Here is a 48062-nt window from a genome sequence, read left to right as displayed (position 1 = left end):
CCGGGGCTGCTCCCCCGCGCGGGGGGGGTCCCCCGCCCCGCCCCCGGCGGGCCGGCAACCCCCGGCGTGCCACCCCGGCCGGGCCCCCCTCGGCCCCGCCCCGCGGTCTTCGTCGAGCTCGCGCCGTACACCGAGGACGCGGACGTCGCCCACGGCGTGCTGACCGCGCTCGGCCTGCGCACGGTCCCACGCGGGGCGGTCACCGCGCCGGTGGAGAACGCGCCGCTGGAGCGGCTGATCGCCGCGCTGGCCGATCGGGCGATGCTGCTGGTGCTCGACAACTGCGAGCATCTGGTCGAAGCGGCCGCGAAACTGGCCGCCCGGCTGCTCGGCGCGGCCCCCGCGCTGCGGGTGCTCGCCACCAGCCGCGAACCGCTGGGCATCACCGGCGAGATCGTCTCCCCCGTGCCGCGGCTCGCCGTGCCGCCGCCGGGTACGCCGCCCGCCCGGTCGCTGGACTTCGCCGCCGTCCGGCTGTTCGCCGACCGGGCGCGGGCGGGTGATCCGGGTTTCGCCGTCGACGACACCACCGCGGGCGACGTCCAGCGGGTCTGCGCCGCGCTCGACGGATTGCCGCTGGCCATCGAGCTCGCCGCCGCGCGCGTGCGGACACTGCCCATCGGCGAGATCGCGGCCAGGCTGGACGACCGGTTCGGCCTGCTCTCGCGAGGCAGCCGGACCGCCGAGACCAGGCATCGCACCCTGCGCGGCGTCGTCGAGTGGAGCTGGGATCTGCTCGACGAGGACGAGCGGCTGCTCGGCAGGCGGCTGACAGTCTTCGCGGGCGGCACCACGCTGGCCGACGCCGAAGCGGTCTGCGGCGTGCCGGACACCGCGGAGCTGCTTCCGTCCCTTGTGGACAGATCACTCGTCGAACGCGGCGGCGACCGGTACCGGATGCTCGAAACGATCCGGGCCTTCTTCGCCGGGAAGCTCACCGAAGCGGGCGAAACCGACCGGATGCGGCGCGCGCACGCCGAGCATTTCCTCGCCCTCGCCGAGGAAGCGGATCCCATGCTGCGCACCGGCGACCAGCTGCGCTGGCTCGACCGCCTCGACGCCGCCTACGACGATCTCCTCGCCGCGTTGCGCTGGGCCGCCGAATCCGACGTGCGGATCGCGCTCCGGCTTTCGGCTTCGCTGGTGATGTACTGGTGGATGCGCGGCCGCCGGTTCGAGGGCTCGACGCTGTGCTTGGAAGTGGTCAAACGGCTCGGGGAGCGAGCGCCGGACGGGCTCGAAGAGGAGCACCAGCTCTGCGTGCTCACCGCCGCCGCGGGGCTGCGGGGCAGTGAGAACGCGGAGGCGCTCGACCGGCATCTGCCGCTCGTGCAAGGCCTCATGCTGAGCCTCGTCAAGGCACCCCGGAACCCGGCGCTGCTGCTGTTGATGGGGGTCGTGACCGGCCCTCCCGGTGACGACGACGCGCTGATCGAACGCAGCCGGGCGCTGCTGGCGAACAGCGACGCCTGGGGGCTCGCCCTCGCGCCGACCGGCTACGGCCTCCGCGCGCTGATGCAGGGCGATCTCGACACGGCGGAGGAGTTCCTGCGCGAGGGGGCGCGGGCGTTCCGCTCGCTCGGGGAACGCTGGGGCCTTTCCATGGCCCTCGACCATCTGTCCCAGATCCTGATCTGGACGAACCGGCAGGCCGAAGCCCTCGAAACGATGAACGAGGCCCTGCGGCTGATGCGGGAACTCGGCGCGTCCGACGACAACGCGGACCTGCTGTGCCGTCGCGGCGGCAGCAAACTGCTCCACGGCGACGCGGCGGGCGCGCGGGCGGATCTCGAGCTCGCCATCGAGATCGCGCGCCGCGCCGGGATGCCCGAAAGCCGGGCGGCCGGGTATGTCGGGCTGTCGTTCCTCGCCCGGCACGAGGGCGATCTGGCGGCGGCCCGCGCGCTGAGCGAACGCGCGCTCGCGGAATGTTCCGGTGGTTCGTTCGCGGCCGAAGGGGTGCGCGCCGGCGCGCAGATCTCCCTCGGCTGGGTCCTGGCCGCCGAGGGCGACACCGACGGGGCCGAGGAGCTGCACCGGCTGGCGCTGGTGTCGGCGGACGGCTGGCACGACAGCACCACCGTGGCCTGCGCCGTCGAAGGCCTCGCTGGCGTCGCACTGCAGCGGGGCGACGCCGAGCGGGCGGCGGTCCTGATCGGGGCGGCGGTGACCATCCGGGGCACCTCGTTCGCCGTCGATCTGGACGCCGCCCTGCTCCGGACGACCGTGCGGGAGCGGCTCGGCGACGACTTCGACCGGGCCTACCGCCGAGGTCTCGGCCTGCGGGGTGCCGCTCAGCTGGCAGGCAAGGTCTAAGCGCGGGTCAGCTGCGTGCCCTGCGGCGCGAAGCGGCCGACGGCCTCGGCGAGGAGCCGCTGGTCGAGTTCGCTGTCCTGGACCGCGACGTACAGCGGCGCCGCGTTGACTCCGACGGCGCCGAGCCGGGTCATCCCGGGGCCGACCGGATCGATGGTGAGCCGGGTGACGTCACGCCACGGCACGACCGTCCGCTCGATCCGGACGCCCACCGCGTCCAGTTCGAAGAGCACCCACTGCTGGTCGTGCAGCGACTTCACGTAGGCGATGGTGCCGACGCCGCCGGCGATCAGGACGATACGCAGCGCACCGGGCGCCTCGATCGAACCGAGCAGGGCCGCGATCCCGAAGAAAGCCACCAGGAGCCCGGTCAGCTTCGCGGCACCGACCAGGCCCGCGTTCGGTTTGTGCACCCGGAACCGCACGTTGCGCATCAGGTGTTTGGTGAGCAGCCCGCCGCCGACCGCGGCGGCCAGCCCGAGCATCGTCACCACCAGCGAAACCGGCGAGAAGTCCGCGAAGACGTTGTAACCGGCGACCAGCGCGACGAAGCCGCCGACGACGGCCAGCATCAGCGCGAGCTTGCCCTTGCGAACGTCCTGCTCGCGGCGTTGGACGGAGGCCTGGTCGGGTGCGGCGAGGAAGCCGCCGTCGATGTTCCTCATCGGGCGTCACGCTGCGCGGCCTCGCGACGCTCGCGCTGACGGCGGTCGAGGACGTACAGCAGCGCGCCGGCGCCGGCGCTCACGACGGCGTAGAGCAGGTCCTGCAGGCCGTCCTCCGGGTAGCCGGTGGAGAACTCGACCATCGCCAGCGCGACGAAGAGGACGCTGAGGACGGCCCCGCCGATGATGTACACCTTGTTGCTGAGCATGGTTTCCCTCGCTTGTCGTTGCCTTGGTGAAACCACTCTCGCGCGGGGCACATGACATTCGGATGACACGGCCGTCAGCCGTCGGTGCGTGACCGGTCAGCGGTCGCGGAGACCCTCCGGACATGACTTACGCAGCTGGATCTCCCGAAGACTTCCTCGCCGTACGGCATCTGACGTTGCGCGGCTCCCAGGCCGAGATCGGCCAGGCGCTCGGCGCCGAAGTGAAGGCGCGCTCGGACTGGGCTCCGTCGTCGCTCGACCCGCTCGTGGCCAGGGCACGGCGGACCTGGTTCGCGCGGAACTGGCCCCAGTACGCCGGACGCCTGGCCGGGTTCGCCGAGGCCTGCGGGCTACCGGCCGACGCGGCGGTCTCCTTCGACGACGCGAGCGCGCTGCCCGCCGGGTCGGGGTGTTCGGCGCTGTGGACGGGGAGCGCGCTCGGCCGCAACTACGACTTCTTCACCATGAGCTGGACTCAGCTGGGCGCGGTGCTGGCCGGTGAGGAGCCCGTGGACGACGGGACCGTGCCGATGGCGTCCCGGCCCTATGTCCTCACGACGATCCCCGACGACGGCATCGCCTCGACGTCCCTCACGATGTCCACAATGGACGGTGGGACGGAGGGGGTCAACGAGGCGGGGCTCGTCGTCGCCCTGCTGATGGCCGAGGTCGAGACGGCCATGCCGCTGGAGCACGGTCCGCAGGCGGGCCTCTCGGTGCTGCAGGTGTGCCGGTACCTGCTCGACACCTGCGAAACCGTCGACGAGGCCAAGGAAGCGCTGATGCTCGCCAAGCAGTACGCGCACGGCGCGCCCTGCCACTACATCGTCGCCGACGCCTCCGGCCGCGGCTTCGTGTACGAACGCGGAGCGCACGACGTCGAGTACTTCGTCGAGGTCGCCGACGGACCGCTGTGCGTGACGAACCACCTGCTGCATCGCCACCCGGACATCGACGCGCTGCCCGAGGACACCCCGGAGACCATGCGCACCTACGAGCGGCTGCGCACCGTCACCAAGGAGGCCGGCGCCGGGCCGCGCGCGGCGCTCGACGCGGCGGCCTTCGCCGTCGAGCCCGGCGCACCGTGGCGGACGTTGTGGCGCAGCGTCCTCGACCCGGCGGCCCGCACCCTCAGCACGCGGTTCTACCTGGGTGACGGAGAGAACGGCACCGCGCGGCACTCGGCCGAGCTCACCTTCGGGGTATCGCGGTGACCATCGGCAAGGGCCGCAAGATCGGCACCGTCGCGGTCTGCGTACTGGCGCAGCTGCTGATCGCGATCGATCTGACCGTGCTGCATCTGGTGCTGCCGTCGCTTTCGGAGCAGATGCACCCGTCGACGACGGAACTGCTGTGGATCGCCGACGCGTACGGTTTCGCGCTCGCCGGGCTGCTGATCACGATGGGGAACATCGGCGACCGCGTCGGCCGGAAGAAGCTGCTGCTGATCGGGGCGTCGCTGTTCGGGGTCGCTTCGGTGATCACGGCGTACGCGCCGACGGCGGAACTCCTGATCGCCGCCCGCGCACTGCTCGGGGTCGCCGCCGCGACGCTCATGCCGTCGACCCTGTCGATCGTGCGGAACGTGTTCACCGGCAAGGAACGCGCGGCCGTGATCGGGGTTTCGAGCGGGCTGACGATCCTCGGCTTCGGCATGGGGCCGCTCGTCGGCGGTTTCCTGCTCGACCATTTCTGGTGGGGTTCGGTGTTCCTGGTCAACGTGCCCGTGGTGGTGGTCATGGTGATCGCGGGCGCGCTGATCCTGCCCGAATCGAAGAACCCCGCCCCGGGCCGGATCGACGTCCTCAGCGTGCTGTTGTCGATCGTCGGCATGGTCGGGATCGTCTACACGATCAAGGAAGTCGCGTACCAGGGCTGGGGACATTGGGACATCGCGGTCGCCGCGGTGCTCGGGCTCGGCTGCCTGCTGGCGTTCGTCCTGCGGCAGCCGCGGCTGGCCGAACCGCTGATGGATCTGAAGCTGTTCGCGCGGCGGGCGTTCTCGGCGACCGTCGGCACCACGATCGTGGCGATGTTCGCGCAGCTCGCGGTGTCGCTGATGTTCGCGCAGTATCTGCAGCTGGTGGCGGGCTGGTCACCGCTGAAGTCGGGGCTCGCCGGACTGCCGGGGATGGGCGGCGCGGTCCTCGGCGGGGTGCTCGCGCCCTTGGGGATCAAGCTCTTCGGCCGCGCGGTCACGATCGGGCTGGGCTGCGCGCTGTCGGCGGCCGGGTTCGCGTTGTATTCGGAGATCGGCGTGACGATCGTCTACCCGGACCTGCTCGCGGCGATGATCGTCTTCGGCGTGGGGCTGGCGCTGATCCTCACTGTCGCGACGGACACGGTGCTCGGCGTCGTGCCGAAGGCCAGGGCGGGCGCGGCGTCGGCGATCTCCGAGACGGCGACCGAACTCGGTGGGGCGCTGGGGATCGCCGTCCTCGGCAGCGTGCTCGGCGCGCTGTACCGGAGCGAACTCGTCATCCCGCCGGGCGTGCCGCCGGAAGCGATCTCGGACACCCTCGGCGGCGCCGTCCAGGTCGCGGCTCAGCTTCCGCCTGAGCAGGGCACCTTGGTCCTGGCCAACGCGAAACTGGCGTTCGTCGACGGGTTGCAGGTGACGATGCTGTGCTCGGCGGGGTTGATGGCGGTGCTGGCGGTGAGCGTCTTGTTCACCTTGCGTGGGGTGCCGAAGGTCCTCGAAGACCCCGAAGACGAGCCTGCCCCCGTTCCGCTTCCCGTGGGCTGAAAGCGTCCTTCACCGCATGGGACGCAGCGAAGGACGCTTTCGTCGCATGAGATGCGGGGAAAGCGTCCTTCAGCGCCCCGCTCGTCAACGGGGTCCGGCGAGCGGGACCGCCCGCCGGTCACCGGACCGGACCATGGCCAGCAAGGGTTTCGCGGCCACCGCGAGCAGCCGGGCGGCGAAGGTGCGGCCGTTGCGGCGCGCGATGTCCGGGCCGAAGGCGTCCATCAGCGCGACGAGCCCGGGCAGCGGCCGCACGAAGAGCGTCACTTCGGTGATCAGCCCGTCTTCGCCGAGCTTCAGCACCGCCGCCTCTTCGATCTCTTCGCCGCCGATGCGCGCGGTGTAGACGACGACCCGCGTCGCCCCATCGCCCGTGTCCGTGTGGAACCGGACGTCGCGCAGATGCGCGTAGGCGACTTCCAGCAGTGGCCTGAGTTCCGCGTGCCCGCTGAACCGGACCCGGCTGGTCAGCGGCGAACGCACCACCGCGTCCGGCGCGAAGACGCTCAGCGCGAGGTCCACGTCCCGGGTCTCGAGGGCGCGGCGATACCGCTCGGTGGTTTCGATGCTCATCGGTCCTCCTGGATCAGGTTCCCCAGCCCGCGCCACAACAGATCCGTCGTGAGCGCGACGACTTGCTCCCGCGGGATGTCGCGGTTGTCCCACCACCAGGTGGCGATGGCGTTCAGCGCGCTCTTCGCCGCTTCGGCGAGCGCTTCGTTCGCGCGGTCGCGCGGCAGGTCCGCGGTCAGCGCCAGGCCTGGGACCTGGGCGAACACCTCGGTCAGCTGCGCGGTCGCCCTGGCCTGGCCGCGCCGGTGCACCTCGGCGACGCCCTCGTCGGACGGCGTCTCGGCGAAGATCATCCGCCAGCCGCGTTCGTTCGTCTCCATCCAGGCGAAGATCGCCGCCACCCTGGCGCGCAGCAGCCCCTCGGCGGTGTCCGACGGCGGCAGCTCCGCCCATCCGGCCAGCAGACTGTCCACTTCGGACTCCAGTAGACCGGCGTACAGCGCCGCCTTGGCCGGGAAATGGTCGTAGAGCACGGGTGTGCTGATCCCGGCGGCCGTCGCGACCTCGCGCATCCCCGCCGCGTCGTACCCGGACGCGGCGAACACCCGCGCCGCCGCGGCCAGGATCCGCTCGCGGCGTTCTTCCCTGCTCAACCGCTTACCTGACATCGGTCAGGTACGCTACCACCTAACCTGACAGCTGTCAGGTAGCGCTCCGGGTAACCTGGTCGATCGTGCGCACAGTCGTAGTCATCGGGGGCGGGATCGTCGGGCTCGCCACCGCCTGGGAGCTGACCAAACGGGGCCTGGACGTCACGGTGCTCGAAAAGGAGGAGCACTGGGCCGCCCACCAGACCGGGCACAACTCGAACGTCGTGCACGCGGGGCTCTACTATAAGCCGGGTTCCTTCAAGGCCAGGATGTCGACCGCCGGCAATCGGTCCATTGTGGACTTCGCCCGGCAGTACGGCGTGCCCGTCGAGGTCTGCGGCAAACTGGTCGTCGCCACCTCCGAAGCCGAGCTTCCGGCGCTCAAGGTGCTCGCCGAACGCGCGGAGGCCAACGGGGTCCCGGCCAAGCTGATCACCCCGAGCGAGGCCCGCGAATACGAGCCCGAGGTCTCGTGCGTCGCCGCGTTGCGCGTGGAATCCACCGGCATCATCGACTTCCCCGCCGTCTGCGCCGCGCTCGTGCGGCTGCTCGACGAATCCGACGCCGACCTGCGGCTCGGCACGCCCGCGCTGGGGATCCGCCCCGGCCGCACCGGCGGCGTCGAGGTGGCGACCGGCGACGACGTGATCCGCGCGGACGCCCTCGTCAACTGCGCGGGCCTGCACGCCGACCGGGTGGCCAGGCTCGCCGGGCTCACCCCGAGCGCGCGGATCGTGCCGTTCCGCGGCGAGTACTACGAACTGAAACCCGAACGCCGCCACCTGGTACGTGGCCTGATCTACCCGGTCCCCGACGCGTCGCTGCCGTTCCTCGGCGTGCACCTGACCCGCATGCTCGACGGCAGTGTGCACGCCGGACCCAACGCCGTGCTCGCGTTGCGGCGCGAGGGCTACACCTGGCGCGACGTCTCCGCGAAGGACCTCGCCGAAGTCGCCCGCTTCCCCGGCGTCTGGCGGCTCGCGCGCAAGTACGCGTACCCGACCGGGCTCGACGAGATCCGCCGCTCGTTCTCGAGGCGCCGCTTCGCCGAAAGCCTCGCGCGGCTCCTGCCCGCCGTCACCGAGGACGACATCGTGCGGCACGGCTCCGGTGTCCGGGCACAGGCGCTGCGCCCGGACGGCGCGCTCGTCGACGACTTCCTGATCGAGACCGCGCGGAACCAGGTGCACGTCCTGAACGCGCCCTCACCGGCGGCGACCAGCGCACTGGAGATCGCGAAGCACATCGCCGACGAGGTGAGCGCCTAGGAGGAAGGCGGCAGGTTCGCGCTCAACAGCGGGACCGCGGCCTTGATCACGTCACACGCCTTCGCGGGGTCGTCGAGGTTGCCCGCGATGATCGCCACCGTCGACGTCGCGGTGATCGCGACCCCAGCCGCGCACAGCTTGCTGCCCGGCTCGGTGTAGATCTTCCATTTGCGGCCGGCGGAGTCGAAGTCCTGCGGTTGCCCCTGCGAGATCAGCGTCGGCGTCTCGTCCATCGCCTTCGTCGTGTAGAACCACAGGTCGAGCGCCTTCTCGCCCTTCTCGCCGTCCGTGTCGGCCCACTCGCAGCCGAACTGGTTCGGGTCGGCGCTGGACTTCATCGGCTCGCCCGTGGGTCCGAGCCTCAACTGGGCGGTCTGCTCGGGCTTGAGCATGGCGCACGGATCGGTGCTCACCAGGGGCCCGCCCGGCTCGGCGGGTTTCTGCCCTGGCGGGGCGGTGATCTGCGGGTTCTGCTCCCCACCCGGCAGCTTCGACGCCACGGCCGGGGCCGCCGCCTTGGCGAGATCGCACGCGTTGGCCTCGGTGTGGTCGGGGCTCTCGCTGGCGATCTCCACGAACGAGTCCGGCGTGATCTCCGTGCTCAGCGAGCAGTAGGTCGGCCCGAGGATGGTGGCGTACCGAGTCCAGGTGAAGCCGCCGATGCCGAACTTCTCGCCGGGCAGGGCGCCGTTCATGTACTCGTTCAAGGACAGGTCCTTGCTCAGCGAGATTTCGAGGTTCGACGCCTTGCTCGCGTCCTCCAGCTTGCGGAACCGGCAGACCGCGGGGACCTTCTGCTCGGGTTTGGCGGCACGCTCCTCCCCCGGATACGTGACTCCCAGCGCCTTCGCGTATTCCTCCGAGAGCATGGTGCACGGCTCGGCCTTCGTGACGACCGGTCCCTGTCCGGGCACCGGCGAGGCCGTTCCGGCGATCGTCGACGTGCAGCCGCCGAGCGCCAGCACCGCCAGCCCGATCGCGAGCGAGTTCCGAAACCGCATGCGTCCCCTCCTCATCGGCTCGCACACTACTTGTGCGCGGCCGCCGTTCACGAACCGGCGGGCAGCGCGGCGCTCACCGTCGGCAGCGCGGCCCGCAGCAGGTCACAGGCTTTCGCCCCGTCGTCCCAGTGGCCGCTGGAGACCTTCACGGTGGACGTCCCGGTGATCGGCAGCGCGGCCGTGCAGTACTTCGTGGCGGTGTCGGACCGGACCGTCCACTTGCGACCGGCGAGATCGGTTTCCTCGGGAGTGCCTTCGAGTCCGGCGACGTCGGCGACGGCCGTCGACGGGAAGAGCGTCACGTTCAGCGGACGCTGCCCCTTTTCGCCGTCGGAGTCCTTCCACTCGCAGCCCTTGTCCTCGGGATTCGCCAGATTGGCCGGATCGACCGGGGTGCCCGCGGCGATGGCCAGCTTCGCGGCTTCGTCGGGCTTCAGCAGCGTGCACGGGTCGACCTGCAGCAACGGACCGGACGGCTCGGGTTTCTTCTGCCCGGGCGGCGCGACGATCTTCGGGTTCGGCTCGCCGCCGGGCAGCTTCGACGCGATCGCGGGGGCCGCGGCGAGCGCGAGGTCACAGGCCGTCGCCTCGGGCGCGCCCGTCTGGGTCTCGCTGCCGAGCTCGACGAACGAGGTCGGCCCGAGTTCGGTGCTGAGCGAGCAGGCCGTCGGGCCGAGCGGGGACGCGTAGCGCGTCCAGGTGAAGCCGCCGATGCCGTACTTCTCACCGGGCTGGGCACCGGCGTAGAAGTCGTTCAGCGGGATGTCGATGCTCTGCGTGATCGAAAGGGACACCCCGCGCGGCGAATCGTCGCGTTCGGACAGCAGGCACATCGGCGGGACCAGCTGGGCCTTGTTGCCCTTGGTCTCGACACCCGGCAGCTTGAGCGCCAGCGCGTCGGCGTGTTCCGGGGCGAGCAACGAGCACGGCGCCGCCTTGGTGAGCACCGGCCCCTGGCCGGGCACCGGCGACGCCGTACCCGAGATCGTCTCGGAACATCCGCCGAGCAGGAGGATCACCGCGACGAGCGCGGTGATCGATGTGCTGCGGCGGTTCATCGGGTCCCTCCTCGGTGCGGACCCTACTTCGATGCCGGCGTGAGCACCTCGGTTCCGCCGAGGAAGGGACGAAGCGCCTCCGGCACCCGGACCGAACCGTCTTCGAGCTGGTGGTTCTCCAGGATCGCGACGATCCACCTGGTGGTGGCGAGCGTGCCGTTCAGCGTGGCGACGGTCTGCGGACGGCCGTCGTCGTCGCGGTAGCGGATACCGAGGCGGCGGGCCTGGAACGTCGTGCAGTTCGACGTCGAGGTCAGCTCGCGGTAGGTGTCCTGCGACGGCACCCACGCCTCGCAGTCGAACTTCCGGTACGCGGAGGTGCCGAGGTCGCCGGTGGCGGTGTCGATCACCCGGTACGGGACCTCGATCTTGGCGAGCATCTGCTCTTCCCAGTCCAGCAGGCGCGCGTGCTCGGCCTCGGCGTCCTCGGGACGCGTGTAGACGAACATCTCGACCTTGTCGAACTGGTGCACGCGGATGATGCCGCGGGTGTCCTTGCCGTACGAACCGGCCTCGCGGCGGTAGCAGGAAGACCAGCCCGCGTACCGCTTCGCGCCCTTGCCGAGGTCGAGGATCTCGTCGGCGTGGTAGCCGGCGAGCGGGACCTCGGAGGTGCCGACGAGGTACAGGTCGTCGTCGCGCAGCCGGTAGACCTCCGACGAGTGCGCGCCGAGGAATCCGGTGCCTGCCATGATCTCCGGCCGCACCAGGGTCGGCGTGATCATCGGGGTGAAGCCGTTCGCGGTCGCCTGCGCGATCGCCATGTTCAGCAGGCCGAGCTGCAGCTGGGCGCCGACGCCGGTGAGGAAGTAGAACCGCGAGCCCGAGACCTTCGCACCGCGCTCCATGTCGAGCGCGCCGAGACCCTCGCAGAGTTCGAGGTGGTCCTTCGGCTCGAAGTCGAACTTCTTCGGCTCGCCGACGTGCTTGAGCACGACGTAGTCGTCTTCGCCGCCTTCGGGCGCGTCTGGGTGGACGAGGTTCGGCACCAGACGGTGCAGCTGCTCGAACTCCTCCGACGCCTCGGTCTGCTCGACCTCGGCCGTCTTGACCTGGGCGGCCAGCTCCTTCGCCTTGGCGAGGAGCTCGGCCCGCTCGTCGCCCTGCGCCTTCGGGATCAGCTTGCCCAGCGACTTCTGCTCGGCGCGCAGCTTGTCGGCGGCGGCGATGGAGGAGCGGCGACGGGAGTCGAGGGAGAGCAGCTTGTCGACCACTCCTTCGTCCTCGCCACGGGCGCGCTGCGAAGCGCGCACGACGTCCGGTTCATCGCGCAGAGTCCTGGGGTCAATCACGAGTGCTGAGGGTAGTCCGTGCTGGTCGAACAGAATGTGCGGGTCCGCGCGGATAACCCGACAGTCTGATCGTTGCCGCCCGTTTCGGCCGCTCCCCATACTGAGATCTCCCTGCTGCGGACGGAGAAACCCGATGACCGATGCGGACCTGCTGGCGCGGCACAAGGCGGTGTTGCCGTCGTGGCTGGCGCTCTACTACGACGAGCCGATCGAGATCGTGCACGCGCAGGACCGCCGGGTCATCGACTCGACCGGGCGCACCTACCTGGACTTCTTCGCGGGCATCCTGACCAACTCGATGGGCTACGACGTCTCGGCGATCAGCGACGCCGTGCGCAAGCAGCTCGACACCGGCATCCTGCACACGTCGACGCTGTACCTGATCCGCTCGCAGGTCGAACTGGCCGAGCGCATCGCGAAGCTCTCCGGCATCCCCGACGCCAAGGTGTTCTTCACCAACTCCGGGACCGAGGCCAACGACACCGCGCTCATGCTCGCCACCCAGTACCGGCGCAGCAACCAGGTGCTGGCGATGCGGAACTCGTACCACGGGCGGTCGTTCGCGACGGTCGGCATCACGGGCAACCGCGGCTGGTCGGCGTCGTCGCTCAGCCCGGTGAAGGTGAGCTACGTGCACGGCGGCTATCGGTACCGCAGCCCCTTCCGGGCGCTTTCGGACACCGAGTACATCGACGCGTGCGTCGCGGACCTCGTCGACGTGCTGGAGACGGGCACTTCGGGCGACGTCGCCTGCATGATCGCCGAGCCGATCCAGGGCGTCGGCGGTTTCAGCTCACCGCCGGACGGCCTGTTCAAGGCGATGAAGGAGGTCCTCGACCAGTACGGGATCCTGTTCATCTCCGACGAGGTCCAGACCGGCTGGGGACGAACCGGGGAACACTACTGGGGGATCCAGGCGCACGACGTCGTCCCCGACGCGATGACCTTCGCGAAGGGTCTCGGCAACGGTCTCGCCATCGGCGGTCTCGTGGCGCGCGGCGACCTCGTCGACTGTCTCACCGCGAACTCGATCTCGACCTTCGGCGGGAACCCGGTCGCCATGGCGGGCGCGGCCGCGGTGCTCGACCACATCGCCGACCACGACCTCCAGGCCAACGCGCTCGCCCGCGGCAACGAACTGCTCGACGGCCTGCGCGCGGCCGGGAACCCGCTGATCGGGGACGTGCGCGGCAAGGGCCTGATGATCGGTGTCGAGCTGGTCGAGCCGGGCGGGATGACGCCGAACCCGGGCGCCGCGGCGCGGATGATGGAGGAGACCAAGGCGCGGGGGCTGCTGATCGGCAAGGGCGGGCTGCACGGCAACGTGCTGCGGATCGCGCCGCCGATGACACTGACCGCCGAAGAGGCCGCGGAGGGCCTGGGCGTCATCGTGGACGCGTTGGCTGCCATCTCCTGACAACCTCGTGAGTGGCAAGGACGGTTCTAACCGTCCTTGCCACTCACGAGGATCAGGAGCGCGCGAACCGGGCGACGACCTCGCCCAGCCGACCGCCGGCGTCCTCCTGCAGGAAGTGGCCGGCGCCGGTGATCGTCGGATGCTCCAGTTCGCGGGCGCCGCGCATCGAGGCCCGCAGTTCGAGGCCCCACGGCGCGGTGATCGGGTCCCCGTCGGAGAACGAGACCAGGAACGGCTTGTCCAGTTCGGACAGCACCTTCAGCGCGGCCCGGTTGGCGGCCGAGGCCGGATCGTCCGGGGTGATCGGCACCAGCGACGGCATCGCGCGCGGAGCGGCCTTGTACATCTCGTTCGGGAAGGGCGCGTCGTAGGCGGCGCGGACCTCCTCGGGCAGCTTCGTCTGACAGCCCGATTGGACGAACCGCCCGATGTCGATGACCTGGGCGTTCTCCATGGCGTCGCGGAACTTGTGCCAGAGCTCGGGCATGTCGGTGTCGCCGGTCGGGAGGCCGGTGTTGGCCGCGACGACCCTGGCGAAGCGGTCGGGGTTCTCGGCGACCAGCCGCAGGCCGATCAGGCCGCCCCAGTCCTGGCCGACCAGGGTGACGTCGGTCAGGTCGAGGACGTCGAAGGCGAACGCGCGCATCCACTCGACGTGCCGTTGGTAGGTGTGGTCGACCATGTCGCCGGGTTTGTCGGATCGGCCGAAGCCGACCAGGTCGGGCGCGATGGCGCGCAGCCCGGCGTCGGCGAGCACCGGGATGACCTTGCGGTAGAGGTAGGACCAGGTCGGCTCGCCGTGCAGCAGGAGGACGGGCGGCCCGTCCTCGGGTCCGGCCTCCACGTATCCCACTCTGATCACGCCGCCGTGAAGGTCGACGAGTTCCGCGTAGCGCGGCTCGAAGTCGAAATCGGGCAGGTCCGAGAACCGGTCGTCCGGTGTCCTTAAAAGGCGCACGACTCCCACGTTAGTGGGAATCGTGCGCCTATGCCGGTTTCAGGATGTCAGGCTGTGGCCATTTCAAACCGTCACGAGATGGCGACGGCCACGATCAGGCCGAGGGCCAGATGCGCGGCCGCGACGACGACGCTGGCCGGGGCGAACTTCTCGCTCTCGATGGTCGAGCGGATGTCGATACGGGTCGCCCACTCCAGCAGCCGGACGGCGAGCACCTGCACGATGACGCCGAGCAGGCCGTAGACCAGCGAGGTGATGAGGCCCTCGGTCAGGTCGCTGGCGGAGTTCGCGATCGCCACGACGATGATGAACGCCATCGACAGCAGACCCGACGCGGTGACGATGACCGCGTTCGGCAGGCCACGGGTGACCAGCTGGGACAGCTTGCCGGGAGTGGTCCAGTCGATCGCCCAAAACCCGGCGAACATCATCAGCAGGCCGACGACGCCGTACAGCAGGATCGCGCCGATCCCTCGCACGAGGTCGGAGCCGAACGTGTCGGACAGCGCAAGGGTGGTGGTCACAGGGGTTCTCCAGAAGTCAGGAAATGTCAGGTTTGTGCGGTTGCTTCTATCACGACTCGACGATGCGGTGCGGGACGAACGCCGCACCGTCGTCCGTGACGAGTCCCGCGGTCTCGCGGATACCGAGACCGGCGGCCTGGTCCCCGACGATCCACGCGCCGAGCGCGGGCCGGTAACCCTGGAACTCCGGGAGCGGGTCGAACGCCTGGTAGACGAACCCTTCCGCGCCGTAGACCCCGTCGGTCTGCGTCTCGTAGCCGGTGGCGACGATCTGCACGTTCGCGCCCTCGCGGCCGAGTTTCGGCTTGCGGACGTACTCGGTCAGCAGGCCGGGATCGTCGGCGAAGGCGGGCAGCAGGTTCGGATGCCCCGGGTAGTTCTCCCACAGGATCGCGAGCAGCGTCTTGTTGGAGAGGATCATCTTCCACAGCGGCTCGACCCACAGCGTGCGCGGCATGGTCTCCACGGCGAAGCGGCCGAACTCCTCGTCGACCACCCATTCCCACGGGTAGAGCTTCACCACGGTCGCCATCTGCGCCTCTTCGAGGTCGACGAACCGTTTGAGCACCGGGTCCCAGCCGATCTCCTCGATCGACAGGCCGACGGTGTCCAGCCCGGCCTCGGCCGCGGTCTCCTGCAGGTACGCCGTCGTCACGTGGTCCTCACCGGACGGGTCGGCCGAAGACCAGGTGAAGTGCAGCTCGTTCGAGGGCAGCTTGTCGGCGAGTTCGCCCCAGCGCTCGACGAGCTTCTCGTGGATCGAGTTCCACTGGTCGTCGTCGGGGAAGACCGCGGTCTTCCAGTGCCACTGCAGCACCGCGGCCTCGAGCAGCGAGGTCGGGGTGTCGGCGTTGTACTCGAGCAGCTTCGCCGGGCTCTTGCCGTCGTAGCGCAGGTCGAACCGGCCGTAGACGTGCGGATCCTGCCGCTTCCACGACTCCGCGATATGCGGCCAGACCCACTCCGGGATACCGAAGCGGTGGTACTGCTCGGTGGTGATCACGTTGTCGACCGCTTCGAGGCACATCGAGTGCAGCAGTTCGACGTCCGCCTCGACCGACAGGATCTCGTCCATGTCGAAGACGTAGTGGACCGACTCGTCCCAGTACGGCCGGGATTTGCCGGAGCCGTCGCGCGCGGGCGTGCCGAAGACCAGCCCCTGCTCTTCGACGATGTTCTGCCAGTCCCGCCGGGGCGGCTTGGAATCCCGGTACACCTACGAGCCCCCGCTCTTACCGCTGCCGCCGCTCTTGCCGCTGATGCCGAACCCGCCGCGCTGGACGGACTTGCCCGACTTCGTGCTGATGTTCGCGCCCGACGGCGCGGTGTACGAGCCCCCGGACACGCGCTGTCCGATGGTCCCGGTGCCGCCGTAGTTGTAGCGGTAGCTGTTGTATCCGCCGCCGCCCGGAATCGGGATGAAGAAGAAGCCACCGGAGTGGTAGCCGCCGTGCGACGTCACGTACCGCTCGTCGCAGTTGTCGTCCTGGTCGACGATCCCGTCCTTGGTGGTGCAGACGGCCGTGACGTTCTCCGGCTTCGCGACCGTGTAGAACGTCGCGACCAGGCCGACCAGGCCGACGGTCACCCCGGTGCCGATCAGGATCTTCTTCTTGGTCGAAGACTTCTTCTCGGCGGCGCGAGCGGCCTCGGCCGCCATCGCCTCTTGGCGCTGCTGCTCCGCCAGCGCCTGCTGGCGTGCCCGCTGCTCGGCCAGCGACGGCTGCCGCGCCTGCGTGCTGCTGTCCTGGAAGCGCATCGAACCGCGCTTGGGCGGCTCCTGAGGCGCTTGTGCCCCCTGGTTGTCATCCTGCGTCATCGAAGCTCCGTAATCGCCCGCCGGCCCGAACTCGTGTCCAACACTAACCACCCGGTACGCGCACCTTACGTGCGGCGCGGGCATCATGGAGTGGATGTCTCAACAGGCCGAGCGGTTCCGTGATCCGCGAAACGCGCTGAGCACCCTGCGCACCCGGCTTCTCATGGCCGGCGTGTTCGTGGGCGCGATCATCGCGCTTTCGCTGAGTGTGGCGTTTTCGTGGAACGTGGGCCCGGAGGGCGGTGCGGGCGGCGGCGCCCCCAAACTGTCGCCCGCCGCGGCCGAGGCGTTCCAATCTCCCCCTGGCACCTGTCTGACCTGGAACAATCCGGACGCCACCGACGCGCGGCGGGTGCCGTGCACGGAGTCGCACCTGTTCGAGGTCACCAGCATCGTCGACATCGGCGCGCAGTACCCGCCGGGGGTGCCGAGCCCGAACCTGGAGCAGTGGCAGGAGATCTCCCGGTCGCAGTGCACGATCGACGTCAAGCCGTATCTCGGCCGTAACCTCGATCCCTACGGCAAGCTCAGCATGAACCTGCTCCGGCCGACACCCGCGCAGTGGGCCGACGGTGACCGGCAGTTGCGGTGCGGCCTGCAATGGGCGGGCCAGGGCGGCAAGCTGCAGCCGACCAAGGGGCCCGCCAAGGAGCAGAACCAGTCCGCGGTGTGGGAGCCGGGCACCTGCCTCGCGCTGCTCAACAACAGCTTCGGCGACCCGATCGACTGCGCGCAGGCGCATTCGTACGAGATCTTCGCGACGCTCGACCTCAAGACGAAGTTCAAGGACGGCTACCCCTCGCAGGAGCAGCAGAACACCTGGCTGGACACCGAATGCTCGACGGCCTCGCAGGAGTACACCGGCAACGCGGATCTCGCGGCGAAGAAGCTCATCATCAGCTGGGACGTCCGCGAGCAGGAGAGCTGGGACGCCGGGTCGACGCTGGTGAACTGCAAGGTCGCGGCGGTCCTGCCGGAGAACAAGGGGCTGGCTCCGGTCACCGGGAGCGTCAAGGTCGGCACCGGCGAGTCCCCGCCGCCGTCGTCTTCCTCGCCCCCGAAGACCGGAGGGTGATCGCGTGCCCGTCGAGATGACGCAGCAGCGTTTCGAAGAGCTGGTGTCGGAGGCGCTGGACGAGCTCCCGCCCGAATTCGCGGACGCCATGGACAACGTCGTGGTGCTCGTGGAGGAGTTCAACGAGGAGTCGCCCACGATCCTCGGGCTCTATCACGGGGTCGCGCTGACCGAGCGGACCCACGAGTACGGCGGGGTGCTGCCCGACCGGATCTCGATCTACCGGCGCCCGCTGTTGCAGATGTGCGACACCGAGGAGGACGTCGTCGAGGAGGTGCTGATCACGGTGGTCCACGAGGTCGGGCACCATTTCGGCATCGATGACGAGCGGTTGCACGAACTCGGCTGGGGTTGAGCCGCCGGGCGAGTGATAGCAAAGGTCCCTCGCTCCCCCGGCGACGGATTCCGCGCCGGAGGTGGCATGGTCGGTGATTTTTGTGCGTGGAGCACCAAGGGTTCTCCGGATTCTTAACTGGCTGTAACAACCCAGCCACTTTGGGCGACAGCCCCGCTAAACTTTTCGACACGTTGTCGCCGGCCGTCGTCGGCGAATGCCTGGGGAGGCGCTGCATGGCCGAGTCGACGGTGCGAAGGAGGAGCGACCGGCGGTTGCGCTGGCTGCTCGCGTCCAGCGCGGCGTCGAATCTCGGCGACGGTATCGGCAAGGTCGCGTTCCCGCTGCTCGCGGTCACCCTGACCCGGGATCCGCTGCTCATCGCCGGTCTTTCGGCGACCCAGTTCCTGCCGTGGCTGCTGTTCGCGCTCCCGGCGGGCGCGCTGCTCGACCGGGTCGACCGGCGGCGGGCGATGATCCTCGCGAACAGCGTCCGCGCGGTGGTCGTCGGCGGGACGGCCGCGCTGGTCGCCGTGGGCGGCGTGACGATCTGGATGGTCTACGCCGCCGCCCTGCTCATCGGGTTCGCGGAAGTGGTCGCCGACAGCGCCGCGAACGTGCTCATCCCGGCGGTCGTCGGCGAGGGTTCGCTCGACGGCGCGAACAGCAAGCTCCAGGCCACCGAGATCGTCGGCCAGACCTTCCTCGGCGGGCCGGTCGGCAGCGCCACTTTCGCGCTCTTCGCGACCTTCCCGTTCTTGCTCAACTCGGTGGGCTTCGCGATCGCGGCCGTCGTGTTGATCGGCCTCGCCGGAAGCTACCGGCCGCGAGCCGCCGAGCGCGCCACCACCGACCTCCGCACCGAGCTGGCGGAGGGTTTCCGCTGGCTGAAGCGGAGCCGGCTCGTGCTGCGCCTGGTCGTCCTCGCCGGGGCGATCAGCCTGGTCAGCGAACTCGCGCAGGCGCAGCTGGTGCTGTACGCGATCGAGTACCTGCAGCTCAGCGAAGCGGCCTTCGGGCTCTTCGCGTTCGTCGGCGGTATCGGCGGCCTGCTCGGCGCGGCCGTCGCCCCACGGCTGGTGAAGGCGTCCAGTCGTCGCGCGGTGCTCCTCGGCGGCACGGCCTGCTGCGGAGCGGCGTTCACCGGCATGGGCCTGACGGGTTCGCCGGTGGCGGGGGCGGCGCTGTTCGGCCTGTTCGCGGCGGCAGTCGTCGCGGTGAACATCGTGCTCGGGACGGCGCGGCACACCCTCGTCCCCGGCGACCTGCTCGGCCGGGTGCTGGGCGTGTGGCGCACCGTCGTCTGGGGAGCGATCCCGATCGGCGCCCTGCTCGGCGGCGTCCTCACCCACGCCCTCGGTTCCCCGGCCCGGACGTTCCTCACGTCCGGGCTGCTGCTGTTCGGCGTAGCCGGTTTCGCGTTCGTCTCGTTACGGCCCGGCGCCTTCGATGACGAATCGGCCACGGAGCAGCGGGTTCTCCACCAAGACCGGTGAAAACCAAGGCCTTTGGTGCTGAAATAGCCCATCACCGCCACGGGTGACGGGGAGGTCCGCGATGCAGCAGACACTGGTGCCGGAGGCCGGCGTGGGGACGACAGAACCTTCCAGACGCCCGCAGGTGCTCACCGCGGTCGCCGGTTTCGTGATCGGCGGTGGCGTGATCGGCATGCTCTGGGCGCTCTCGGGCGTCAACGCGGGGGCGCTCGAAGACGCGCAGGCGGCGTGCTCGGCGCTGGCCAGGGTCGGCACGATCCCCGACACCACCGACTCCGCGCCCGGCGAGCGGACCGTGGCGGTCCTGGCGCCCGAGGTCCTGCACCGGATGACGGCCGCCCGCGAACTCTCCGCCGCGGCGGCCGCCGCCAACGACACCTACCGGCCGCTGGCCGACCACATCGACGGCGTCAGCCGGATGGTGTTCAGCCTGCACTTCAACCAGATCTCGGGGCAGCGGCACCTCGCGCAGGCCGAACAGCTCTGCACGCAGCTCTAGTCACCGAACGGCCTCGTGAGTGGCAAGGACGGTTAGAACCGTCCTTGCCACTCACGAGGGTTTCGGCTCTAGCCCTTGTGGACGGTCTTCACGGTCAGCTGGTTGCCGGGGATCTTCCCGGCGCACCCGAGCCCCTGCACCGGCACGAAGTTCGACGCCGTCTCCTGCGGCAGGTACACGCGCAGGCCCCTGGTCTCGGTGGGCTTGCAGACGGCCTCGTCGTAGTTGCGGACGTTCACGAAGCCGACGTCGGCGATCGCGCTCTCGCCGTTGTTCAGCTGGACCGGCTCGCCTTTGCTGCCGTCGCGGTACGCCGCCTCGCCGACCTGGTGACCGTCGGCGCCCGTCACGTAGGAGATGCCGGGGAAGCCCTGGATGGTGCACGAATGCCCGCTCGAGTTGGTGATGACGAGCTTCCGGTACACCGTGCCCGCCGCGGCGTCACTGTCCTTGATGGACAGTTTGACGTCGCCCGCCTTGCAGAGCCCGTCGTTCTTCGACGCCTGCGCGGGCGGCTGGACGGGCTGCGGAGCCGGCGTCGAAGCCGAAGAAGTCGCGCTGGGCGCCACGGAGGTGTCCGGAGCCGAACTCGACGCGGACGGGGACGTGTTCTGTGCGACGGGCGCGGTCCCCGAACCGCACGCACTGAACAGCAACAGCCCGGCGGTACCCGCGACGAGACCGCCGATGGAGATCAACTTCGAACGAACCATGGTCATTCGCCTCCCTGTGTCCGGGTGACCCACCGTCCAGTAGACGTGTCGTCCGCTGCCGGGGTTGCGCTCGACCGGTTAATTCCCCACAAGGTGTTAATCGATCTTGTGTGCTGTGTTCCCCGGCGGGAGCGGAGGCAAACGGGCTGAAAGGAGCCTTACCCACATGAGACGCGGTGAAGGACGCTTTCCCCGCATGTCATGCGGCGAAAGCGTCCTTCAGCCCCCAGTGGAGTCCAGCCCAGGTCAGGGTTCGACGGGGTGATCCGCCCAGGTGAGGCAGGTCCAGCCGTCGGGGGTCCCGACGAGTTCGACGACGCCGGTGTTGGGGATGAGGCCCTGGTTGGCGATCTCGGCGGTCACGTTGCCGGCGAGCCATTCGCCGCCAAGCCGGATCGCGCCACCGTGGCTCACCAGCACCACCGTGCCGTCGGGGTCGGCCTGCTCGTGCTTGGCGCGCAGCCGGGCGACCGCGTCGAGCAGCCGGGCGCGGACCTGCGCGCCGGTCTCGCCGCCGGGGATCGGCGGGTCGAGCTCGCCGAGCGTCCACCGGCGCACGACACTCATGTAGGTGGTGACCGAATCCTTGTCCGTCTTGCCTTCGAGATCGCCCGCGGCGACCTCGTGCACGCCGTCGAGGACCTGGACGTCGAAGCCGAGCTTGGCGGCCAGCGGCGCGGCGGTCTGCTGGGCGCGAACGGCCTGCGACGCGTAGACCGCGACGATCGGCTCGCCGTCCAGCCGCGTCGCGAGGTCCCGCGCCTGCTCCCGGCCCAGCTCGGTGAGCGGCGGCCCCGGCAGCGCGGTGTCGAGCGCGCCACGCACGTTGCCCTCGGTCTGGCCGTGGCGGACGAGGAGAAGTTTCACGCCTGTGCTCCCTTCCGAACCGACTGGACCCAGTCGATCGCGTCGGTGAAATCCTCGTTGGCGGCGCCCGGCTCGATCTCGGTCGTGCCGTTGTCCGCGCGGGGGTGGGAGCCGAGGAACCGCACGTTGCGGCACCGGCGGCGCAACGCGGCCAGCGCGTCGCCGATCCGGGGCTCGGCCACGTGTCCCTCGAAGTCGATGAAGAAGCGGTACTCGCCGAAGTTGTTCCTGGTCGGGCGGGCGTCCAGTTTGGTCAGGTTGATCCCGCGGACCGCCAGTTCGGTGAGCAGCTCCGCCAGGGCACCGGTCCGGTTCGTGGCGGCGGCGACGATCGACGTGCGGTCGGCCCCGGTCGGCTCCGGCAGCTCGCCGGGAGCACGCACCAGGATGAAGCGGGTCTTGGCGTCGCGGACGTCGGCGACCTCGGTCGCCCGCACCTCCAGCGGGTAGTGCTCGACCGCGACCGGCGCGGTGACGGCGGCGTCGAACTCGCCATCGGCCACCGCGACCGCGGCCGCCGCCGTGGACGACGTCGCGACCGGATGCGCCCCGGGCAGGTTCGCCTCGACCCAGTGCCGGACCTGGGCGAGCGCGTGCGGATGGCTCGCCACGGTGCGGATCTCGGTCGTCCCCGGGCGGGTCAGCACGCTGAAGTGGACGGGCAGCAGCACCTCCGCCACCGCGACCAGCGGCTCGGCCTCGCTCAGGCTGTCGAGGGTGGCGGTGACCGCGCCCTCCACCGAGTTCTCGATCGGGACACAGGCCGCCCCGGCCGCGCCCGAGCGCACCGCGGCAAGTGCCGCCGGGATGGTCTCCGCGGGGATCAGCTCCTCACCGGAGGCGAGCCGGCGCGCGGCCTGTTCGGTGAAGGTTCCCTGTGGGCCGAAGTAAGCGATCCGTGACACCCCGCCAGATTACGCACGGCGCGGGTGGCGACTTTCACTCGGACAGCCGGTACGCGCACCGGTTACGCCGGGTGGCTTTTTTTGCCATGCTTAGGGCGTGACCGCCGAACCGGGCACGCACACCGGCCACGAGGATGTCGGCTCCTCTTTCGCTCCCGTGCCGGACCATCCCACTCCGGAGCTGGTGCTGTGCGCCGTCGATGACCTGCTCGCCCAAGCCTGGACGACCGTCGCGGACACCGTCGACGGCCGGGTCTTCGTGCACCGCGGATCCGTGCTCGACGTCGTCGCGCAGGCCGTCGTCAGCCCCGCGAACTCCTACGGCTGGATGCGAGGCGGTATCGACGCCGTCTACGCCCGCGCGTACCCCGGCGTCGAGCAGAACGTCCGCAGCGCGGTCCTCGCCTACCACGGCGGCGAGCTTCCGATCGGCGAAGCGGTGATCGTGCCGACAGGCGAGGCAGAGCCCGCCTGGCTGATCAGCGCGCCGACGATGCGGGAACCCGGCGAACGCCTCCCGCGCGACACCGTGCACCCGTACCTTGCCGCCCGCGCGGTGTTCCGGCAGTGGCGCGACGGCAGTGTCGACCAGGGACGGGTCCGTGATCTCGTGCACACGATCGCGATGCCGGGGCTCGGTACCGGCGTCGGCGGGGTCGCGCCCGCGTCCTGTGCCCGCCAGGTCGCCGCGGCCTGGGACGAGGTCTTCACGCCCGGTCGTCCCCGTAACGGACGGTAGCGCCTCGAAGCGGGCTACATCACATCGCAGCGCGTTCACGAGCCGTAAGCCCTACCGTTAAAGCGGCTTCATCCGGTTCGAGGCACGTTCACCCGCCGAGAACTCGTCAACACGGTTTTGTACGGCGCCAGCGCAGGCGACGGGCGAGGAGTGTGCGATGCCGCGGGTCCGTGAGCTCAGTCCCTACGTCGAGCTGCACCGTGAGCAGTGGCGAGAGCTGCGCAGGTCGACTCCCCTGCCGCTGACCGCCGCGGAACTGCTGCGGCTGCGCGGTCTCGGTGAACAGGTCGACCTCGCCGAGGTCGCCGAGGTCTACCTCCCGCTCTCGCGGCTGATCAATCTCCAGGTCGCCGCCCGGCAACGACTGTACGAAGCCACCACCACGTTCCTCGGCGAAGACAGCCGGGGCACCAAGGTGCCGTACATCATCGGGATCGCCGGGAGCGTCGCCGTCGGCAAGTCGACCACCGCGCGCATCCTGCGCACGCTGCTCGCCCGCTGGCCGGATCACCCGAGGGTGGACCTGGTCACGACCGACGGGTTCCTCTACCCGCGTGCGGAGCTGGTCCGGCGCGGGATCATGCACCGCAAGGGTTTCCCGGAAAGCTACGACCGGCGGGCGCTGCTGCGGTTCGTCACCGAGGTGAAGTCCGGGGCCGAGCGGGTCAGCGCGCCGGTGTACTCGCACCTCGCCTACGACATCCTTCCCGACGAGGAACAGGTCGTTCAGCGGCCCGACATCCTGATCCTCGAAGGGCTGAACGTCCTCCAGCCCGGACCGCGGCTCACCGTCTCCGATCTGTTCGACTTCTCGATCTACGTGGACGCGCCGACGAGCGACATCGAACGCTGGTACATCGAGCGCTTCCTCAAGCTGCGGCACACCGCTTTCGCGGACCCCGCGTCGCACTTCCACCACTTCGCCGGCCTCCCGGACGACGAGGCCCGTGCCGAGGCGCGTCACCTGTGGCGCACGATCAACGAGCCGAACCTGATGGAGAACATCAAGCCCACGCGGCCGCGGGCGACCCTCGTGCTCCGTAAGGACGCCGACCACACGATCAACCGGGTCCGGCTGCGCAAGCTCTGAGGGCGTTCCGGTTCTGCCGGCGCCGGGCCCGCGTCGGCCGTCGCGCATGCTGCGAAAGCCACTTTCGCAACGTTGAAGGTTGCGAAAGTGGCTTTCGCGTCACCGCGCCGAACGGCCACCCGGCCGCGACACTCGGTGACCGGGCACCCGCGAATCCTCTACGCACAGCGAGCGTTCACGGCGCTGCCCAAGATCGCTCGATCACGCGGGCGAATTCCGGCCGTTCCCTCACAAGCAGCAGCGTTCGCACCACCGGCGAGCCGGTGGTGCCCGCCCGTCGCGCACCGCTGTCGCCGGGCGGCTTTCCTCGGCCGATCGGCCGATCCACGCTCAGTACGTGTAACCGGTTGGCCGATACCGGCTACAGCCCCCCACAGCGACCCTTGTGTCAGGGGAACAAAAGGTCTCGAAAAGACCTTGAGCAGGGAGGAGGCTCACGATGTTCTCGATCATCCTGACCTGGGTCGGCTCGATTCTCGGACTCGCACTCCTGGTGGCCATGGCCGCCGGCGCCTTCGTCGTCGACTTCGACGACGCCCGCGGTGACCGCCGCCGGAAGAAGCCGCAAGTCACCGAGACCAAGGGCACCCCGGCGGCCCCGCTGGGCTGAACCTCCCGCGCTCAGAGCTCCCCGAGCGCCTTCCGGTAGTCGTCGACGTCGTAGTCCATTTCGTGTTCGCCCGCTTCGGCGAGCTGGGCGGACAGCGTGTCGATGAGGCGATCGAAGATCTCCTCGCGTTCCTGCCCGGTCTCGCTCAGCCGCCGCACGGCCTGCCACACCTCGGCGGGCTCGTCGTCCCAGAGCTGGTCGACGATCGTGGTCTTGAGCGCGAGCCGCATCCTCGGCTCGCCGTCGAAGGTCTCCTCGGCCAGCGCCTCGTGGTACTCGGGGTGCTCGCCGATGACCAGCAGGCGGCGCTGTTCGGGGTCGGCCGGCTCGAGTTCCAGCTCCTCGTCGCCGATCTCGGCGTAGACCGTCGGGACGGCGAACATCCGGCGCGCGAGGGCTTCCGCGAGTTCCGCGGGGTCTTCGATCCCTTCCGAGCCGTCGAAGTACACGTCCAGCGCGGAGTCCTCGTCCTGCGCGAACTCCTCCAGGAACTCCGTCGCGCTCTCCAGCAGCGCCACCCGCGCGGCCTCGGGGAGCCCGGCGCGGTCGGCGGCCCAGGTGACCCAGCCGAGCAGAGCGGGCTCCAGGGCGTCTTCGTAGGCCTCGTCGATCTCGAACTCGCCGTCCAGCAGCGATTCGAGGAACCGGGCGAGCTTCTCGGGCCCGACCCGCAGCGGGCTGCCCGGCTCGGTCTCACAGCCGTAGTCGACGAGAAGACGCGCGTAGAACCGCGTCGCGTCCGTGTCCTCCACGAGTCCGGAGCCGATGAAGTCGGCGACGACCTCTTCGCGGACCTGCTCGGGCCATTCGGAGATCTCGGGCGACGGTTCGGGCGTGGGAAGCGTCCGGATCCAGGCCAGCGCGAGCGCGTGGAACCGCGCGTAGTCCTCGCTGACGTCGGGTTCCTCGACGACGTCCGTCGCGGCGAGGCCGTCCGCGAGCAGCTGGTGGGCGCGCTCGGGCAGGACCCGCTCCAGCGTGACCAGCTCCGGGTCGTCGGCGGCCTGCTGGCGCATCTCGGCCAGCACGTCCTGCGGTTTGTCGACCACGACGACGTCGCGGATCCGGCCGCCCTCGGTGAAGTCGACCAGCGCGAGCAGGCCGTGCTCGACATCGCCGCGGGAGAACACGCAGAGCAGGGAGGACTCGTCACCGAACACGTCACCGGTCCGCCAGCAGTCCCCCACGGTCACCGCGGCGAGGTCGCCCACCCACTCCGGCTCCGGGATCCCGCGGCCCAGCACGGTGTTCAGCGCCGCGGCGGCCGCCTCACGCTCCTCCTCGGTCTCGGCGAAGACCCGCAATCCGGCGAGCAGCGCCGCCGCGGCGGGAGTGATCTTCCGCTCGGCGAACGCGATGAGCTCCAGGCCCAGCGGCGTTTCGTCCTCCTCGACCTCGATCTCCCACCACTGGCCGAGCACCTCGGAGGTCAGCAGCTCGACGTCGAGCACCTCGGGTTCGGCGCCAAGGGTCGAGAAGTCCCGGAGGACGTCCTTGAAGAGGCCCGTCACACTCGGGGTGGAGGGCTGGGCTGCCTTCTTGCGGGCACGGCTCACCGGACTCATGGCGACATGTTTTCACGCGGACCCGATCGGGCTCGTCGCGGTGGTCCCGGGCGCGGAACACGGGTCCCGTCCGCGGGGAGGACGCGGGCGGACACCGGTTCGGAACCACCGCGACTTCGCCTTCTTCGCCGGGTTTCCTCGGTTCACTCCGAATAACGACCGGTGGCGGGCGCGGTTACGGTTTTGGGAATGGCGATTCTCGCCGCCTTGACCTCGGCGATCAGCCTTGTCTTGCGTTTGTGTATTTCCACCAATGTGCCGAGGTACGAGCTGAATTCTTCAGCCATACCGGCCTTTTTGTGCACCGTGCGCAGTTTGCGCAGTTGCCGGGCGGCCTCGCGGTATGAGTTCGGATCCTTCCGCGTGATCAATTCTTCGACATGCTCCCGATATACGGGAATGGTTTCGGCCGGATGGGCGACGGATCGCGCGTCCGCGAGTCCGACACGCACCGGCAAAGAGGCCTCGAATCGCACCGCCGCCCGCCATGCCTCGTCCGCGCGATCCTCGCCGAGCAACGCGCGGACGAGTTCGTCGGCGGCCTCCGTGCTCCCGGCGGCGAGTTCGCGCAACCGGGCCAGCGCGGTCTTCCGCTGCGCGACCCAGCAGCCCGCTTCCAGCGACTCCTCGCGCAGGGCGAGATACGTCGCCGCCGCCGGATTTTCATCGAAGTCCTTACGCGACACGGGATCTTTTTCCGGCGGCGGCGTTTCTTCCTTCTTGTCGTGCGTGAGGGCCCGCGCCGCGTGCGCGATGGCCTCGCTGTGCCGTCCCGCCGCGCGCAGGACGCGCACGATCTTGAGACTGACGTCCACCCGCGGCGGTTTGGCGGCGAGGATCGCGACGAGCGCGTCGACGTCGCCGGACACCTCCGCCAGCTCCTCGCGCAGCCGCTCGGCCGTCTCGCGTTTCGCGCCGGACGGCTGCTCCGCCAGCACCTTGTCCACAGTGGACTGTATTCGCGCGATTCCCGTTTCGCCCAAGGCGGAAGCGAAATCGGCCAGCTCGATGGCGGGCCAGCCAGGCCCGTCGAACTCGACTTCGAGGATCCAGGCGGCCAGGCTTTCGGGATCCGGCGGATGGGCCACGCAAGCCCGCGCATACAGCTCCACGGCCCGGTCCAGCCGGTCCGCGACCTCGCCCGAGGTGTCGTCGATCTGCTCCAGCATCTCGCTGATGTCGTCCACGGTCCGGCGGGCGAGCGGCGCGAGATCGGCCCGGCTGCCGGCGTCGAGAAGCCGCTGAAGCGTGTCGAGGACCGAACCGACCTTCGCGGCGTACTCGACGTTGCCAGCCAGCACGGCGGTGTCGAGGAGGCGGTGCGCCTCGGCGACGTCACTCCCCTGGGCGGCGAAACGGCTCTCCAGAGCCTGTCGTAACACAGGGTCACGCTCGGCCTGGGCGTGCAGCAGGTCCGCCAGCGTTTCCGCGTCCAAAGTACGCAGGTAGGGGCGCAGATCCGTCGGGGAACTCACCCGGACAAGTCTGCCCGACCGCTTCGCCGACTCGTGTGGGCCAACAGCGTGCTCTTTTCGGCGTAATCGCTCACCAGGTGTGACCAGGTCAGCGGCGCCGCGTCGAGCCGCGAAGGGCAGCGAATGATCGGGATCGGGAGCCGCCTGGCGAGCTGCATGACGATCGCCATCACCACCACCGCGAGCAGCGAAATCGCCGCGGCGGCGGCGAGGGCTCCGCTCAGCACGCGGCGTCCGCCGTCGATCGCGAGCTGCGCCGAGTACTCGATCTGGCGCGCGGCGAGATCGCCGAGGGTCCGGCCGACGACGCCGGCCGCCACACGCCAGGCGTCCTGGCCGACGGGCGGCGGCGTGGCCGCGCTCAACGCCGTTTCGACCGCGCCGAACCGGCTCCAGTCCACACTCCCGACGAGATCACGATAGGTCTGGCGGCTACTTTCCGTCAGCTTCCCGGCGACGGCGTCGAGCCTGGACCGGTACGCGCCGACGGCCGCGGCGTAGTCACGCCGCCCCTCGTCGTCGATCCCGGCGACCGCGAGGGAATCGCTGCGGTCCATGCCTTCGACGGCGGTCAGGAGCTCGACGGCGATCGTCTGCTGATAGCCGACCTCGGCGTCCGGCGCGGCCCGCGCGACCTCGCGCAACGAGGAAAGCGAAGTGTCGATGCGGTCGGCGTACGCGGTGTACGTGGCGGAACGGCTGCCCGGCGCCCGCAGCGCGACCGCCCGCTCCCGCTGCAACGACGCGATCCCCCGGCTCGCCTCGGCCAGGATCATCGCCCCGCTCTCGGCGTCGTCGCGGTCCTGGATGGCCTGCTGGACGAGGAATCCGCCGATGAACAACGCGACGAGCACCAAGGCCGCGCTCGGCACGAACGCGATGGAGAGCATGCGAGAGCGAAGGCTTCGCTGGTACGTCAAGGCTTTCCTTCCGGATCGATTCCCCGACGGCCAGCGACGTTATGCAATTTGCAAATTGCACGTCAACGCTCGTCCGCCATACGGCCGTTAGCGCACCGTGACGATCTGGTAGGCACGGCACGTGACTCTCGACGACCTCAACCAGCGCCTCCGCGACTTTGCCGCGGCACGGGCCTGGGAACCGTTCCACACCCCGAAGAACCTGGTCATGGCGCTGTCCGGCGAAGTCGGCGAGCTGACCTCGCTGTTCCAGTGGCTCACCCCGGAGGAATCGGCGAAGTGGCGCTCAGACCCCGAGTTGGCGCACAACGTCGTCGACGAGATCGCCGACGTCACGCTGTATCTCCTCCAGCTGGCGAACAGCCTCGGGGTGGACCTGATCGAGGCGGCCAACGCCAAGATCGATCGGAACGAGCACCGGTTCCCGGCGCCCGGCGTCAAGCCCTGACGGCGATCTGCCAGCCGCCGAGCAGGCCGCCCACACCCAGCACGCCCACGAAAATGCCGGCGGCGAGCCCCGCGCCGCCGAACAACGCGACCACCGTGATGAACATGAGCAGCATCCCGAATCCCATGAGGGCCCGGCCGCACCACAGCATCACCGACGGCGTGGACGGCACTGGCGGTCGGTACCCGTGCGGAACAGGTGGCTGCGGATAAGGCACGAAGGCGGCGGTCCGCTGTTCAGCGGCGTAGACCGGCCGGTGCACCGGAGCCGCGGGAGCCGGGATCGGGGCGGGCGCGGGCGCCGGCCGCTGGGCGAGACCCAGCACTTCGCGCGCCTCGGCTACTCCGAGCACCCTCGCACCGAGTTCGCCCGCCCTGGCGATCCGTGGCTCGGCGGCGGGCACCCCGGAGCCCACGGCCAGATGGGTCACCGACGCGGTGAGCTTCTTCGCGAGCTGAAGGCCCGCGTCGAGCACGGCGGCACGCAGATCGTCCTCCGCCAGCCCGTCACCGAGAACGAGGACGCGGCGACGGGTGCCGGACGAGGTCCCCGTGGCCCGGAGTCCGTGCAGCGTTTCGGGCACCCGCAAAGCCGCCGCGACGGCTCGCAGATCCCGTTCTTCCTCGGCCGTGATGACGCCGTCGCTTTCGGCGAGCTCACGCATCGCCTTGACGAAGCCGGTGTGCACGTGGTGCAGGTCGGCGTCCGTCATCCCCGCCGCCGAGGCCGCCGCGCCGAGGGCCCTCGCCTCGGCGTCCGAAATATGCCGGTCCGCCAAGGCGTTCCCGAGCAATTCGACGTAGGCGTCCTGCACCGGGCCAGTGGCTCCGAACGCGGCCTCGGGTACCCGGTCGACGAAGTCCGCCATCCAGGTGCCACCGCTCGGCACCATCACCCGACGAGGCGACAGGCGTGCGGCGGGCGCGAACCGCGGCAGTTCCGGGAACACCGGCCGGTCCGCGAACCTGAGACCGTGCGTGTTCACCAGGGTGGTCACGATCCTGGCGCACACGTAGGCGTCGGCGAGCGCCGTGTGCGCCGCGAACTCGCCGACACCGATCGCCTCGGCCACCGTGGCCAGGCGATAGTTCGGCAACCGCAGCGCGCGTCGCGCCGCGGCCAGCGTGCACACGCCCGGCATCGCCGGGATCCGCGCGCCCAGCCTGCCGGACTCACCGTCGAGGAATCGCGCCTCGAAGGGCAGGTTGTGTCCGACCAGGACACTGCCCTGGCAGACATCGAGGAAGTCGCCCAGCACCTCGCCGAGGTAGGGAGCGCCGTCGAGCTCACGGCGGGTGATCCGGTGCACGTGGGCGGGGCCGGGATCCACGCCGGGGCCCGGATTGACCAGCGTCGAAAACTCGCGCAGGACCGTGCCGTCCGCCCGGACGCGGACGGCCGCGACCTCGACCACGTGCCCTGGGTGCAGGCCGGTGGTCTCGAAATCGATGGCGGTGAATTCGGTCGTCCCCACGGCGAACCGGCCGTCTGGAGTCAACGCGAGATTTTCGACTGTCCCCGCCATTTCGTTTCCTTTTCTCGAAGCGTCTACGGGTGGATCGTGACGTCGCCGCCCGCGTAACGCCCGGATGCCGACGGTGACCTTTTCGTGGCCGCTTCGTGACGGAAAAACCCGGCTTGTAACGACATTCGCCGAATGAACGACAAAAACCGGCGAAGCTCACCCGTAGCGAGAATTCCGAGGACACCCATGCACACCGGTCCCTCCCGCGACAAGCGGATGCCCCGCTGGATGATGATCGTCCTCGCCGCCTTTTCGGTGCTTTTCGTTCTCGGCGCAGTCTTCGGGAAAACCCCTCAGCCACAACAGGAGCAGCCTGTCGCGGCCAGGAGTTCCAGCCCGTCGACGTCGACCGCGCCGACGTCCTCGCCAGCCGCTCCGAGCGCGGACCGGGTCACCGAGGTCGTGGACGCCGGCACGATCAAAGTGACCGGTCCCGGCGGCGAAAAAGTCGTCCGGATCCTCGGTTTGACCACCCCGCCGAACACCAACGGATGCTTTGCCACGGAAACCGTGTCGTGGGCAAAGAACACACTGGACGGCCAAGAGGTCGTCATTCGATCCGTTTCCGATGAAGCCGGTGTCGCATTGGCATCGGTGGGCCTGGTGAACGGTGGCGACTACGCCACCGCCGCACTCAAAGCGGGATACGCGAAATTCGCGAGCAGGGCGGTCGAGAAGTCCGTCGGTACCGCGCTGCAGGCCGCCGAAGACACCGCGCGGGCGGCGGGGAACGGGCTCTGGGGGCCGCCCTGCTTCGGCAAGATCGACACTCCGCCGACCTCCGTCGCGCCACCTCAGCAGCCGGTCGCGCCGCCGGTCACCCGGGCCGAGCCCACCACGAAGAAGTCCACCCCTCCGCCCGCGGCCGCCGAGCCGGATCCGCCCAAGACGGTCTCCTATGCGAACTGCGACGCCGTGCGGGCGGCCGGGGCGGCGCCGTTGTACGCGGGCCAGCCCGGCTACAACCGCAAACTCGACCGGGACGGCGACGGCGTTGCCTGCGAGCCGAAGAGGTAGTTCCGGCGCCTGATTAGCCGCCTTTCGGGTCTTGTGGGGCGTTCGTTCGGCGGAAACACTGTGCCGACGTCCCTGGAGGTGGCCCTTGTCGCGTTCGGCTCGCACCGTGTTCCTGGCCCTGATGCTGTCACTGAGCGCGGTCGCCGCGCCGTCGTACGCGGCGCCACCGCCGTCGTCGCCGCATCGCGATCCCGGCAACGGTCCGGAGCGCAACGAGGTTGCCGCGACCGACCCGCCGATGAGCGTCGCGCGGGCCGCGGCGGGCGAGAACGTCGCGGGTGACCATTCGGGCTATCCGCGCAAGACGAAGCTGCGGGTGTATCCGGAGAACACGGCCGACAAGTCGATCAAACTCGGGCTCGCGCCGTACCACTCGATCGCGCCGAAGCTGAACGCGTTGCAGGCGCGCAGTGACCGGATCTCGGTCGAGATCGCCGGCCAGTCCGGGCTCGGCCGCGACCTCTACCTGGTGACGCTGACCGCGCCGGAGAGCCGGTCCGAGACGAGGCGGCAGGACGCCTGGCGGTCGCTGATCGAGAACGACCCGGCGCGGGCCGCGCGCGACCCGTTCCTGCGTTACGGCTACAAGGCGCCGGTGTGGATCAACAACAACATCCACGGCAACGAATGGGAAGGCACCGACGGCGCGCTCCGCGTCATCGAGAAGCTGGCGACGTCGAACGATCCCAAAACCGTCGAGCTGCTGAAACGGAACCGCTTCTACTTCAACGTCACGGCCAATCCGGACGGTCGCGTCGCCGGCACGCGGCAGACGTCGCAGGGCTTCGACCCCAACCGCGACTTCGTCACCGCGTCGCAGCCGGAGGTGAAGGCCATGCGCGGGATCGCGATCGGCAAGCAGCCGCTGATGATGCTGGACGAACACGGCTACGTCGAAAACACGCTCATCGAGCCGACCACGCCGCCGCACGGCCAGAACTACGACTTCGACCTCTACATCAAGCACGGCTACGCCAACGGGCTCGGCATGGAGCAGGCGGTCAAGGCACTCGGGCGCCCCGAGACGGCGAAACCGGAAATCCCGTTCCGCGACTACGAACCCGGCAGCTGGGACGGCTGGGCGCCGATCTACACCGCCCAGTACGCGATGTACCACGGCGCGGTGTCCTTCACGATCGAGATCCCGATGCGGGTGAACAACGCGGACTACGAGAACCAGCCGGTGGCGGAGCTCCAGCGGCGCGCGGTGATCAACACCGAGGTCGTCGAGGCCACCATCGGCAGCACGCTGACCTACGTCGACCGCAACCGCGGCGAGCTCATCGCGAACCAGATCGAGATGTTCCGCCGAGGCACGGCCGGTGAGGCGCAGCGCGAGATCCCCGACGGGTTCGTGCCCGGCTTCGGACCGGAAGACCGCTACCGCACGGAATTCCCGCGTGCGTACGTCATCCCCACCGGGGCGGACCAGCGGTCGGCCGTCGCCGCTTCCCGGCTGGTCGATCACCTGGTGGCCAACGACGTCCGCGTCCGGCAGGCCGATCGCCCGTTCTCGCTGGCCGGGCGCCGCTATCCGGCCGGTTCGTACCTGGTCGACATGCACCAGCCGAAACGCGGCCTGGCGAACGTGATGCTGGAGCAGGGCAGCGACATCTCGGCGAAGGTGCCGGTCATGTACGACATCTCCGGCTGGAGCCACCGCCTGCTGTGGGGCGCGTCGGTCGACATCGTGACACAGGGAAGGCTCGACGTCCGTGCGCACGACGTCGTCGCGGCGTCGCCCACCGGTGGCGTCGATGCCGCTCCCGGTCGTGACCTCGCCCTGAAGCTGGTCGACGCCAAGGACGTCAGCGCCGTCAACGACCTCCTGAACCGAGGCCTCGCCCTCGGCCGCACGGACGACGGCACGATCGTCGTCCCGGCGTCGGCCCGCCCGGCCGCCGCCGAAGTGGCGGACCGGTACGGCGTCCGGTTCACCGAGGCAAGCGGGACGGCGACCCCGTTGAGCCGCAAGACGATCGCGGCCGCCGTCGGCGCGGACGAGCTGAAAGCGCTGCGCGACATGGGCTTCGACGTGCGACCGGTGTCGGCGGCGGCGCTCAACGCGGGCTTCGACTGGTCCCGGGTGGACCTGCTGTTCGTCTCTTCCGGACTGCGGTACACCGACCTCAACCCGGCCGCGAAGGACGCTTTGCGCGCCTTCCTCGCCCGCGGCGGCGTGGTCACCCGCGGTGCCACGGGCGCGCGGTTCAACACCGACGCGGGACTTCTCGAAGCACGTCCGGTCGCGGGTTGGGAGGACGGGAACGGCGTCGTTTCTGTCGTCAACGGAGCCGGTCCGGTGGGTGCCGGCGCACTGCCCGACTCGTTCGTCTACGGGCCGTTCTGGTTCACCGATCTCGGCTCCTCGGTCAGTGTCGAGCAGCGCTACGCGAGCGGGAATCCCCTGGTCGCGGGGCATTGGCGGACCAGGGACGACGGTACGGGCGGGCCGCTGCAGGCGGCGGGCCAGGCCGCCGTCGTGTCCGGGACCACGGGACTCGGCGGGCGGGCGGTGCTGTTCGGCACCGAACCGCTGTTCCGCGATCACCCGAAGGGCTTGTACTCGCAGGTGGCCAAGGCGATTTACTGGGCGGCCGCGAAGTAACGTGGGGGTATGCCGATCCAGGTGCTGCTCATCGACGACCACGAGGTGGTGCGGCGCGGTCTGCGTGACCTCCTCACCGACGAGCCCGACATCGAGGTCGTCGCCGAGGCGAGCGGGGTCGACGAGGCCCTCGCGGTGGCGATGCACGTCGAGCCGGACGTCGCCGTGGTCGACGTGCGGCTCGGCGACGGCGACGGCATCGCGCTCTGCCGCGAGCTGCGGTCGAAGCCGAACCCGCCGCAGTGCCTGATGCTGACCGCGTTCGACGACGAGGAGGCCATGGTCGGCGCGATCATGGCGGGCGCGGCCGGGTACCTGCTGAAACAGGTCCGCGGCCAGGACGTCGTCAACGCGGTCCGCGAGGTCGCGGCGGGCCGGTCGCTGCTCGACCCGTTGTCGACGGCGCGGGTGCTCGACAAGCTGCGGCATCCGCCCGAGGACGAACTCGGTTCCCTCACCGAACGCGAGCGCGAGGTGCTGGACCTGATCGGGCAGGGCATGTCCAACCGCGAGATCGCCGAGCGCCTGTTCCTCGCCGAGAAGACGGTGAAGAACTACGTGACGTCCGTGCTCGCGAAGCTGGGCATGCAGCGCCGCACGCAGGCCGCGGCGTGGATCGCGCGCCGGGACAGGTAGTGCGCGAAAAAGGCACCCCCCCCCCGTCGTTTTGGGCGAAGGTCCCGGTCGATCCCGAGTTCGACCAGTGGCTCACGGTCCGGTTCTCCCACCGCGTTCTGGTCGTCGTCCGCACCGTCACCACCCTGACGCGGCTGCTCGACGTCGTGTCGCTGCTGAAGGACGATCCGCGGGTCCAGATCGTGTTCACCCACAACGAGCGCGAACCGGCGATCCTGTCCTCCGGGGTCGGTGAGTTCCTCGCCTCGCTGGACGCGAAGGTCATCTCTTGGGAGCAGGCCGTCGAGACCCGGTTCGACCTGGCGATAGCCGCCAGCGAGAACGACGAACTCCACCGGGTGAAAGCGCCGGTCCTGCTCGTGCCGCACGGCATCGGACACCAGAAGCACTACCCGCACCAGACGGTCATTTCCGGGCTGAACCCGGCACGGCTGGTCCGGGACGGCCAGGTCGTCCCCAGCCGGATCGGCCTTTCGCACAGCAACCAGCTGCGTTATCTCCGGCGGAACTGTCCCCAAGCCGAACCGCACGCCGTCGTGGTGGGCGACCCCTGTCACGACCGGATGCTCGCCAGTCTCAATCGCGTGGCCCGCTATCGGCGCCTGCTCGACGTCCGTGACCGCAAGCACGTCGTACTGGCCTCCACCTGGGGGCCGGATTCCCTGCTGGGCACCGATCCGGGCCTGCCCGCGCGGCTGCTCACCGAGCTCCCCGTCGACGAGTACAAATTCAGCCTCGTCGTGCATCCGGGCGCTTGGGCCGCGCACAGTCCCTGGCAGATCCGCGCGTGGCTGTCGCGGGCGCTGCGAGCTGGGCTCGCCGTGATCCCGCCCCAACGCGGCTGGCAGGCGACCGTCGTCGCCGCGGATTGCCTGATCTCGGACGGCGGCTCCATCGCGCTGTACGCCGCCGCCGTGAAGATCCCGGTGCTGATCGGCAGCCGGGAACCCGCCACCGTGGTGCCGGACTCGCCGCTCGCGGAACTACTGGCCAGGGCCCCGCGGCTCGACCAGGAGGGTGAACTGCGCGAACAGGTCGACCAGGCGTGCGCCGCGGGACCGCTCACCGAGGTCGCGGCGCGAGCGGTCGAGTTCTCCGGCAAGTGCGCGGAGCTGCTCCGCCCCGTCCTCTACGAATTGATGGGTTTGGCGGAGCCGGACACCCGGGCGGTCTTCCTCCCCGTTCCCGACCCGGTGCCGGACGTCACGGAGCCCGCGACGTTCTCCGTCGAGGTCCGGCAGCACGGGGATCATCTGGCGGTCTCCCGGTTTCCCACCGAACAGGCCGGGCGGCCCGGCTCCTCCGATCGCCATGTCGTCGCCCACGAAGAACTGTCCACTTTGGACGAACTCGAAGGTGCCGCCGTGGTCTATTGCGAATTCACCGGCGAAGACGCCGAATTCGACGGCTGGGCAAGGGAAATCACCCGTCGCCGTCCCGATGCCGGGCTCATTGCCGGGATCGGCGCGGACCGGTGCCTGCTCTGGAGTGCCGGTGAACCGGTCGTCGAACTCGTCACGCGAGGTGAACCGCTGCCCGCGATTTCCGCCTATTACTGGCGCCGGAACCGAAATCTCCCGGCGGCCGGGTCGTTCCGCGTGCGAGAGGGCCAAAACACCCGGAACGTCGTCGCCTCGGTGCTCACCGGATGACCGGCGCCTGGGTGTAGATCTTGGCGTGCACCGCGTCGGCACGCGGATGCTTGACCGCTTGCAGCCGCTGCCAGACGCCGGACCAGTACTCGCGTGCCTTGGTGAAGTCTCCGCAGGACCAAGCGGCGTCCCCGAGTGCCTCGGCGATCTCCAGGTCGTACTGATCGCTCCCCGTCGGAGCCACCATGCGCCACACTTCCGGCAACAGGCCGAGCGCCTGCCGCGCGGCTTCCGCCGTACCCGATCGGCTCAGCGCCTTCGCCCGCACCAGCCAAACCTGGGCGAGGTCACGTTTGTTCGCGGGGTCCGTGTTCGACTCCGCCTCTTCCAGCAGCTGGAACGCGCCGGCCAGATCGCCGAGCAGCACCTGGACGTTGGCGAGCATCCTCGCGTGCAGCCCTTGCCCTCGGAAGGGAAGCCCGCCGAGTGTCCGGCTGATCTTCAGCGCCTCGAAGAAGCAAGCCGACGCCTCGGTGTACTGGCCTCGTTCCCGGTGGAAGAGCCCGCGGAACTCCCAAAGCGACGCCCGCAGCTGCCGATTCGTCTCGGTCTCGGGTGACTCGAGCCGTTGCAGCAGCCCACCCAGCTTGCCGAACTCCTTCTCCGCCCGCGGAAACTCCTGAAGCAACGAGTACAGCCGTGCCTGCTGCGCGATGGTCCTCAACTGGAGCGGAACGTCGCCGAGTGCTTCCGCGCTCTCGACTCCCTGCTCGTTGATCTCCGCGAGTTCGCGCAGGTGCCCCCGGTGCAATCCGACGATTTCCAGGGCGCCGCAGATCTGCGTCAGCTCGCGATGGAGCCCGGCGTCGTGAGCCGGTTCCGCCAGCGCGCGGTAGACCGGGATTTCGGCGACCAGCAGGTCGATGGCGTCTTGTCCGGGAGCCAGCGCCAAGGGCTCGGCGTCCGACGGCAGGGTCTGGTCGTACAGCCTCAGCCGCCGGTCGCCCATCTTCCAGTGATCCGCCTGCACCGCCCGGGTGCGGTGGAATCGCACGAACCGCGGGAATTCTTCGCCGTCCGGCCCGAGACCCGCGCGAGTGAGCGCCTGCTTCGCTTGTTTGGTCAGCCGAAGCCGCTTGCCGGGCTCCTCGGTCACGAAGAAGACGGACTGGAGATGCACCAATCCGTCGAGGACTTCGAAGGGTTCGCAACCGGCGACGGCGGCAGCCGCCTCGTGTGTGAAGCTCGGCCCCGGAATTCCGCTCAGCGCCCGGCAAAGATCCCGTTCACGCCGCGGAAGCCCGGCGAGGACCCGGTCGAAGGCGGCGCTCACGGGGCCGAGGGCACGCCCGCTGCTCAGCTCCTTCGCGAGGAGTTTGAGCGGCTGGGCCGCCAAGGCCGCCCGCTGCCTCGCGGCGATGGCGGCGGCGACCACCGTCGCCGGGAAACGGTCACATTCGGCGAGGACTTCGAGCGCGCCTTCGGGATCGGCGGCGAGCAAGTCGGTCCCCGCGATCGCTTCGAAGAGCATCCGATCCGCTCCCTCTTCGAGCCTGCTGAGGGGAACGTGCCGGGGATACTGCGTGACGAGCTCGTCGGACGGCCCTTCCGTCAACGCGAGCACCAGGCTCATCGGCGCCGGGGGCACCAGGGCCTGGAGGTCCCGGACGTTCTCGACCGAGTCGAAGACCAGAAGCAGGCGCAACGGCCCGAGGATGTCGTTGTACTGGGTCTTCAGTTCGCCGGCACCCGGCGTGATGAGTTTCGGCTCCACGCCCAACGCCTGGAGCACGGCCTCACGGACCTGGCTGATCCTCAAGGGCGCGCCCGGGCCGTCGCGATGGTCCGCGAGGTCGATCAGCAGCGCGCCGTCGGGATACGCCCCACCGGAGCGCATCCCGTAGTGCTCGGCGAGCGTCGTCTTGCCGACCCCGGACGGACCCGAGAGCACCACGACACCTGTGCCGCCCAGCTGCCCCTGAGCGCCGACGCGGTCGAACAGGTTCGGTGACCGGGGCACGATCCGCGGCCGGTCGTGGCCCATCGCGAGCATGCTTCCGACCAGCTCGCGCAATTCCCCCGCCACGGCGGGATCCTCCGCGGCCAGGCGACGCACGGCGGCCTCGAGCGCGGCCGGGTCGGACCGCAGGCGTTTCTCGTCCCGCCGCCCCGACAGCTTCTTCCAGAGGTACTCGGCAACCTTGCCCCCACCGGTGAACACCAGCGCGACGGTCTGTTTGACGAGCTCCGCCTGAAACGGATCGGTCACCTGTAAACCCCCTCACAGCTGTATCCGACACGCTAGCAGCGCGGATCATGCGCGTCACTCACCGTGAACCCGCTCAGGGGTGCACAGTGTCGCGCTGATCAGGGATGACCGTGCCGTCGTTGCGCAGCACCGGACCGTGGGTGCCGTCGGCGTTTTCGTACGCCGTCGTCGAACACGGGTAGGTGCGGTTCAACGCCGGGAAGGGCTCGATGAACATCGGGTTCACCGCCCATTTCCCGTCCGCGTTGTCGTAGGCGCGGCACATGAGCTCGTCCTTGTTGCGGTTGAGCGTGACGCGGACTCCGGTGGCGTCGCGCAGCATCGTGACGTCGGTGGTCGCGTCGCCGCCGGCGAGCACCTGCCGCTTGTCCGCCGGCGCCGGTTCCATCGCCTTCGCGCCGCGGATCCCGAGGATGCGTTCGTTGATGTAGCAGCGTTTGCCGTCGATGTAGGTCATGATCTCGTCGGCGCCGTCGGCGTGCCCGCCGCAGCCTTCGAGGTGCCCGTTGATCCGGCCGTTCGTGGTCTGCGAGTAGATCCCGAGCGTGCGGCTCGGCGGGATGCCGACGGCGGAACCCCAGACGTCCGCGAATTCCTTGGGCGAGGCGGAAACGACCCAGGTCGAGAAGCCCGCCTTGTCCAGTGTCGCGATCAGGTCCTTGATCTCGGGGTAGTACCGGATCCACGCGACCTGGGTGCTCGAACCGACCTTCTGGGTCGCCCCGATCGGCGCCAGCAGCGCCGCGGCCCTCGCCTGCCGGGCGATCGCGCGGACCTCGTCCGGGCGGTATCCGGCGTTGATCTGCGCGACCCAGGCGTAGGCCGCCTCCATGTATCGCCGGTTGTACCCAGCGAAAACCTCTTCGCCGGTGGTCGTCTTCGCGCTCTTCCGCACCGAGAGGAGTTCGTCGGCGCAGGCGATGTTCTTGCTGGTCGGAAGCGGTTTCCCGGCCGGGGTGGCGGTGCCGCACGCCTTGCTCAGCGCGTTCGCGCCGGCGTCGGTCATGTAGCGGCTCGTGGTGCGCCAGTCCTTGTCGCGCGGCTGGAGGACCTTGTCGTGCCGGATCATCCAGAAGACGGTCTGGTCGGAGATGTCGTTCTTGATGACCGTGTTGTCCCAATCGAACACCGCGACCGGCCGTTCGCCGCGTTTCGTACCGCAGATGACCTGCTGGATCTTCGCCGCGTTGTCGCCGTACCAGTGGTCGGCCAGCCGCAGCTGCGGACACCTCGACCCGGTCGCAGCGGCGGCTGTGCCGGGCACAGCCACCGGTACGACCGCCACGGCGGCGGCAAGGGCCACGGCTCGCAGGAACCTCGGCATGTCATCTCCCCACATAGTCGTCGACAGTCCGGGGAGATCCTGTCATTCCCCGGCGAGCGTCACGACCTGCCGGTTGTGGAAGTAGTCGTCCTCACGCAGCACGGTGACGCTGCCGGGTGAACCGCGGAAGTCGACGTACCCGGCCGATTCGAGCGGCATCCGGATCCACGCGGCGATCACGAAGGTGAGCGCGCCACCGTGCGTGACGACGATCTGGTGCTCACAGCGGCTTTCGAGGATCGACTCCATGGCTGAGTAGACCCTCGCCGCCATCGCGCCTTTCGTTTCGGCGCCGGGGATCCCTTCGTCGTGCCCCAGGCGCTCGCCGACGGCGGGCGGCGGGATGAACCGGCTGTCCAGCCATGCCTGCGGTTTGCCGCCCGCTTCCCCGTACGACTTCTCGCGCAGCCGCCGGTCCAGCACCGGGGTCACGCCGAGCCGTTCGCCGATCAGCTCCGCGGTCCGCGCGGTGCGGCGCAGATCCGAGGCGTAGAGCTCCACCTCGTCCGGCACCTTCGCGCGCAGCGACTCGGCGATGGCGACGGCCGCGCGTTCACCCTCGGACGTGAGTTCGGCGTCGTACCAGCCGCCCACCAGGCGATCGACGTGGTGCGTGGCCTCCGGATGCGTGACGACGTAGACGGTGCGCATCCGGATAATCTATTGAGAGGTAAGGCGAACGTGGCGTGTGGCATGCCGGGGCCCGCCTGCGGGACCTGACATGCCCTCGCAACTGCCCACAAAGGACACCAAGTCGCCATTTGCGTCCGATTTGGGCGCTCTGCGCGGGGGGTCGTGAGTGGTAATGATCGTTCTAACCCTCTTTGCCACTCACGACCCGCAAGCCGGGTCCGGAACCCTGCCGTCTAGGCCGGTCATCTCATCCCGAGGTCTAAACGCGGGTCAGCTTCGCGTAGGCGATGACGTTGTCGAGGTAGTTGCCGGTCGAGGAGTCGAAATCGCCGCCGCAGGTGATCAGGCGCAGTTCGGGCCCGGCCGTGTCGCCGTAGACCTTCTCCGTGGGGAAGGACGCCTTCGGATGTCGCTCGACGGCGTACACGGTGAACACCGCGGTGGTCCCGTCCGCACGGTGGACGATGGCCTCGTCTCCGGGCTTCAGCTCCTTGAGCCGGACGAAAACGCCGGGCACCTTCTTGTAGTCGACGTGCCCGGCGAGGACAGCGGGCCCGATCTCGCCCGGTGCCGGGCCACCGGTGAACCAGCCGGTGGTGATCGCGTCGTGCGGCACCTCCAGGGTGCCGTCACCGGCGAGGCCGAGGTCGACGATCTCGCCGGTGCGGACCCCGATCGCCGGGATCTCGAGCCTCGCCGGTTTCGCGGGTGCGAGCGGAGGCGCTTCCGCGACCGAAGACACCGTGGAAGGCGGTGCGGTCGAGGCGACCTTGCCCGGCGGAGGGACGGTGCACGCGGTCAGCGCGGCCGCGAGCACCACCCCGATGAGCGTGCCGATGACCAGCGGAAACGGCCATCGGCGCCAGAAAGGCCGGATCATCGCTCCGCACGCCGCCGGAGGACAAGGGAGGCGCCAGCGGCCGAAACGGTCAGCAAAGCCGCGCCTGCCAGCGCGACCGCGGTGATCTCCAGGAACCCGCCGTTGGTCTCGACGGCGTCCCCACCGCCGGTCGCGACGCCACCTACGGGTTTGACCTTCACCTGGCCGGATTTCGCGGGCTCGCCGAACCGGGTTTCGCAGGCGTATCCGTCGTGGTCACCGTCGAGCTTGTGCGGGTCTCGCGGGTTCTTCTTGAGCTCGGCCTGCGCGGCGGCTTGCGAGGGGAAATCGGCGCAATCCTTGTCGGCGGATCGCGGCGCGGGAGTGGGCGTGATCGTTTTACTCGACGGCGGCGTTCCCCGCTTGGGCAGCTTTTCGCAAGCGATTCCGTCGCCGTCTTCGTCCAGGCGATGCGGATCGGATCGATCTTTGTCGAGTACGGCCTGCGCCTCTTCTTGATATTGGAAGTTCCCGCAGTCCAGGTCGGCGACAGCGGGGGCTTCCGCCAGCGCGAACGCGACGGAAGCTGGGCCGAACAAGGAGAATCCGGCAAGGAGGACAGCCGTGCCGAGGGCGCGACGAACCGAGGACATGAGGAGTCCTTTCGCTGGGAATCCGCGCTCGGGGCGCGTTCGATGCACTTAGAGTCGCGCTCCGGTCCCAGCTGTTACGGATTAATCGGAAAACTCGATCCGTTAATTTCACACGGTTCAGTCGAGCGGAACGTCGAAAGCGACCAAAGTCCCCAGACTCGGCGAAGAATTGATCGAAAAACGCCCGCCCGACGTAGTCGCGCGTTCGGCGAGATGACGGAGACCGCGTTTCGCGACCCCCTGCGGGACACCGGATCCGTTGTCCCGCACGCGGAGTTTGACGCCTTCCGCGTCGCGGCTGAGTGTCACGCGGGTCTCGCTCGCCCCGGAGTGTCTGACCACATTGGACAGTGCTTCGCGCAGGGCGGCGCGGATGTGATCCGCCTGTTCGGCGGGGATGTCGGCGAGTTCGCCCGACAGTTCGAGGGTCGGCGGGTAACCGAGCAGTTCGCCGGCGATGCGCACCTCGCCCCGCGCGGACTCGGCGAGGTCGGTGGCGGTGACGGTCTGGTTCGCGGGTTCCGGGCTGCGCAGGGCGCGCACGGTGCCGCGGATCTCTTCGATGGTCTGGTCGAGCTGGTCGATCGCCTCGGACAGCCGCGCGCCGTCGGCCTGCGCGAACCGTTTCCGCATGTTCTTGCGGACGCGGTCGAGCTGCATCCCGGCGCCGTAGAGACGCTGCACGATGACGTCGTGCAGTTCGCGCGCGATGCGTTCACGCTCTTGGTAGAGGGTCACGCGGTGCCGGGCGTTGGCGCCCTCCGCCAGCGCGAGCACCACGCCCGCCTGCGCGGCGAACGCGGTGAGCACCTCGACCGTGCTGGCGGAGAACGGTTCCCCGCCGTGGCGGCGGTACACGGTGAGCGCGCCGAGGACACGCCCGCCCGCGCCGAACGCCGAAGCGGCGAAAGGCCCGAAGCCCTGTAGCTCCGGCGGCACGAACGGCGCCGTGCGGGGATCGACGGTGAAATCCTCGCTGACCACCGGCTTCCCGCCGCGGGCGACCTGGCCCGCCGCGGAATCCGCGGAGAAGGCCAGCCCTCGGAGGCCTTGGGTGTTCGCCCCGTGCGCGGCCTCGGCGACCACCTGGCCGTCGTCCGCGCGCACCATGACGAGACCGAGGTCGGCCTCCGCCAGTTCGACGGCGCGGGCGACCACGGTCTCCAGCACGTCACCCGGGTCGTCACCGGACAGGGCGGTGCCGGTGATCTCGGTGGCGGCGGACAATGCGCGCGCGGCAAGCGTGGGATCCATGAGCGCTATCGACATTAGTCGGCTCCGGCCAGTGCGCGCGCTGTGACGCGGCCCTCCCGCACCTCCAGGATCACGTCCGCTTCCTCGGCTTCGGCGGCGTGGTGCGTGACGTGCACGACGGTTTTCCCGGCGAGCGCCTCGCCGAGCCGTTCGCGGACGGTGCGCGCGGTCGGCTCGTCGAGGTGGGCGGTGGGCTCGTCGAGAAGGACGAGATCGGCCTGCTCGGCACCGAGCACCGCCCTCGCCAGCGCGAGCCGCTGCGCCTGCCCGCCCGAAAGACCGGCACCGGCGCTGTCCAGCATCGTGGTGAGCTCGACGTCCTCCAGAACGGCCTCGTACAACGCTTTCCGCAGATCGGCCTCCGACGCCGTCGGTTTGGCGAGACGCAGGTTCTCGGCGACCGTGGTCGAGACGAGCATCGGTTCCTGCGGCGCCCAGGCGACGTTCTCGGGAACGGCGACGTCGCCCTTGCTCGGTTTGAGGAAACCGAGCAGGGCCGCGACGAGCGTCGACTTCCCGGCGCCGCTCGGGCCGACGACGGCGACGTGCGTCCCGGGCGCGATGTCGAGGTCGACGCCGGTGAGGACCGGATGTTCGGTGCCGGGCCAGCCGAGGTCGGCGTTCCGGATCCGCACCCCGCCGGTGCCAGGAACGACGCTTTCCTTGCGAAGAACGGCCCGTTCGTCGCACGCGGCGAGGCGCAGACGGGCCTGGCGCAGGGTGTCCCAGTGCTGCGCGGCGGGCGGAAGAAGGGAGAGGACCTCCGCCAGCGCGAGCGGCACCAGGGCGACCACGGGCGCGAGCACCGGGTTCAGCGCGCCGTCGGCGACGGCGCTCACGGCGAACCCGGTGCTCACGACGGTGGCGGTCCCCGTCGCCAGGATGATCAGGGCGTCGGCCGCGCCCGCGCCGAAGGCCTGCCGCCGGGCTTCGGCGGTCAGCGCGGCGTCGGTCGTGGCGATTCGGCGACGACGCTCTTTGTCGACCCCGTACGCGATCAGTTCGGCGGCGGCTTCGAACAGGCTCAGCACCTGCGCCGTCACCGAACGCCGTCCGGCGGCCAGCGCACTGGTCGCGCGGCGTTCGGCCCGGAGCGCGAGCAGCGGCGCGAACGCGCTCACCAGCACGGCCACCGCCAGTGCGAGCCCGGCTTCGGGCAGCACCGCGGCCTGGACCGCGACCGCGCCGACGGCCACCAGCGCGACCACGACCAGCGGCGTGATCACGCGCGGGAGCAGGTCACGCACGGTGTCGGTGTCGCCGACCAGCCGCCGCTGCTCTTCACCCGCCCGAAGCGCCCGCGCGGGCCCGAGCCGCACCAGCGACTCCCACAGCCGGACGCGCAGCCTTCCGGCGATCCGGAACGCGGCGTCGTGCGTGACCAGCCGTTCGACGTAACGCAGCCCCGCCCGGCCGAGGCCGAACGTCCGCACGCCGACGATCATCACCGTCAACGTCAGGATCGGCGGCTGTTGCGACGCCTTGGCGATCAGCCAGCCCGAAAGCGCGGTCAGCGCGACCCCGGCGAGCAACGCGGCGGCGCCGAGCAACGCGCCTCCGAAGAACCTGGCGGGCAGCAGTTCACGCCAAGGCAGCGGCCGGACTTCCCGGGACTCCTCGGCGGTTCCGGCTTCGACTCCCGTCGTGGTCGACATGTCGACACCGGAGCCGCGTTCGTGGGCGGCGATGATCGCGGCGGCACCGTTGTCGACGGCCTTGCGGACAGCGGCCATGACGCGCGCGGCGTTGACCTCGTCGAGATGGGCGGTGGGTTCGTCGAGCAACAGCAGCCACGCGCCCGACCGGACCCGCACCAGCGCCCGCGCCACCGCGACACGCTGCCGTTGTCCCTGCGACAGCTTCGAAACCGGGCGATCGGCCAGTCCGGTCAGCCCGAGTTCGCCGAGGATGTCCTCCGCGCCGACCTCGTCGAGGACCGTGCCTCCGCCGAAGACCGGTGACTGCGGCACCCAGGCGACGTTCTCGCGCCACCTCGTCAGATCGGCGTCGGCGAGGGCGGTGCCGCCGACGGTTATCGTCCCGTCGTGGGCCTGCACGAAGCCGAGCAACGCGGCGAGCGTCGTCGACTTGCCGCCGCCGCTGGGCGCGCGCAGCCAGGTGATCCCGCCGGGCCGGACGCCGAACGTCTCGCCGTCGGGCGCGAATCCGCCGCGCCTGGCGACCCGGAGACCATCGACGTGGACCTCGCCCTTGGCCGGTGTCGCGGAACCGTTGGGCGGCAAGGGTTCCGCGAGCACGTCCGCGACCCGGCGCACGGCCTCGACGCCGTCTTCGCTGGCATGGAACGCGGCGCCGACCGCGCGCAGGGGCTGGTAGCACTCCGGGACGAGGATCAGCACGCCGAGCCCGATGGCCAGCGACAGTTCGCCGGAGACGAGCCGGACCCCGATGACGACCGCGACGAGCGCGACCGAGAGCGTCGCGATCAGTTCGAGCGCGAACGCCGACGCGAAGGCCACCTTCAACGTCTTGAGCGTGGTGCGGCGATGACGTTCGGAAATCTTCCGTACCGTCTCGGCCTGCGCCCCCGCGCGGCGGAACGCGCTGAGAATCGGCAGCGCGCGAACGAGTTCCAGCAGATGTCCCGACAACCGTTGTTCGGCGTCGGCGGCTTCGGCGACCCGTTCGGCGGTGTGCTTGCCGATCAAAATGGCGAAAAGCGGCACCAGCGGCACGGTGATCGCGACGAGCAGGGCCGACGGCCAGTCGGCGAACAGGATCGCGACGCCGGCGGCGAGCGGCACGATCGCCGCGGTCACCAGGGCCGGGAGGTACTGGGTGAAGTAGGCGTCGAGCGCGTCGAGACCCTTGGTGGTCAACGACGTCAGCTCGCCGTGGCCGCGGCGCGCGATCCATTCCGGGCCGAGTTTCAAGGCGTGGTCGAGGGCTTTGGCGCGCAGCTCCTCCTTCGCGCGGGCCGCGGCGCGGACGGAGACGATCCGCACCGCCCAGCCGGTCAACGCGCGCCCTGCGACGAGCGCGAGCAGCACGGCCAGCTGGGCGGTGCGGTCCCCCGGTGTTCCGCGGACGACCGCGGAGAGGACGTCGGCCAGCAGGAACGCCTGTCCCACCAGCAGAAGCGCGTTGACGAAGGAGAGGAATCCACTGAGGATCAACGCTCGGCGCGCCGCACTCGAAAGCGGAGCCAGCGCGCCGAGCGGACCCTTCCCCGGTCGCGCTGGGTCCATTGTGGACTCCGTGGCGGAAAGGGTGTCGCGGCCGGGAAGTTCGGTCATGGTGCGTGTACCGGTGGGATGTGCCGGGTGCCGATGCGCTTGCGGAACACCCAGTACGTCCACCCCTGGTAGATCAGGACGGCCGGGGCGCCGAACAGCGCGACCCAGGTCATCACGGTCAGGGTGTACGGGCTCGACGCCTCGCCCGCGATCGTCAGCGTGTTGGCGGCGTCCAAAGTGGACGGAAGGACGTTCGGGTACAGCGCGACGAAGATCGCGACGGCGGACGCCGCGATCACTCCGCCGAGCGACGCGAACGCCTGGCCTTCGCGGCCCATTCGGAGCTTGAACCACGCGAGGACCGCCGCGATGACGGCGACGCCGATGAGCGCCAGCGTCCACAGGTCACCCGAGCGCAGTTGCACGACGATGAGGAACGCGAGCAGCGGCAGCAGGGCGACCGGCAGCAAGCGGGTCGCGAGGTTCCGCGCGCGGTGCCGGAGGTCGCCCTCGGTCTTGAGGGCGAGGAACGCGGCGCCGTGGACCAGCGAGAACCCGACGACCGCGATCGCGCCGAGCAGCGTTTCGAGGCTGAGGGCGGCGAACGGGCCGCCGACCCGGTTGCCGTCGGCGTCGAGCGGGAGACCGAGGACGGTGGTGGCGAGGAGCAGGCCCACGCCGAACGGCGGGATCCACGAGCCGATGCCGATGACGCGGTCCCAGTTGCGGCGCCAGCGATCGGAGTCGACCTTGCCGCGGTACTCGAACGCGACGCCGCGGCCGATGAGGGCGAGCAGGACCACCAGGAGCGGGAGGTACGCGGCCGAGAACAGCGACGCGTACCAGCCGGGGAACGCGGCGAACATCGCACCGCCCGCGACGATCAGCCAGACCTCGTTGCCGTCCCAGACCGGGCCGATCGTGTTGACCATGACGCGGCGTTCGGTGTTGTCCTTCGCGAGGACCGGCATGAGCATGCCGACGCCGAAGTCGAACCCTTCGAGGAAGAGGTAGCCGAGCCAGAACAGGGCGATGACGCAGAACCAGATCGTTTCGAGGGTCATCGGATGCTCACTTTCCTGGACCTGGGCTCTGGCTCTGGCTCGGGCTCTGGCTGAAGGACGCTTTCGCCGCATGCGACGCGGTGAAGGGAGCCTTCAGTGCGTGCGATGCGGTGAAGGGCCCCTTCAGGCCACTGCCGTCCGGTCGCCTGTCCCGACGCTTGCTCCGGCACGTGGCCCGGCTCTTGCTCCGGCACGTGGCCGCCGCCCCAAGGGTTGCGAAAGCCACTTTCGCAACCTTGAGCGTTTGGGAAATTGGGTTAGGAAACCCCCCCAACCCCCGGGTAGACCCCACACAAGG

General features: G+C 69.8%; 43 protein-coding genes. 17 read left to right on the top strand and 26 right to left on the bottom strand.

Features of this window, described 5'->3' with window-relative positions:
* A partial coding sequence (locus ACFWIW_RS02660; RefSeq protein ID WP_378366778.1) for an ATP-binding protein occupies nt 1-2316 on the top strand: 2316 nt, incomplete at its 5' end.
* On the opposite strand, the gene ACFWIW_RS02655 is transcribed toward ACFWIW_RS02660, so the two are convergent.
* Both ACFWIW_RS02655 and ACFWIW_RS02650 read right to left on the bottom strand, forming a co-directional pair.
* On the bottom strand, nt 2313-2981 hold the full coding sequence (locus ACFWIW_RS02655; protein WP_378366777.1) for a hypothetical protein: 669 nt from the start codon (nt 2979-2981) through the stop codon (nt 2313-2315). The genes ACFWIW_RS02660 and ACFWIW_RS02655 overlap by 4 nt on opposite strands.
* Entirely contained in the window at nt 2978-3190 is a 213-nt protein-coding gene (locus tag ACFWIW_RS02650; RefSeq protein WP_378366776.1) for a hypothetical protein, read from the bottom strand. The genes ACFWIW_RS02655 and ACFWIW_RS02650 overlap by 4 nt, the downstream gene beginning before the upstream one ends.
* A 122-nt stretch (nt 3191-3312) precedes the next feature.
* Here ACFWIW_RS02650 and ACFWIW_RS02645 point away from each other — a divergent pair, with 122 nt between their 5' ends.
* Both ACFWIW_RS02645 and ACFWIW_RS02640 read left to right on the top strand, forming a co-directional pair.
* Nucleotides 3313-4404: a C45 family autoproteolytic acyltransferase/hydolase gene (locus ACFWIW_RS02645; RefSeq protein ID WP_378366775.1), complete on the top strand. Its 1092-nt coding sequence runs from the start codon at nt 3313-3315 to the stop codon at nt 4402-4404.
* The gene (locus ACFWIW_RS02640; protein WP_378366774.1) at nt 4401-5936 is read left to right on the top strand and encodes an MFS transporter; all 1536 of its coding nucleotides are present in this window, start codon (nt 4401-4403) and stop codon (nt 5934-5936) included. The genes ACFWIW_RS02645 and ACFWIW_RS02640 overlap by 4 nt, the downstream gene beginning before the upstream one ends.
* A gap of 84 nt (nt 5937-6020) precedes the next feature.
* On the opposite strand, the gene ACFWIW_RS02635 is transcribed toward ACFWIW_RS02640, so the two are convergent.
* Nucleotides 6021-6509: a nuclear transport factor 2 family protein gene (locus ACFWIW_RS02635; protein WP_378366773.1), complete on the bottom strand. Its 489-nt coding sequence runs from the start codon at nt 6507-6509 to the stop codon at nt 6021-6023.
* Nucleotides 6506-7117, bottom strand: coding sequence for a TetR/AcrR family transcriptional regulator (locus tag ACFWIW_RS02630; protein WP_378366772.1), 612 nt, complete (start codon nt 7115-7117; stop codon nt 6506-6508). The genes ACFWIW_RS02635 and ACFWIW_RS02630 overlap by 4 nt, the downstream gene beginning before the upstream one ends.
* A 65-nt stretch (nt 7118-7182) precedes the next feature.
* Between ACFWIW_RS02630 and lhgO the strand changes: the two genes are divergently transcribed.
* Nucleotides 7183-8367 (top strand): L-2-hydroxyglutarate oxidase, encoded by a 1185-nt coding sequence (lhgO, locus tag ACFWIW_RS02625; protein WP_378366771.1) that lies wholly within the window; start codon nt 7183-7185, stop codon nt 8365-8367.
* Here lhgO and ACFWIW_RS02620 read toward each other — a convergent pair.
* Genes ACFWIW_RS02620 through serS form a run of 3 tightly spaced genes read right to left on the bottom strand, consistent with a single transcriptional unit; the run spans nt 8364 to nt 11718 of the window.
* On the bottom strand, nt 8364-9368 hold the full coding sequence (locus ACFWIW_RS02620) for a DUF3558 family protein (protein WP_378366770.1): 1005 nt from the start codon (nt 9366-9368) through the stop codon (nt 8364-8366). The genes lhgO and ACFWIW_RS02620 overlap by 4 nt on opposite strands.
* A 47-nt stretch (nt 9369-9415) precedes the next feature.
* The gene (locus tag ACFWIW_RS02615) at nt 9416-10426 is read right to left on the bottom strand and encodes a DUF3558 family protein (protein WP_378366769.1); all 1011 of its coding nucleotides are present in this window, start codon (nt 10424-10426) and stop codon (nt 9416-9418) included.
* Nucleotides 10427-10449: 23 nt separating this feature from the next.
* Nucleotides 10450-11718, bottom strand: a complete 1269-nt coding sequence (gene serS, locus ACFWIW_RS02610; RefSeq protein ID WP_378366768.1) for a serine--tRNA ligase — start codon at nt 11716-11718, stop codon at nt 10450-10452.
* 133 nt (nt 11719-11851) lie between these two features.
* Here serS and ACFWIW_RS02605 point away from each other — a divergent pair, with 133 nt between their 5' ends.
* The gene (locus ACFWIW_RS02605; protein ID WP_378366767.1) at nt 11852-13135 is read left to right on the top strand and encodes an aspartate aminotransferase family protein; all 1284 of its coding nucleotides are present in this window, start codon (nt 11852-11854) and stop codon (nt 13133-13135) included.
* A gap of 52 nt (nt 13136-13187) precedes the next feature.
* Here the strand turns inward: ACFWIW_RS02605 and ACFWIW_RS02600 are convergent, their stop codons facing one another.
* The 4 genes from ACFWIW_RS02600 to ACFWIW_RS02585 form a co-directional block, all read right to left on the bottom strand.
* Nucleotides 13188-14093 (bottom strand): haloalkane dehalogenase, encoded by a 906-nt coding sequence (locus tag ACFWIW_RS02600; RefSeq protein WP_378366766.1) that lies wholly within the window; start codon nt 14091-14093, stop codon nt 13188-13190.
* 71 nt (nt 14094-14164) lie between these two features.
* Nucleotides 14165-14617 carry a DUF350 domain-containing protein gene (locus tag ACFWIW_RS02595; RefSeq protein WP_240596217.1) on the bottom strand — a complete coding sequence of 151 codons (453 nt, stop codon included), beginning with the start codon at nt 14615-14617 and terminating at the stop codon, nt 14165-14167.
* A 49-nt stretch (nt 14618-14666) separates the two neighbouring features.
* The gene (locus ACFWIW_RS02590; protein WP_034309698.1) at nt 14667-15833 is read right to left on the bottom strand and encodes a glutathionylspermidine synthase family protein; all 1167 of its coding nucleotides are present in this window, start codon (nt 15831-15833) and stop codon (nt 14667-14669) included.
* Nucleotides 15834-16436 (bottom strand): hypothetical protein, encoded by a 603-nt coding sequence (locus ACFWIW_RS02585; RefSeq protein ID WP_378366765.1) that lies wholly within the window; start codon nt 16434-16436, stop codon nt 15834-15836.
* A gap of 94 nt (nt 16437-16530) precedes the next feature.
* Between ACFWIW_RS02585 and ACFWIW_RS02580 the strand changes: the two genes are divergently transcribed.
* The 4 genes from ACFWIW_RS02580 to ACFWIW_RS02565 all read left to right on the top strand — a co-directional run bounded on the left by ACFWIW_RS02580 (nt 16531) and on the right by ACFWIW_RS02565 (nt 19840).
* The gene (locus tag ACFWIW_RS02580; protein ID WP_378366764.1) at nt 16531-17511 is read left to right on the top strand and encodes a septum formation family protein; all 981 of its coding nucleotides are present in this window, start codon (nt 16531-16533) and stop codon (nt 17509-17511) included.
* A gap of 4 nt (nt 17512-17515) precedes the next feature.
* Nucleotides 17516-17866: a metallopeptidase family protein gene (locus ACFWIW_RS02575; RefSeq protein ID WP_037333558.1), complete on the top strand. Its 351-nt coding sequence runs from the start codon at nt 17516-17518 to the stop codon at nt 17864-17866.
* 215 nt (nt 17867-18081) lie between these two features.
* Entirely contained in the window at nt 18082-19341 is a 1260-nt protein-coding gene (locus ACFWIW_RS02570; protein WP_378366763.1) for an MFS transporter, read from the top strand.
* A 61-nt stretch (nt 19342-19402) separates the two neighbouring features.
* Nucleotides 19403-19840, top strand: a complete 438-nt coding sequence (locus ACFWIW_RS02565; protein WP_378366762.1) for a hypothetical protein — start codon at nt 19403-19405, stop codon at nt 19838-19840.
* A 68-nt stretch (nt 19841-19908) separates the two neighbouring features.
* Here the strand turns inward: ACFWIW_RS02565 and ACFWIW_RS02560 are convergent, their stop codons facing one another.
* The 3 genes from ACFWIW_RS02560 to pheA form a co-directional block, all read right to left on the bottom strand.
* Entirely contained in the window at nt 19909-20559 is a 651-nt protein-coding gene (locus ACFWIW_RS02560; RefSeq protein ID WP_378366761.1) for a DUF4232 domain-containing protein, read from the bottom strand.
* Nucleotides 20560-20799: 240 nt separating this feature from the next.
* On the bottom strand, nt 20800-21420 hold the full coding sequence (locus tag ACFWIW_RS02555; protein ID WP_378366760.1) for a histidine phosphatase family protein: 621 nt from the start codon (nt 21418-21420) through the stop codon (nt 20800-20802).
* On the bottom strand, nt 21417-22325 hold the full coding sequence (pheA, locus tag ACFWIW_RS02550; protein WP_240596224.1) for a prephenate dehydratase: 909 nt from the start codon (nt 22323-22325) through the stop codon (nt 21417-21419). Before pheA ends, ACFWIW_RS02555 begins: the two co-directional genes overlap by 4 nt.
* A gap of 97 nt (nt 22326-22422) precedes the next feature.
* Between pheA and ACFWIW_RS02545 the strand changes: the two genes are divergently transcribed.
* From ACFWIW_RS02545 to ACFWIW_RS02535, 3 genes are all read left to right on the top strand, one after another.
* On the top strand, nt 22423-23064 hold the full coding sequence (locus ACFWIW_RS02545; RefSeq protein WP_378366759.1) for a macro domain-containing protein: 642 nt from the start codon (nt 22423-22425) through the stop codon (nt 23062-23064).
* A 157-nt stretch (nt 23065-23221) separates the two neighbouring features.
* Nucleotides 23222-24154, top strand: a complete 933-nt coding sequence (coaA, locus tag ACFWIW_RS02540; RefSeq protein WP_378366758.1) for a type I pantothenate kinase — start codon at nt 23222-23224, stop codon at nt 24152-24154.
* Between the two features lie 439 nt (nt 24155-24593).
* Nucleotides 24594-24764, top strand: a complete 171-nt coding sequence (locus ACFWIW_RS02535; RefSeq protein ID WP_240596227.1) for a hypothetical protein — start codon at nt 24594-24596, stop codon at nt 24762-24764.
* 11 nt (nt 24765-24775) lie between these two features.
* On the opposite strand, the gene ACFWIW_RS02530 is transcribed toward ACFWIW_RS02535, so the two are convergent.
* The 3 genes from ACFWIW_RS02530 to ACFWIW_RS02520 form a co-directional block, all read right to left on the bottom strand.
* Entirely contained in the window at nt 24776-26329 is a 1554-nt protein-coding gene (locus tag ACFWIW_RS02530; protein WP_378366757.1) for a DUF1841 family protein, read from the bottom strand.
* 143 nt (nt 26330-26472) lie between these two features.
* On the bottom strand, nt 26473-27804 hold the full coding sequence (locus ACFWIW_RS02525) for a hypothetical protein (protein ID WP_378366756.1): 1332 nt from the start codon (nt 27802-27804) through the stop codon (nt 26473-26475).
* Nucleotides 27801-28694 (bottom strand): nitrate- and nitrite sensing domain-containing protein, encoded by an 894-nt coding sequence (locus ACFWIW_RS02520; RefSeq protein WP_378366755.1) that lies wholly within the window; start codon nt 28692-28694, stop codon nt 27801-27803. The genes ACFWIW_RS02525 and ACFWIW_RS02520 overlap by 4 nt, the downstream gene beginning before the upstream one ends.
* Before the next feature lie 151 nt (nt 28695-28845).
* On the opposite strand from ACFWIW_RS02520, the gene ACFWIW_RS02515 reads away from it, so the two are divergent.
* Nucleotides 28846-29172, top strand: coding sequence for a nucleotide pyrophosphohydrolase (locus ACFWIW_RS02515; RefSeq protein ID WP_378366754.1), 327 nt, complete (start codon nt 28846-28848; stop codon nt 29170-29172).
* Here ACFWIW_RS02515 and ACFWIW_RS02510 read toward each other — a convergent pair.
* A complete protein-coding gene (locus ACFWIW_RS02510; protein ID WP_378366753.1) occupies nt 29162-30697 on the bottom strand; it encodes an exonuclease domain-containing protein in 1536 nt (511 codons plus the stop codon). The two genes, ACFWIW_RS02515 and ACFWIW_RS02510, sit on opposite strands and share 11 nt — an antisense overlap.
* Nucleotides 30698-30883: 186 nt before the next feature.
* Here ACFWIW_RS02510 and ACFWIW_RS02505 point away from each other — a divergent pair, with 186 nt between their 5' ends.
* The 4 genes from ACFWIW_RS02505 (at nt 30884) to ACFWIW_RS02490 (ending at nt 36610) form a co-directional block, all read left to right on the top strand.
* Nucleotides 30884-31714: a thermonuclease family protein gene (locus tag ACFWIW_RS02505; protein ID WP_378366752.1), complete on the top strand. Its 831-nt coding sequence runs from the start codon at nt 30884-30886 to the stop codon at nt 31712-31714.
* An 85-nt stretch (nt 31715-31799) separates the two neighbouring features.
* On the top strand, nt 31800-34322 hold the full coding sequence (locus ACFWIW_RS02500; RefSeq protein WP_378366751.1) for a M14 family zinc carboxypeptidase: 2523 nt from the start codon (nt 31800-31802) through the stop codon (nt 34320-34322).
* Between the two features lie 9 nt (nt 34323-34331).
* Nucleotides 34332-34958 (top strand): response regulator transcription factor, encoded by a 627-nt coding sequence (locus ACFWIW_RS02495; protein WP_016330621.1) that lies wholly within the window; start codon nt 34332-34334, stop codon nt 34956-34958.
* Complete coding sequence (locus tag ACFWIW_RS02490) at nt 34958-36610, top strand: hypothetical protein (RefSeq protein WP_378366750.1); 1653 nt, start codon at nt 34958-34960, stop codon at nt 36608-36610. The genes ACFWIW_RS02495 and ACFWIW_RS02490 overlap by 1 nt, the downstream gene beginning before the upstream one ends.
* Here ACFWIW_RS02490 and ACFWIW_RS02485 read toward each other — a convergent pair.
* From ACFWIW_RS02485 to cydB, 8 genes are all read right to left on the bottom strand, one after another.
* Nucleotides 36600-38819: a hypothetical protein gene (locus ACFWIW_RS02485; RefSeq protein WP_378366749.1), complete on the bottom strand. Its 2220-nt coding sequence runs from the start codon at nt 38817-38819 to the stop codon at nt 36600-36602. The two genes, ACFWIW_RS02490 and ACFWIW_RS02485, sit on opposite strands and share 11 nt — an antisense overlap.
* A gap of 73 nt (nt 38820-38892) precedes the next feature.
* Nucleotides 38893-40143, bottom strand: a complete 1251-nt coding sequence (locus ACFWIW_RS02480) for a haloacid dehalogenase-like hydrolase (protein ID WP_378366748.1) — start codon at nt 40141-40143, stop codon at nt 38893-38895.
* Between the two features lie 42 nt (nt 40144-40185).
* Complete coding sequence (locus ACFWIW_RS02475) at nt 40186-40794, bottom strand: histidine phosphatase family protein (protein WP_378366747.1); 609 nt, start codon at nt 40792-40794, stop codon at nt 40186-40188.
* A gap of 241 nt (nt 40795-41035) precedes the next feature.
* Entirely contained in the window at nt 41036-41656 is a 621-nt protein-coding gene (locus ACFWIW_RS02470) for a class F sortase (RefSeq protein ID WP_378366746.1), read from the bottom strand.
* Entirely contained in the window at nt 41653-42249 is a 597-nt protein-coding gene (locus ACFWIW_RS02465; protein WP_378366745.1) for an excalibur calcium-binding domain-containing protein, read from the bottom strand. The genes ACFWIW_RS02470 and ACFWIW_RS02465 overlap by 4 nt, the downstream gene beginning before the upstream one ends.
* 117 nt (nt 42250-42366) lie before the next feature.
* Nucleotides 42367-43503: a GAF domain-containing sensor histidine kinase gene (locus ACFWIW_RS02460; RefSeq protein WP_378366744.1), complete on the bottom strand. Its 1137-nt coding sequence runs from the start codon at nt 43501-43503 to the stop codon at nt 42367-42369.
* A gap of 14 nt (nt 43504-43517) precedes the next feature.
* A complete protein-coding gene (gene cydC / locus ACFWIW_RS02455; protein ID WP_378366743.1) occupies nt 43518-46760 on the bottom strand; it encodes a thiol reductant ABC exporter subunit CydC in 3243 nt (1080 codons plus the stop codon).
* Nucleotides 46757-47764, bottom strand: a complete 1008-nt coding sequence (gene cydB, locus ACFWIW_RS02450) for a cytochrome d ubiquinol oxidase subunit II (protein ID WP_378366742.1) — start codon at nt 47762-47764, stop codon at nt 46757-46759. The genes cydC and cydB overlap by 4 nt, the downstream gene beginning before the upstream one ends.
* Between the last annotated feature and the right edge of the window lie 298 nt (nt 47765-48062).

The sequence above is a fragment of the Amycolatopsis sp. NPDC058340 genome (genome assembly GCF_042723975.1).
GTDB lineage: Bacteria > Actinomycetota > Actinomycetes > Mycobacteriales > Pseudonocardiaceae > Amycolatopsis.
The sequence above is the reverse complement of the archived record's forward strand: the minus strand, read 5'-3'. Positions and strand labels throughout refer to the sequence as shown.

Bases quoted from the DNA above. Each gene is read 5' to 3' on its own strand.
- ACFWIW_RS02655 (WP_378366777.1), bottom strand. From the start codon at position 2,981: ATGAGGAACATCGACGGCGGCTTCCTCGCCGCACCCGACCAGGCCTCC.
- ACFWIW_RS02650 (WP_378366776.1), bottom strand. From the start codon at position 3,190: ATGCTCAGCAACAAGGTGTACATCATCGGCGGGGCCGTCCTCAGCGTC.
- ACFWIW_RS02645 (WP_378366775.1), top strand. From the start codon at position 3,313: ATGACTTACGCAGCTGGATCTCCCGAAGACTTCCTCGCCGTACGGCAT.
- ACFWIW_RS02635 (WP_378366773.1), bottom strand. From the start codon at position 6,509: ATGAGCATCGAAACCACCGAGCGGTATCGCCGCGCCCTCGAGACCCGG.
- ACFWIW_RS02630 (WP_378366772.1), bottom strand. From the start codon at position 7,117: ATGTCAGGTAAGCGGTTGAGCAGGGAAGAACGCCGCGAGCGGATCCTG.
- ACFWIW_RS02620 (WP_378366770.1), bottom strand. From the start codon at position 9,368: ATGCGGTTTCGGAACTCGCTCGCGATCGGGCTGGCGGTGCTGGCGCTC.
- ACFWIW_RS02615 (WP_378366769.1), bottom strand. From the start codon at position 10,426: ATGAACCGCCGCAGCACATCGATCACCGCGCTCGTCGCGGTGATCCTC.
- ACFWIW_RS02605 (WP_378366767.1), top strand. From the start codon at position 11,852: ATGACCGATGCGGACCTGCTGGCGCGGCACAAGGCGGTGTTGCCGTCG.
- ACFWIW_RS02585 (WP_378366765.1), bottom strand. From the start codon at position 16,436: ATGACGCAGGATGACAACCAGGGGGCACAAGCGCCTCAGGAGCCGCCC.
- ACFWIW_RS02580 (WP_378366764.1), top strand. From the start codon at position 16,531: ATGTCTCAACAGGCCGAGCGGTTCCGTGATCCGCGAAACGCGCTGAGC.
- ACFWIW_RS02570 (WP_378366763.1), top strand. From the start codon at position 18,082: ATGGCCGAGTCGACGGTGCGAAGGAGGAGCGACCGGCGGTTGCGCTGG.
- ACFWIW_RS02565 (WP_378366762.1), top strand. From the start codon at position 19,403: ATGCAGCAGACACTGGTGCCGGAGGCCGGCGTGGGGACGACAGAACCT.
- ACFWIW_RS02560 (WP_378366761.1), bottom strand. From the start codon at position 20,559: ATGACCATGGTTCGTTCGAAGTTGATCTCCATCGGCGGTCTCGTCGCG.
- coaA (WP_378366758.1), top strand. From the start codon at position 23,222: ATGCCGCGGGTCCGTGAGCTCAGTCCCTACGTCGAGCTGCACCGTGAG.
- ACFWIW_RS02535 (WP_240596227.1), top strand. From the start codon at position 24,594: ATGTTCTCGATCATCCTGACCTGGGTCGGCTCGATTCTCGGACTCGCA.
- ACFWIW_RS02530 (WP_378366757.1), bottom strand. From the start codon at position 26,329: ATGAGTCCGGTGAGCCGTGCCCGCAAGAAGGCAGCCCAGCCCTCCACC.
- ACFWIW_RS02520 (WP_378366755.1), bottom strand. From the start codon at position 28,694: ATGCTCTCCATCGCGTTCGTGCCGAGCGCGGCCTTGGTGCTCGTCGCG.
- ACFWIW_RS02510 (WP_378366753.1), bottom strand. From the start codon at position 30,697: ATGGCGGGGACAGTCGAAAATCTCGCGTTGACTCCAGACGGCCGGTTC.
- ACFWIW_RS02505 (WP_378366752.1), top strand. From the start codon at position 30,884: ATGCACACCGGTCCCTCCCGCGACAAGCGGATGCCCCGCTGGATGATG.
- ACFWIW_RS02495 (WP_016330621.1), top strand. From the start codon at position 34,332: ATGCCGATCCAGGTGCTGCTCATCGACGACCACGAGGTGGTGCGGCGC.
- ACFWIW_RS02480 (WP_378366748.1), bottom strand. From the start codon at position 40,143: ATGCCGAGGTTCCTGCGAGCCGTGGCCCTTGCCGCCGCCGTGGCGGTC.
- ACFWIW_RS02475 (WP_378366747.1), bottom strand. From the start codon at position 40,794: ATGCGCACCGTCTACGTCGTCACGCATCCGGAGGCCACGCACCACGTC.
- ACFWIW_RS02470 (WP_378366746.1), bottom strand. From the start codon at position 41,656: ATGATCCGGCCTTTCTGGCGCCGATGGCCGTTTCCGCTGGTCATCGGC.
- ACFWIW_RS02465 (WP_378366745.1), bottom strand. From the start codon at position 42,249: ATGTCCTCGGTTCGTCGCGCCCTCGGCACGGCTGTCCTCCTTGCCGGA.
- ACFWIW_RS02460 (WP_378366744.1), bottom strand. From the start codon at position 43,503: ATGGATCCCACGCTTGCCGCGCGCGCATTGTCCGCCGCCACCGAGATC.
- cydC (WP_378366743.1), bottom strand. From the start codon at position 46,760: ATGACCGAACTTCCCGGCCGCGACACCCTTTCCGCCACGGAGTCCACA.
- cydB (WP_378366742.1), bottom strand. From the start codon at position 47,764: ATGACCCTCGAAACGATCTGGTTCTGCGTCATCGCCCTGTTCTGGCTC.